The following is a 57,671-nucleotide window of genomic DNA, read 5'->3' on the forward strand; positions in this document are numbered from 1 at the left end:
CTGCCGTGCAGCAAGGATACGGTCAACAGCGCCGCCGCCAGGCCAGCGATCGCACCCACGGCGAACAGGCTCAGTGCCGGCCCTTGCAAGCGAGCGCCGGCGCCATACAGGAAGACCACGGTTTCACTGCCTTCGCGGCTGACCGCCAGCAATGCCAGCACCATCAGGCCCAGGCCACCCTGGCGGCTCAGGCGCTGGTCGGCTTGGCGCGACAGGTCCTGCTTCAGTGTCCTCGCGTTGCGGTGCATCCAGCCGACCATTTGCACGATCAACAGACTCGCGATCAGCGCCAACGAAGCCTGGAACCATTCATTGGCGCTACCGCTCATGGCTTCGCCGGCCAGCAGGATCAAACCCGCCAGCACGCCCGACAATAGCAAGCCCAGCAGTGCGCCGCTCCAGATGTAGCGCAGCAGCTGGCTGGCCTGTGGCTGGCGGCTGACCCAGGCCTGGAGAATGCCAATCACCAACAACGCCTCGACGCTTTCGCGCCAGACAATAAACATCGATTGAGTCATGCAAACGCCTCCTGCTGGACGATTACTGGGCGAGGATGCCGCCCTCGGGCAGTTGCGGATTGAATTCATCGAAGAACGGATAGTGCCCAGGCTGCAGCGGGTGAATCACGACAAAGGTAGTGACACCAGGCGACAGCACTTTTTCGACCCGCAGGGGCGTGCTTTCGAATTCCGCAGGGCCTTCACCGATATTCTTCAGCACGATCTTGAAACGCTGGCCGGCCGGGACCTCCAACAGCGGCGGGATGAAATGCCCGTCGCGCATGCTCAGTTCATAAGTCGGCAGCTGGGCATGGGCGATGGAAGGCAAGATCAAACCGGCCAACATCCACCAGGCCAGGCGTCGATGGCGCGTGACAGGCCGTGCGCAGGTTGGACGATTCATCCTCAGTACCCGCCTTTTTTACCGATCCCGGCGTAGACGAATTCGTAATGCAGTTCGCAGCGCTCGAACCAGGGGGCCACGCCGGTTTCCTTGTCGGTGTGACGACCGAGGGAGCCGTGGCCGCCAGGTGGCAGGACGGTGAAGGTCAGTTGGTATTTGCCGGGGCCGAGCAGCTTCACGTTGTCGCCATAGTGCGGCCCGTCATTGGCGACCATGGCATGGAAGTCGCCCTTGAGCTCGGTGTCGTTACCCTGTTTCTTCAGTTGGAAGGACACGTTGAGGTAGGGCACGAAGCTGCCTTCCTGGAAGCCCTGCTTGTTGTCCGCCGTGGCGCGGATATCGGCCTCCAGGTGGACGTCGGAATCGGCCGTGGCTCTCATCATGCCGGCCGGGGCCATTTCAATCGGTTGCAAATACACCGCGCCGACTTCCAGCCCTGGGCACAGTTGCGGTTCGCCGATGGGGTATTCCTTGGCCTGGGCAAGTGGTGTGAGCAACAGTAGGGCGAGGGACAGAGGGGCAAGCGTGCGCATGATGACTTCCTGGACGACTAAGAGATGGCCGAGTCTAGGAGGCTTTGCTGCGAATAATAATGATTCTTGTCAATTTTTAGCGTGAATTTTCGAGCATGAACGGCAGCTCATTCAGCCACGGCTGTTCTTGATCGGGATCAAGGGTTGTTGCGCCCCGACGCGGTAGTGTACGGGCACACCCATTTGTTATACGGGGTCGTCATGGCAAAGCCCTTTCCCATCAGTCCCAAACATCCCGAGCGCATTTGCTGGGGGTGTGACCGTTACTGTCCGACCAATGCCTTGGCCTGCGGGAATGGTGCCGATCGAACGATGCACCCGGCCGAGATGATTGGGGACGATTGGTACTTGCATGGGGATTGGGGGCTGGAGCTGGTCGACATTACCGCCAAGGTCATCGATCCCAGCGCCACTCACCCGAAGGAATGAAGCAACCCTGTGGTGAGGGGACCCCTGTGGCGAGGGAGCTTGCTCCCGCTCGGGTGCGCAGCGCCCGCAAAATCTTGGGGTCGCTGCGCAACCCAGCGGGAGCAAGCTCCCTCGCCACAGGAATCAAGCTAGCCTCAGGGACCAGCAGGCCTCAGGGACTTGCAGCCTCAAGACAAGCAAGCCTCAAGTGAACGACATGGCTCGGACCATCACAACTTCGGCAACTGCCCAATCCGCCCCATCATCTCGGTCACGATCTGCAGGTCCAGCAGGAACTGCTCGACCGTCTTGAACTCGTTGTCGTTATGACCGGTGTACTTGACGTCGGGCATGGCCAGGCCGAACTGCACGCCATTGGGCAAGTCATGGACCGAGGTGGCGCCGGCGGAGGTGCCGTACTTGTGTTCCATGCCCAGGTTTTCGGTGGACACGGCCAAAAGTGCTTTGACCCATTCGCCCTCGGGGTTGCGATACATCGGCTCATCGATGGAGTAATCGAAGGCCACGGCGACGTGGGATTTCTTGCTCCAGGCGGCCAATTTATCGGCAATGTCAGTCTTGAGCGCTTCCGTGGATTTGCCGACCGGCACTCGCAGATTGACCGCAAGCTTGAAGGTCTTTTCATCCATCCCGACATAGGTCAGGGAGGCGGTCAGCGGGCCCATGAAGGCATCGGAAAAGCCAATCCCCAATTGTTTGCCCAGATAGTCCAGGCCCCAGTTCTCGGCGGCGTAACGGGCGGCGTCGGTGATGTGGTTGTGCTTGAGTTCGACCTTGCCGTCGAGGCCGTTGATAAAGTCCAGCATCCTCGCCACCGGGTTGACGCCTGACTCGGGCTCGGAGGAGTGCGCAGAAACACCGGTGAAGGTCAGTTGCACATCCTTGCCGACGACCTTGGAGGCCACTTCGAAATTGCCGCCATTGCGCTTGGCGTACTCCGTACCGGCTTGCAGCAGGCTGGCGGCCAGTTCGGCGGGCTTGTCGCTGGTGAAGGTGGCAACCGACGTCGACGGAATCTGGTTGGTGGCCAGGCCGCCGGTCAGTGCGGTGATTTCGGCGCCCTGACCCTGGGCGTCACGTCGGGTAAAGTTCGCCATGACGGTGCCGTAGCCTTTCTCGGCAATCACCACGGGGTAGCCGCCATCCAGCGCCAGGTTGTAGTTGGGCGTCGGGTTGCGTTCGAAATAATAGGGGATCGCGTCGCCGGTGGTTTCCTCGGTGGTGTCCACCAGCAGCTTGAAACTCCTAGCCAGTGGCAGCTTCTCTTCCTTGATGATCTTCATGGCGTAGAGCGCCACCACGATGCCGTTCTTATCGTCCTCGGTACCACGGCCGTACATGCGATCACCCACCAGGGTGACCTTGAACGGATCGAGCCGGGTGCCGTCTTTCAATACCCAGTTTTCCGGCGTCACCGGCACCACGTCGGCATGGGCATGAATGCCCACGACTTCGTCGCCGCGGCCTTCGAGGGAAATCTCATAGACCCGGTTATCGATGTTGCGGAAGTTCAGGTGGAAAGACTCGGCCAGGCTTTTGATCTTGTCGGCGATCTTGAGGAATTCCGGGTTCTCGTGCTGGGCAACGCCGTCCTTGCGAAAGGTCGGGATGGCCACAAGCTCCTTCAGCGTCTCGGTGGCCGCTTTGCCGTATTTCACTCGGGCGTAGAGGCCCAGCAGGCGATGGATTTCGTTCTGCTGTTCAGCCGCAAGGGTTTTGTTGTCGAGGAAGGCGCTGATGGCGGGGCCGAGGTTGGCGGTTTTCGCCAGGTCACTCTTGGCCACGCTTGCCAGGAAATGCCGGAAATCCGTGACCGAGGTGTCGGAGAAGGTTTTGACGATGGCCGCACTCTGTTGCGCGGTGATATTGGCGTTGGCCGACATCGCGAATGACGACAGGCTGGACAGTACGAGGGTGGCAACGGCAAGACGCTTGAACGGGAAGTTCATGGTGGCAGGCATTCCTTTGCAGGGAAGAAGTGTCGTTTGATGAAACAATCACTTACAACCTAACACCATGAACGCGCGGCGGGGGAGCCCTTGAACAGAATTTGTCGCCCGGAAAAGCGAAAACGGCGCAGAAATGAAAAATGGCGGTGGGATACTTCGGCCATTCCTCCACCGCAGATCCACTGTGGGAGCGGGCTTGCTCGCGAAGGCGGTGTGACAGTCGACATCAATGTAACTGACCCACCGCCTTCGCGAGCAAGCCCGCTCCCACAGGGATCTGCGCGGGTAGCAGGCCTTGCGGGCTCAGTGCGGCGCGCGAGGAATTGTCTTGAGCAGGTCTTCAGGGCTGATGTACCCGACAACCGGCTCGGCCTTGCTGCCCGGCAGCGGCAGGTCAAGGATGTGGCCCTTGATCTTGCCCACTACGTGCATCTCGCAAGGTTTGCAGTCGAACTTCAACGTCAGCACTTCATCACCGTGGATCAGCTGCATCGGAGCGACTTTGGTGCGCACCCCAGTGACGCCCTTCGCCTGTTTGGGGCAGAGGTTGAACGAGAAGCGCAGGCAGTGCTTGGTGATCATCACCGGTACTTCGCCGGTTTCTTCGTGGGCCTCGAAGGCTGCATCGATCAGCTTGACGCCGTGGCGGTGATAGAAATCCCGGGCCTTCTGGTTGTACACGTTGGCGAGGAACGACAGGTGCGACTCCGGGTACACCGGCGGCGGGTTGGTCTCGGCCTTGCGGCCACCGCGAGGGTGAGCGGCGATTCGGGCGGCAGTCAGGGCTTCGATGACTTCACGACGCAACGCCTTGAGCTGCGAATTGGGAATGAAGTACGCCTGGGGAGCGTCGAGCTGGGTCGATGTGGCGTGGTACTCGGTGGTGCCCAATTGTCCGAGCAAGTCTTGTAACTGTTCCAAGGCTTGTTCCGGCTTGTTCGCCAGCCCGAACGGCCCGTCCAGGGTGACGCTGGCGCTGACGCCTTCCTCACTGGTGGCGGTCAGTTCCAGGCGCTCTTCGCGCAGGCGTGCGCTCCAGGCCAGGCCCACGCGGCGCTCCGAAGAGGTCTTGAGCAGCGCTTGCTGCCAGTTGTGGTCCAGGTTGCGGCTCAATGGATGATTGGGGCGCAATTGGTACATGCCGGCCGGCATCTCATTGGGCTCGACGCGGTAGCGGTAACGCTTCTGGCCGTCCTCTTCGAATTCGCCCTTGGGCTCGGCGATGTTGGCCCGAAAACCGACCACTTCACGCTTGACCAGCACGTTGAGGCCGTCACCGTTGGACAGCGGGTCAAAGGTCACCACTTGCATGTCGCGCTTGCCGACTTTTTCCACCACGCCCACCGGCACACCGGTGAAGGTCGGCGAATCGAAGGCGCCGATGTCGATCTTGCGATCACTGACGAAGTAATCGGTGCTGCCGCGGTGGAAGGTCTTGTCCGGGTCGGGTACGAAGAAATTTGCGGTGCGGCCGCTGGAAGCACGAGCCAGGTCCGGGCGGTCTTCGAGGACATCGTCCAGGCGCTGGCGGTAATAGGCGGTGATGTTCTTCACATAGCCCATGTCCTTGTAGCGGCCTTCGATCTTGAACGAACGCACGCCGGCTTCCACCAGGGCGCGGATGTTGGCGCTCTGGTTGTTGTCCTTCATCGACAGCAGGTGCTTTTCATAGGCAACCACCCGGCCCTGGTCGTCCTTGAGGGTGTAGGGCAGGCGACAGGCCTGGGAGCAATCGCCACGGTTGGCGCTGCGGCCATTCTGGGCGTGGGAGATGTTGCACTGGCCGGAAAACGCCACGCACAGCGCACCGTGGATAAAGAACTCGATGGCCGCCTCGGTCTCGTCGGCGATGGCGCGGATTTCCTGCAGGTTCAACTCACGGGCCAATACCAGTTGCGAGAAACCGGCCTGGTCGAGGAACTTCGCCCGGGCCAGGGTACGAATGTCGGTCTGGGTGCTGGCGTGCAGCTCGATGGGCGGGATGTCCAGCTCCATCACCCCCAGGTCCTGGACGATCAACGCATCGACACCGGCATCGTACAGCTGGTGGATCAACTGGCGGGCCGGTTCCAGTTCGTTGTCGTGCAGGATGGTGTTGATCGTGGTGAACACCCGGGCGTGGTAACGATGGGCGAACTCCACCAGCCGGGCGATATCGGCCACTTCGTTGCAGGCATTGTGGCGCGCGCCGAAACTCGGGCCACCGATGTATACGGCGTCGGCGCCATGCAGGATGGCCTCGCGGGCGATGGTCACGTCGCGGGCGGGGCTGAGCAATTCCAGGTGATGTTTGGGCAAGGACATTTATTTTTAGTCAGGCTGGTCACGGTCGAAGTGCGCATTGTAGCCGCCAGGCGCGTGGCCGGCACCTGCGGACTTGGGTTTACGCGATGTGGACCGATGCGCGGCGCTCCCGCAGGGTTCACCCCGGCGTCGAGTCGGCGCTGCACCAGCGGTTTCGCCCGGTGTTCTTGGCCAGGTACAAGAAGGCATCGGCGGCCCTGATCAGCATGGCCGGGGTGACGTCCTCGTCGCTCGGCTGGCAGGTGGTGACGCCCGCGCTGATGGTCACGATGCCCAAGGGATGGTCGCCATGTTCAATGTTCAAGGCCCTGACCGCTTCGAGAATTTGCTGCGCGACCTTGGTGGCGCCGGCGCTGTCGGTGTTTGGCAGCAGCACAGTGAACTCTTCACCGCCGTAGCGGACCGCCAGGTCGCCCGGCCGTTTGATGGTCTGCCCGAGCGCGGCTGCAATCGCCCGCAGGCAATCGTCCCCGGCGGCATGGCCGTATCTGTCGTTGAAACGCTTGAAATAATCGACGTCGAGCATGATCAGGGCCAGGGACGAACCCTGGCGCCTGGCCAGGCGGATCTCATCGGCCAGGGCGATGTCCAGCCGCCTGCGGTTGCCCAGCCCGGTCAGGCTATCGGTCAGCGCCATGTCGCGCATGGCCTGGTGGGCGCTGCGAATCTGCTTCTCCATGGCCATGCGGTAGCGCAGTTGGCTCAACACGATGAGCCCGAAGCCCACCAGGATCGCGATCAGGAAAATCAGCACCAGACCGGTCTTGAACAGGTCGCGGCGCCAGGGCGCGATGATCGATTCGCGGGACAAGCCGGTTTCCACCACCAGCGGGTAAGTGGTCAGGGCCCGGTAGCCGTACAGGCGCTCGGTGTCGTCGACGACGGCCTTGGCTTCGGCAACTCCTTGGTTGGATGTCGGTAAATGTTCCCTGAAAATCACGCTGTTGACGAGACTCTTGCCAATCACCGAAGCGACGAGGGGACGTCGGACCAGGATCGTTCCGCTGCGCTTGGCCAGGACCAGCGCGCCTTTGTCATCGATTTTGAAGTCGCCGTAGTAGTCGACGAAATAGCTGACCTTCACGGTCCCCAGCAATACGCCGGCAAACGAGCCATCGGGGTTGTTCAGGCGGCGGGAAATGGGAATGATCAGGTCGTTGGTGGAACGGCTCTTGACGACGTCGCCGATGCGCACGCCTTGATCCTCGTGGGTGCGGTGGTATTGGAAGTAGTCGCGGTCGGCGTTGTTCGCCATTTCCGGGATCGTCTCCTTGTCCGTCACCAGCCATTGGCCGTCCGGGCCATAGATAAACAACCCGTGCAGTTGCGGCATGATGGCGGCCTGCTGCACCAATAGCTTATGGATGCGCGGGATGTCCATGTTCTGCAGGCCATCGCCCTCTACCCGTTCGGCGAGGGCGGCGGTGACCACATCCACTTGTCGAATGGTATCTTCAGCGTGCTGGGCCGTTGCCCGCGCCAGGTTCGTCACGGAGTCCCGGGCAGATGCAAAAGCGGCGCGGTAGTCGCGCCACGTCCGCCAGCCTTCGACGGCCAGGAAGGCGACAATCACCACCAGCATGAAGCTCACGGTGAGCCGCAACGCCGCTCCGGCCCGGGCCGCCTGGGGAGTAAAGGCCTCATCAGAGCTTTCAATCTTTGGCTCTGGCCGTTTGCGTCCGAGCATCAACATTTCCTTCTACGACGGGTCCGCGCATGATTGATGCGAAGCCTATCTTATTCGATTTCAGCACGTTAGCTAAGCTTGTCTGAATCAATGTGGCGAAGGAGCTCGCTTATGAAAGTTGGTGTCATCTCCGATACCCATGGTCTGCTCCGCCCTGAAGCGATTGCGGCGTTGGCGGGATGTGAGCGGATCATTCATGCCGGTGACATCGGCAACGCGGGGATCCTGGAGCAACTGGCAGCCATCGCGCCGCTGCACGTGGTGCGGGGCAATAACGACCGGGGGGCGGATTGGGCCGAGGATCTTGCCGACCGTTTGCAGTTCGATCTCTGCGGGTGGCCGGTTTTGCTGGTGCATGACATCGCCGATGTGCCGGCCTCGCTCGATCCAGGCGTGAAGCTGGTGATTACCGGCCACTCCCACAAGCCGAGCATCGAATGGCGCGGCGAACGGCTCTACCTCAACCCCGGCAGCGCCGGCCGGCGGCGTTTCAAGCTGCCGGTGACGTTGGCGTTGGTTGAGGTTGAGGTTGAGGCCGGCGCGATGGAGCCGCGGATTGTTCAGTTAGTGGAATGACCGCTATCGCGAGCAAGCTCGCTCCCACAGGGGATCGGTGTCGAGCACAAATTTCGGGCCCGCTGCGGATCCAGTGTGGGAGCGAGCTTGCTGGCGATGACGGCGGTACATCCCTCGGCCCTTACCGCCCCACTTGAGCCTCGACCAGGGTTGGATAATCCGTATAGCCGCGTTCTTCGCCCTGATAGAACGTAGCCGCGTCAGGCGCGTTCAACGCCTGCCCTTGTTTGAAACGCTCCACCAGGTCCGGGTTGGCCAGGAATGGCGTTCCGAACGCGACCAGGTCCGCGTCGCCGCGGCTGATGGCTGTGGCCGCGCGTTCGGCGCTGTAGCCGCCATTGGCAATGTAAGACCCACCGAAACGGCGTTTGAGTTCCAGGAAGTCGAACGCGCCTTCACCCAGCTCCACAATGTGCAGGTAGGCCAGGCCATAACGGCTGAGCATCCTGGCGGTGTGGTCGAAAGTCGCCTGCGGGTTGCTGTCGCTCATCGAGAAATAACTGAAGATCGGCGACAGGCGAACACCCACACGGCTGGCACCAAAGACTTCAATCACCGACTCGACCACGTCCTTGAGAAAGCGCGCGCGGTTTTCGATCGAGCCACCGTAGGCATCGGTACGTTGGTTGGTGCCGTCGCGCAGGAACTGATCGATCAGGTAGCCGTTGGCGCCATGAATCTCCACGCCGTCGAAGCCGGCCAGTTTCGCGTTGACGGCGGCCTGGCGAAAATCGGCAACCACACCGGGGATTTCTTCGAGGCCCAACGCTCTTGGCAGTTCATAAGGCTTGAGGCCTTCAGGGGTGTAGATCTCGCCGTCGGCCTTGATTGCCGAAGGGGCTACGGGTTGGGCGCCGTTGACTTGCACCAACGGATGGGAGAGCCGGCCCACGTGCCACAGCTGCAGGAACATCTGCCCGCCTTCGGCGTGAACTGCGTCGGTCACGTGTTTCCAGCCGGCGATTTGTTCGGGGGTAAAAATCCCCGGCGTTCTCAGGTAACCCTTGCCCTGGGCCGAAACCTGGGAGCCTTCGCTGACGATCAGACCAGCGCTGGCCCGCTGGCTGTAGTACTCGGCCATGAGGGGGGTGGCGACGTCACCGGTGCCTGCACGGCTGCGGGTCATGGGGGCCATGACCATGCGGTTTTTCAGGGACAGCTTGCCGACGTGGGCGCGGGACAGCAGAAGATCGAGACCGATGTTGCTCATGATTCACCTCAAAAGAAAACAGATAGGGATTGAGTCGAGGGTCGGCTAGGCCAACCGGCCCTCTTGTTGCAAAAGGGCGCCGATGCGCTGGATTTCGTTTTCGCCTTTTTCCAGCGCCGCTTGGCTGGTGTGCACCGAGTAGGAACCCAGCACCAGATCGTGGGGATGCTTGACCGCCGAGCCGAGCACGAAGGAGGTCGTGCCCTTGGCAACGATGTCGATGGCTGCGCCGGACTCTTCGAAGACCACCATTTCCCCGGCATTGACGCTGCCGCCGGCGTCGAGGCTGCCGTCGTTGACGGCCAGCCAGGCAACGGTGTGCCCAGCCGGTGGCGTGTAGCGCCAGCGTTCCTGGTCTTTCAGTTGCACGGCCAAATAATTCGTACCCGCCGGGGCTGCAACGTTGCTGCGAGCAGCGCCATATTGGCCGAGCAACACCCGCGCCGGACCTTCACGGGGGATATCGGCGGGTGCCAGGTAGACGCTGTGGGCCGGTGCGTTTTCTTCAGCGGCCGGCAGCGCGACCCAAAGCTGGAAGCCATGGATCGACGAGCTGCCGACCGGCCGGGCGTCGTGCCATACGCCGTTACCGGCTTGCATCCACTCCATGCCACCGCTGGGCAGTACACCCGATTGCCCAGTGGTGTCTTCGTAGACCACCTGACCTTCGATCATGTAGGTCAGCGTCGCGATCCCGGAATGCGGGTGCATGCCGAAACCTCTGCGCATGGCGTCGGCCTTGAAGGCGAAGAGATCGAGAAATACAAAGGGCTTGCAGCGTTGGCCGAGGTCGCCCGGGCTCATGAGGCGGGTGATCGGCCCGTGGCGGTTGCCCCGGGTGCGGTGGACGATGGTGCGCGGTGGCGCGGCGACGATGCTGTTCATGGTTGACCTCGGATGCTTGAGCGTGGATGGGCCTCGATGTGAGCAGGATAAGTGCCTGGCAATAGATTGATTAGTCGATACAATCGGATTGAACTCATCCAAAAAGCGAAGGAATGGCGACCCAATGCTCGATCTGAACGACGTCGCACTGTTTGTCCAGGTGGTGCGCAGCGGCAGCTTTGCCGAAGCAGCGAGGCGCTTGGGCATGCCGTCCAATACCGTGAGCCGGCGCGTCCAGCAGTTGGAGGCGCAATTGGGGACGCGACTGCTGCAACGCTCCACCCGCAAACTCACGCTGACTCAGGTGGGGCAGGGGTTCTATGAGCGCTGCGTCGGCGCTGTGGACGGGCTGACCGAGGCGGGGCAGGAACTGATGAAGGGCAGCGATGAACCCAGCGGCCTGGTGCGTATCGCGGCGATGGCGGATTTCTTCGATTTTTTCCCGATGCAATGGGTGGCGGACTTCCTCGCCGCGCATCCTCGGGTGCAGCTTGATTTCGTGCTCAGCGATGCCCGTGTCGACCTGATTGCCGACCGTATCGACGTGGCTTTTCGCGGTGGTCCGCTACAGGACTCCGGCTATGTCGGGCGCCAACTCATCAAGAACGACGGTGACGGCATGGTTGCCAGTCCCGCTTACATTGCCAAGCGTGGTGCGCCGACTTCGCTGCAGGACCTGACTCACCACGACAGCGTGAGCTTCTCCCATCCCAGCGGCTTGAGTCACTGGCGGCTCATTGGCCCAGACGGCACCGAACAGGAGGTGCAGGTTCCCTGCCGCTTCAACGCCAACACCGCTCAAGCGCAGCGCAAGGCTGCCGTGGCGGGCCTGGGCATCGCCGTGCTGCCCTCGGCGCTGAGCCGCGTGGATCTGGAAGCTGGAAGGCTGGTACGTGTTCTGCCGCAATACCAGCGTATCGGCTTCGGCCTGAATGTGCTCTACCCGAGCCGGCGCCAATTGCCGCTGGCGGTCTCGGCGTTCATTGGGCTGGTAATGGAAAAGCTGGAGCTCAAGGCGTTTCCGGCGCGGTTGAGCTGAGCTGGCCATTCCGATCCGCGTCTGTGCCCACCGTTTGACCGTTCCCACGTAGGGTGCGGGAATGATCAGGTTGCGGGGACGGTGAAGATCGTTCCTCACGCCCGCGCAGTAGCCCATTTTTTTCCTTCCCAGCAACGATAAAAACCCTCGTTTCGTAAATCCCCGCCCGCCAACACAATCGCCTCGACACCGCCCATCAATAGTCGCAACCGCAGAACAACAATCAGAACCCGAGGCGGCGTCATGCCGACCTGAACCGAATCTCCTGCCGGACGTGCACAGACATGCCTTTTGAAACAACTCACATCGATACGCTTGTCATAGGCGCCGGCCAGGCCGGCGTGGCCATGAGTGAACACTTGAGCCGGCAAGGGGTGCCTCACCTTGTGTTGGAGCGCAGTCGGATTGCCGAGGCCTGGCGCACGGCGCGTTGGGATTCGCTGGTCGCCAACGGCCCGGCCTGGCATGACCGTTTTCCGGGGCTGGAATTCGAAGGGCTCGACCCCGATGCCTTCGCGGCGAAGGACCAGGTTGCCGATTACTTCGAAGCCTATGCCCGCCAGTTCAACGCACCGATCCGTACTGGCGTGGAGGTCAGGAAAGTCGAGCGTAATGTCGGCCGTCCGGGCTTCACCGTTGAAACCTCCGAGGGCCTGATCGAGGCCATCCATGTGGTGGTTGCCACCGGGCCGTTCCAGCAGCCGGTGATCCCGCCGATCGCGCCGGAACTGGCGTCGGTCACCCAGATTCACTCCGCCCAGTATCGCAATCCCGGGCAACTGCCCGAGGGCGCGGTGTTGGTGGTGGGGGCCGGTTCGTCAGGGGTGCAGATCGCTGATGAATTGCAGCGCGCCGGCAAGCAGGTCTACCTCTCGGTAGGCGCCCATGATCGTCCGCCGCGGGCCTATCGCAACCGGGATTTCTGCTGGTGGCTCGGGGTGCTCGGCGAGTGGGATGCGGAGGCCGTCAAGCCCGGCAAGGAACATGTGACCATTGCCGTGAGCGGTGCCCGTGGTGGCTATACCGTGGATTTCCGCCGGCTGGCCCATGAAGGCATTACCTTGGTGGGCCTGACGAAATCCTTCAACGCCAGCGTGGTGACCTTTGAAGACAACCTGGCCGAGAACATCGCCCGTGGCGACGAAAATTACCTGGCGCTGCTGGACGCCGCCGATGCCTACATTGCCCGCAATGGCCTGGACCTGCCGCTCGACCCCGAAGCCCGTCAGCTGCCGCCTGATCCGCACTGCCTGACCCAGCCGATCCTGGCGCTGGACCTGGTCGACGCTGGCGTGACCACGATCATCTGGGCTACCGGCTATTCAGTGGATTACAGCTGGCTGAAGGTCGACGCGCTCAACGCCAACGGCAAGCCTCGGCACCAACGTGGGGTTTCCAGCGAACCGGGCCTGTATTTCGTCGGCCTGCCCTGGTTGTCACGGCGCGGCTCGGCGTTCATCTGGGGCGTGTGGCATGACGCCCGGCATATCGCCGACCACATCGTGAAACAACGCATTTACCTCACCTATCAAGATGCTACCCAGCGCCAGGCCCCGGCACTGGATAGCGATTCGCGCCCTTCGAAAACCAGCCTCACGGGAGTTCGCTGATGCCTACTCACACGCGCATTCGCATGTTCAACACCAAGGACACGTACCCGAACCAGACACTGGACAACGACCTGTGCCAGGCCGTACGAGCCGGCAACACCGTCTATGTGCGTGGTCAGGTTGGCACTGATTTCAACGGCCAATTGGTGGGCCTCGGCGATCCTCGCGCCCAGGCCGAACAGGCCATGCGCAACGTCAAGCAATTGCTGGAAGAGGCCGGTAGCGACCTGAGCCATATCGTCAAGACCACCACTTACCTGATCGACCCGCGCTACCGCGAGCCGGTGTACCAGGAGGTCGGCAAGTGGCTCAAGGGCGTCTTCCCGATTTCCACGGGGCTGGTGGTCAGCGCCCTTGGGCAGCCGCAGTGGCTGATGGAAATCGACGTGATCGCGGTCATCCCCGAATAAGGAGTGCAGCATGACTTTTTCCATCGTCGGACGCTGCGCCGAAACCGGCCAGCTGGGGATTGCTATCAGTTCCTCGAGCATTGCCGTGGGTGCCCGTTGTCCCTGGTTGCGGGCCGGCGTCGGCGCGGTGTCGAGCCAGAACATTACGCTGCCGGCCCTCGGCCCGCTGATCCTGGACGAGCTGGCTGGCGGTCTGGCGGCGCAAGAGGCGGTGGACCGCGCCCTGGCCCGCAATGGCTACAGCCAGTACCGTCAGGTGGCCGTGGTCGATGCCCACGGGCACACGGCGATTTTCAGTGGCAGCCACGCCTTGGGCATTCACAACGCACTGGCCGGTGATCAGTGCGTGGCGGCCGGCAATCTGTTGGCCAACCCGGGGGTGATCGAGGCCATGGTCGCGGCTTTCGAACGCAGTGAAGGCTGTCTCGCGTCACGCCTGCTGAGCGCGTTGCAGGCCGGGCAGGCGGCCGGTGGCGAAGCCGGGGCGGTGCATTCGGCGGCGTTGTCGGTGGTGGATGACCTGACCTGGCCCATCGTCGATCTGCGGGTGGATTGGGCCGAGGAAAATCCCATCGGCGAACTGGAGATACTCTGGCTGGCCTATCAGCCACAGCTTCAGGATTACCTGACCCGTGCCCTGGACCCGACAGCGGCGCCCAGCTATGGCGTGCCGGGCGATGAGTGAGCTGCGCAGCCGGGCAATGCTCGCCAGCCTGGTGGGCTTCGCCACGGTCAGTCGCGATTCGAACCTGGCGCTGATCGAGTTCGTTCGCGATTACCTGCAAGGCTTGGGCGTGGCCTGCGAGCTGATCTACAACTCTGAGCGGACCAAGGCCAACCTGTTGGCGAGTATCGGCCCGGCGGTGTCCGGTGGCGTGGTCTTGTCCGGGCATACCGACGTGGTGCCGGTGGATGGTCAAGCCTGGACGGTCGATCCGTTTTGCCTGAGCGAGGTGGATGGCAAGCTGTTCGGACGCGGCACGGCGGACATGAAGGGCTACCTGGCGTCAGTGCTGGCAGCGGTGCCGACATTCCTCGCCAGCCCGCTTCGCCGCCCTGTGCACTTGGCGTTTTCCTATGACGAAGAGGTCGGTTGCCTGGGCGTGCGCAGTCTGCTGGAGGTGCTGCCTCAACGCGTCCCCCAGCCGGTGTTGTGCCTGATCGGCGAGCCCACCCAACTCCAACCGGTGCTGGGCCACAAGGGCAAGTTGGCGATGCGTTGCCACGTCAAAGGGGCGGCTTGCCATTCGGCCTACGCACCTTATGGCGTGAACGCCATCGAGCAGGCGGCGCGCTTGATTGGATGCCTGGGCGAGATTGGCGCTGACCTGGCCGATCCTTCGTTGCATGACCCGCGCTTCGACCCGGCGTATTCGACGGTGCAGGTCGGGGTGATCCAGGGCGGGACGGTATTGAACATCGTCCCGGCCGATTGCCGTTTCGATTTTGAAGTGCGCGCCTTGCCGGATTTCACCCCAGAGGCGGTTGTCGAGCAGTTGCAGGACTACGCCGAACAGGTGCTGTTGCCGCCGATGCGTGCGGTGCAAGGCGACACCGCGATCCGTTTTGAACAGCTGTCCGCTTACCCGGGCCTGGCGACCTCGCCTGACAGCGCCGCCGCGCAACTGATTGCCCGTCTGTGCGGCAGCGCCGCGTTCAGGACCGTCGCATTCGGCACCGAAGGCGGCCTGTTTCATCAGGCCGGCGTGCCGACGGTGGTGTGTGGCCCCGGCAGCATGGAGCAGGGGCACAAGCCCGACGAATACGTGAGCGTTGAACAGATGGCCGCCTGCGACCGCTTGATGGATCGGCTGGCGAGTTATCTCTGTGATCCCAATGATTGCTGACCGCAAGGTGCCTGAGGAGGACGATTTCAAGGGAAGGAGATTCCTCGCGGTCAGCCAGGCGACACCCATGAACAGGCCGACAAGAGCCTTTGCTGTAGACCTTACCGCCCGTATTTACGGTCACTTTTGAGTCCCGTCACCGGCTCGTGCGGGCGAGCTGGTATTTTCGAGGAACCGCTCCATGTCCAGATCCTTGCGTTGCAATATTGCGTGTGCCCTGGCGTTGTTGAGTACCAGTGTTGTAGCCGCGCCACAAAGCCTGACCGTGATTTCTTTCGGCGGCGCTACCAAGCAGGCCCAGGACAAGGCCTACTTCCAACCTTTCAACGCCAGTGGTGCAGGAAGCATCGTGGCCGGCGAATACAACGGTGAACTGTCGAAGATCAAGGCCATGGTTGCAGCCGGGCATACCAGCTGGGACGTGGTCGAAGTGGAAAGCCCCGAGCTGTTGCGTGGCTGTGAGGAAGGCCTGTTCGAGAAGCTCGACCTGGGGCGGATGGGCGATCCGACGAATTATGTGCCGGGGGCCCTCAATGAATGCGGTGTCGCCACCTATGTCTGGTCGATGGTCCTGGCCTACGACCAGAGCAAGCTCGCCAAGGCGCCCAAGTCCTGGGCGGATTTCTGGAACGTTGCCGAGTACCCGGGCAAGCGCGGCCTGCGCAAGGGCGCCAAGTACACCTTGGAAATCGCGTTGCTGGCCGATGGGGTCAAGGCGCAAGACTTGTACAAGGTGTTGAACACGCCGGAAGGTGTGTCCCGGGCCTTCGCCAAACTCGACCAGATCAAGGCGAATATCCAGTGGTGGGAGGCCGGCGCGCAACCGGCGCAGTGGTTGGTGGCAGGGGATGTGGCGATGAGCGCCGCCTACAACGGCCGCATCGCTTCGGCGCAAAAGGAAGGCATGAAGCTGAGCATCGTCTGGCCGCAGAGCCTGTACGATCCGGAGTACTGGGCGGTGGTCAAGGGCACGCCAAACAAGGCCCTGGCTGAACAGTTCATTGCTTTCGCCAGCCAGCCACAGACCCAGAAGGTGTTCTCGGAAAACATCCCTTACGGACCGGTGCATCGCCAGACCCTGGCCCTGCTGCCTGCGGCGGTGCAGGCGCAGTTGCCCACCGCCGAGGCCAATCTGGCTGAAGCCCAGGCGGTGGATGCCGAGTTCTGGGTCGACCATGGCGAGGAGCTGGAGCAACGTTTCAACGCCTGGGCGGCTCGCTAGGCACACCCCTTGTGGCGAGGGAGCTTGCTCCCGCTGGGCTGCGCAGCAGCCCCAAGCCTGGCGCCCTCGGTGTGTCATGGAAATTGGGTTCAGCCTGTTTGGGGTCGCTTCGCAACCCAGCGGGAGCAAGCTCCCTCGCCACGGGGTTGGTGTTTTACTTACAGGCCGGGGCGGGCTGGCCTGCTGTGGCTCACGGTAACCACTGCTTGAATTGTTCCTTGCAGTAATCGACAAACAACTGCGCTGGTTTGGTGAGGTGCGCACGCTTGAGCCAACCGGCCACCAGCGCCGACCCCGTCACGTCCTCGGCGATGTTCACGCAGACCACCTGTTGCCCATCGTAGGTGCAGGTGGACTGCGGCCGGGTCACCAGCACGGCAAAGCCGAACGCCTGGCCGACCATGCCACGCACCATCTCGATCGATGGCGAGCTGAACACGATGTTCGGTGTCAGGCCCAGTTCTTCGAAGATGCTCACGAAATAGGTCCGGCTGGGTTGCACGTCCAGCAGAATCATCGGCTCCAGCGCCAGGTCACGCAGCGACACTTGGGCCTGACCGGCAAAGCGATGCCCGGCCGGCAACAATGCATAGGGTCGTTGCGGCGCGGTCAGCGCTTCAGTCTCGATGGTGCTGTCCAGGTCGTGCTCGTAGAAAATCGCCAGGTCGAACCGTCCACCGGTCAAACCTTGCACCAGCTCCTGTTGTTCGCCGTCCTGCACACGGATTTCCACGCCCGGGAAGCGCTGGCGGAAACCGGCGATCAGGCGCGGCAGGTAGAGCGGGGCGACGGTTTCGAAACAGCCGATGTCGATCTGCCCGCTGACCACGTCGTTATCGGCCAGCGCGTTCTGTTCGAACTCCCGGGACATGCGCAACAGCTCCTGGGCCTTGCGATAGAAGCGTGCGCCACCGGGGGTCAGCGACACGCCCTGGGCGTGATGACGAATGAGCAACTGCACACCGAAACTGTCCTCCAGCCCCTTGATGGCCGTGGCAATCGATGGCTGGGCGATGTACAGCTTGCGAGAGGCTTCAGCGACGCTGCCACATTCGACGGTGGTGACGAAGTACTTCAGCTGACGCAGAGAATAGGACGCCACGGCGCACCTCGATCCGGATGATTCTGCCTACCTTACCGTGTGCACACGGGGCAGGGCATGGGCATTGATACGGATTTTGCTGGGCATTGACGATATTCAAACTGGCTTGGGCAAGGGGAACGTACCGCAGCGTACTCCTGCGATGCGCGATGCCTTCCGGTCAATTATCCGTTTTCGGCACAATTACATGATCTGGCTCCCTGGCGGAATGGAACTTGCCTGACCTTTGATCCATAAGTCCTGGAATCATCGAAGGTCGGGTCAATGAACAACCACACCATGGCGCAGCCACCGGTCTCGGCAAACGTGTTGCCAGCGCTGCCGATCAATCGGTTTCGCACCGCAGACATCGACGAGCACGCCCGGAACATGGGTGGGTGGCAGGTGAGCTACGACCAGTTGACCCCGGGGCGCTTCGAAGGCGAGCTGATCGAATTGCGCTGCGACTGGATGCAATTGGTGCGCGATCGCTCTAATCAGGCCTTGACCAAGCGGGGCATTGCCTGGGAGGGCGCCATTACTTTCAGCGTGCCGTTGAGTGCCGACGGGCCGGTCTTTTGCTCCGGGCACCCGATTGTCGACCCCAGCCTGCTGGTCGCCCGTGGTCATAACCTGCCCGAGTTGCGCACGCCCCAGCATCTGGACTTGCTCGGTGTCGCGATTGAAGAGCAGGCATTGGCGCATGTGCTGGAGCGACAGGGCAGTCGTTTTCGAATTACCGATCTTCCCAAGTGTTACCGCCTCGGCGACTCGACGCTGCCCGCCGAGCTCGCCGCGCTGTTCGATGAGCTTGACGGGGGCGAGCAGGGGCGCGAGTCATTGTTGGGATACGAGTCGATTCGCCGGGGCCTGCGCGACACAGTGATGTTGCATGTGCTGGAGCTGGTGGCGCCGGACGAGGCGCCACCGCTCAACCCCACGGCGCGCAAACGCATGGTCGACCGAGCCCGGGAGTACGCCCTGGCCCATGTCGATGAACCGCTGTCGATCCTCGACCTGTGCAACCACATCGGCGCCAGCCGGCGGAAACTGCAGTACTGCTTCCAGGAGACGCTGGGCATCAACCCGGTGGCTTATTTGCGGGCGTTGCGTCTCAATGCGGTGCGTCGTGAGCTGCGTAATGGTGATCAGCCGCTGGGCGTGCAAGAGGTGGCGGCACGCTGGGGGTTCTGGCATTTGAGCCGGTTTTCCAGTGATTACCGGATCCTGTTTGGCGAAACCCCGTCGCAAACCTTGCGTCGCACGCATCTGTGCTGAAAACGGATAACGGCTGACCGGCCGGCTCCCTAGGATGACCCCAACACCACATGGTCGGAGGGGCATTCGATGAATCAAAATAAAAAAACAAACGCCTGGCGCTGTACGTGGTTGACCCTGGGGTTGATCGGTGTCTGTACCGCTGCCCATGGCACCGAAAACGGCGCGCCGACCACGGCGGTCGGGGTTTATGATTTCGGCGCAGGCATGATGCCGCCGGCCACGCCCTTTGGCACCGTCGGCCTGCGCACCGCGTTCTATTCGGCCAACGTGCAGAAGGACCGCCACGGCAAGTCCGTGGACAACAATTTCTCCCTGGATGTTTTATCCATCGGCGTCGCCTACATGCGCATGACCGATTACACCGTGCTGGGCGCCAAGTATGGCTTCGGCGCCGTCGTACCGTTCTTCCAGATGGACGCTTCGCTGCAGGTGCAGACGCCAGTCGGCCCGCTGAACCTTGACGCCGATCCGTTTCGCATGGCTGACATGCAGGTGCTGCCGGTGATCCTGCAGTGGACGCTTTCGCCGAACCTGTTCGTCAATGCCCAATTCCAGGTCCAGGCCCCCACGGGCGATTACGACAAGAATCGCTTGATCTCACCGGGGCTCAATCACTGGACTTTCTCGCCGATCCTCAACGCCACGTACATCACTGACAGTGGCTTTGAGGTGTCTTCAAGCTTCGAAGCCGACATCAATACCCGCAACCACGACACCGACTACAAGAACGGCGTCGAGTACCGTCACGAATTCGCCGTGGGCCAGCACGTCGGGCCATGGACCTTAGGCGTGGGCGGCTACTACTACCGTCAGTTCACCGATGACGATGCGCCGGGGCTGGAAACCGGCAACCGCGCCCGGGTGTTGGCCGTCGGGCCGGCGGTGAGCTACTTCAAACCCGGCATTCCACCGGTGTGGCTGCATGTCTACAAGGAGCTTGATGCGCGCAACCGCGCCGAAGGCTACACCGCAGCGTTGCGTATCTCTCAAAGCTTCTAAGGGGCTCGTCATGAACCAATCAAGTTCCGTTTCAACGGCCGGCGCCCCGTCGCGCCAGGCCGGTCGAGGCGAAGGGCTGGTGCTGATGCTCGGCAGCAGCCTGACCATCATGGGCTCGGTGATGGTTGCGCCCATCCTGCCCCGGTTGGGCGCTGAATTCGGTCCCCTGGAGCCTCGTGCCGATCTGCTGGTGCCGTTGGCGATCACCGGCCCGGCCCTGGCGATTGCCCTCTGCGCGCCCTTGGCCGGCTGGTTGGCCGACCGGGTCGGGCGCAAGGCGTTGCTGGTGATTGCTACCGTGCTCTACGCCGTGCTCGGCGCGCTGCCGGCCATGCTCGATAGCTTGCCCGCGATTGTCGGGGCACGGCTGCTTTTCGGTTGCACCGAGGCGGCGGTGATGACCTGCTGCGCAACCCTGATCGCCGACTATTGGCACGGCGAGGAGCGCCTGCGCTACGTCAACCGCCAGGTGGTGACCATCGGCCTGGTGGGCGCGCTGTTCTTCGTGGTGGGCGGAGCGCTCGGCGAGCACTCGTGGCGTTCGCCGTTCCTGTTGTACTTGCTGCCCCTGCTGCTGGTGCCGGTGATGGTGAAGGTGCTGTGGGAGCCACCCGTGGTGAAGCGGCAGGCGCTCGAGCAGCAGATTGATGAGTCGGGGCCGGCCAAGGTCGCGGTGCTGCAACTGGTGGTTGGCTATTTGATGATTCTGGGCGGCATGGTGCTGACCTTCGTCATGGCCATCCAGGCGCCGACATTGTTGGTTGGCCTGGGCATTACCTCGAGCACGATGATCGGCCTGGCGGCAGGGCTGAGCCTGCTGGCGACCTTGGGTGGTTCGTTGGCGTGGCCGTTGTTGCGCCGTCGCTTTGGCATCGCCGGTTGCAACGCCTTGTTGCTGGGGCTGATGGGGATCGGGCTGTGGCTGCTGATGCGTGCGCAAAGCTACAACGCGGTGCTGGTGGCCGTGCTCATCCAGGGCCTGGGTTCCGGGTTGCTGGTGCCTAACGTCATGGCGCCGGTGATGAATGCCTTGACCGCCCGCACCCGTGGTCGCGGCTTGGGCGGGTTCACCTCGTTTTTGTACTTCGGCCAGTTCGTCAGCCCGCTGGTGGTGGCCTTTGTGGCCGCTTTCGCCGGTGACCTTCGCCAGGCCATTCAGTGTCTGGCGTTCGCCAGTCTTGCCGGGGCGCTGCTCTGGGTGACCGTCGGCCTGCGAGCGCGGAGCCACGGCCAGGCGAACACCCTCGGATCACGTCAATCGTCATGAAATAAGGAACCTGGAGCATGGCTATGCAAGACATCCACCACTTGATGGACAACGAAGACGCCACCGGGCTGGCCGAGTGGGTCAGGCGTGGCGAGGTCCAGCCCGGCGAATTGCTTGAGGCGGCTATCGAGCGCCTTGAGCGGGTTGAGCCACAGATCAATGCCGTGGCCGAGCGGTTGTATGAATCGGCACGGGAGACAGCGCGTACCGCCCAGGTCGGGCAAGGCCTGCTGGCCGGTGTACCGACCTTGATCAAAGACCTGTTTTCACCGGTCAACGGCGCGGCGATGACCAACGGTTCACGTTCCCTGGGCGATGTTCGTGCGGACTTCGAATCGGAGATCGTGACGCGTCTGCGGCGCGCGGGTTGCCAGGTCATGGGCACCAGTACATCGCCGGAATTCGGTACGTCGTACTCCACCGAATCCTCGCGTTTTGGCGCCACTCGCAACCCATGGAACACCGACCACAGCGCCGGCGGTTCCAGCGGTGGCGCAGCGGCGCTGGTGGCGGCCCGGGTAGTGCCGTTCGCCCATGGCAATGATGGCGGCGGTTCCTTGCGGGTGCCGGCGTCCTGTTGTGGCGTGTTCGGGCTCAAGCCCAGCCGAGGCCTATTGCCGTCGGGGCCGATGGTGGGCGAGGGCTGGGCCGGGATGGGCACGCCCCATGCGATCACCTTGTCGGTCCGCGACAGCGCTGCGTTGCTGGACGCCACCGCTGGGATGGACTTGGGTGCGCCGTATGCGGCACCGGTCCAGTCGCAGCCCTATGTGACGGCGGTGCTGCATGATCCAAAGCCGTTGCGCATTGCCCTGATCGAACAACTCGGCCCTTGGCCCACGTCGCCGCAGAGCCTGGAGGCTGTGCGTCAGGCCGCGCGGTTGTGCGAGTCCCTGGGGCACCGTGTCGAACCGGCCAGCTTGCCGGTGGTATTGCCAGCGTTTCTGGATCAGGTCTTTACCATCATCGGGGCAAGCACCCGTCATTACGTTGACCTGCTGGGCCAGATGCGTGGTTTTGCGGTGCAGGCCGAAGAATTGGAAGTACGCACCCGGATCATCTTGCGGGACAAGGGCAACGTCAGCGGCGCCCAATACGCGGCCGCCGTGGAATGGATTCATGCCCTGGGTCGGCATCTGGCGCTGTTCATGCAGGATTACGACCTGGTCCTGACGCCGGTGCTGACCCGTGAACCGGTGCCGATTGGCGAACTGGACATCCAGGATGTGTGCATGAGCCTTGATCAACTGGTCGAGCGATACCACAGCTATTCACCATTTACCGCGCTGTTCAATGCCAGCGGCCAGCCCGCGATGTCGGTGCCGCTGTCCTGGAGCACCAACGGCCTGCCGATGGGCGCACACTTTGCCGGTCGCTTTGGCGAGGAAAGCACCTTGCTGGCCTTGGCCGCGCAACTGGAACGCGCCCAACCGTGGCGCGGACGGATCCCGCCGGTCAATGCCTGTCGTCGTTGATCACCGCTGCACCCTGTGGCGGACGCGACTTCTATGAACACCCCGGAACCAATGTGGGAGCGGGCTTGCCCGCGAAGGCGGCGGCACATTCAGCATTGATGCAAGCTGACCCATAGCTTTCGCGAGCAAGCCCGCTCCCACAGGGGGTTGGGGGTGAATGCGACTTCTATGACCGCCTCGGAACCAATGTGGGAGTGGGCTTGCCCGCGAAGGCGGCGGTACATTCAGCATTGATGCAAGCTGACCCATAGCTTTCGCGAGCAAGCTCGCTCCCACAGGGGATTGGGGTGAATGTGGTTCTGTGAATGCCCGAAAACCAGTGTGGGAGCGGGCTTGCCTGCGAAGGCGGCGGTACATTCAGCATTGATGCAAGCTGACCCATAGCTTTCGCGAGCAAGCTCGCTCCCACAGGGGATTGGGGTGAATGTAGGTTCTGTGAATACCCGAAACCAGTGTGGGAGCGGGCTTGCCCGCGAAGGCGGCGGTACATTCAGCATTGATGCAAGCTGACCCATAGCTTTCGCGAGCAAGCCCGCTCCCACAGGGGGTTGGGGGTGAGTGTAGGTTCTGTGAATACCCGAAACCAATGTGGGAGCGGGCTTGCCCGCGAAGGCGGCGGTACATTCAGCATCGAGGCAAGCTGACCCACCGCTTTCGCGAGCAAGCTCGCTCCCACAGGGGATTGGGGGGAATGTAGGTTCTGTGAACACCCGAAACCAATGTGGGAGCGGGCTTGCCCGCGAAGGCGGCGGTACATTCAGCATCGAGGCAAGCTGACCCACCGCTTTCGCGAGCAAGCTCGCTCCCACAGGGGATTGGGGTGAATGTGGTTCTGTGAATGCCCGAAAACCAGTGTGGGAGCGGGCTTGCCCGCGAAGGCGGCGGTACATTCAGCATTGATGCAAGCTGACCCACCGCTTTCGCGAGCAAGCCCGCTCCCACAGGGGTATGGCGGGGTTCAGGACATCCAGGTTTCAGATGAAGACGATCTCATACGGCATGCCCATGCGATCTAGAATGACCCGCGGTACCAGGGGGGAGATGCCGTTGGCGGGTTCGCCGTTGAGTTGGCTGACGTAGGCGTGCATCGCGTGACGCTTGCGGGCCGTGGTCCAGACGTCGAGGCGCAGTTTGCGTGCCCGGTGCCAGGGTATTTTGTTCTGCTCGCGGACCGGCCAGTGCCAGGCCCACACCGGCAGTTCGTTAAATACCGCCCCGATGTTTTCAGCCGCCTGGGCCCCGGCGCGGCCGACCGTTTCGTGGTCGCTGTCGCCATCCTTGCGCCAAGTGCTGAACACCACGTCACCGGGCCTCAGATAACGCCCAATGAAGGCGACCAGCTGTGCCTCGTGTTCCACCAGGGTCTTTTCCGGAAAGCCGCCACGCACCCATTGCAGGCCATGGGCCGGGATGCCCAGGCGATGCAGGGCGTCCACGCTTTCCTGGGGATGAGGACGGTACGTTCGCAGGCGCTCATCGCTCCACAACGGCGAACCGGGATGGCCGAGGGCGCCGTCAGTGATCGAAATCAATAACATGGGCTGGTCCAGGCTGCTCAGCAACTGGAGCAATCCGCCGCAGGCCCCGACTTCATCGCCCGGATGCGGCGCGAGGATGACGGCGCGAGCGCCAGCCGGGATGAGTGTCTGGGTGCTGATGATAGGAATGTCGGCCAACTGCGGGGCACTGTCCCATATTTGCGGGTGCTGCCGATTTTGCAAGCGAGAGGCGGGTTTCATGAGAGACGTCCTTGTTGAATTCAATCTTTCAGTCACACATCGGACCGACTGCCCGATGATGCCCAGGAGGGCCTGACTGCGATCCCCGGTGCCCCTGATCCTGGAACACCGTACGCGAAGTATTGACTATGTCGACTGATTCGTCGCGTCACCTGTCTATCTGAGCTGCATTTATTTACTCGAACTGGGTTGCATAGGATCGAAGAGCCGCGTCCTTGCGGGTCTTCATCCCCGGCCGCCGTTTATCGCAGGTTTTTAATCCTCCTCCTCCCGTTGCAGTTCGAACAGCAGCAGGGAGCGTCCGGTGACAGAGTATTCGGAATTGAAATCGAACCGCTCCTGGCCACGGACCGACGGCTGGTTAGTGTCGACCATGCAGGTCCAGAAACTGCCCTCGGGGACTTCTGGCAAGAGGAAGTTGACGATGTCGTGGTGAGCGTTGACCACCAGCAGCAACGTCGCGTCAGCGCCCTTGCGACGGATGCCGGTTTCCTGGGCTCGACCGTCCATCAACATGCCCAGGCACCGGCCGTGGCCGTCCTGCCATTGTTCGGTGGTCATCTCGCTGCCGTCCGGCGCCAGCCAGGTCACGTCCTTGACGCCGATGTCCTCGTTGTAATTGCCCACCAGGAACCGTCCACGGCGCAGGATCGGGTAGGCCAGGCGCAACTTGATCAGGCGCTTGACGAACTTGAGCAGCGCCGCGCCTTCCTCGCTCAGGTCCCAGTTGACCCAACCGATTTCGCTGTCCTGGCAATAGGCATTGTTGTTGCCATGTTGGGTACGGGCGAACTCGTCCCCGGCGACGAGCATCGGTGTGCCTTGGGCCAGCAGCAAGGTCGCGAAGAAGTTACGCATCTGCCGGTGGCGCAATTCGTTGATCTGCGGATCGTCCGTCGGGCCCTCGACACCGTGGTTCCAGGACAGGTTGTTATTGCTACCGTCCTGGTTGTTTTCGTCGTTGGCTTCGTTGTGCTTGTCGTTGTACGAGACCAGGTCATTGAGGGTAAACCCGTCATGGGCGGTCACGAAATTCACCGAGGCGTAAGGGCGGCGGCCCCGCTGGTTGAACATCTCGCCCGAGGCGGTCATGCGGCTGGCGAAATCGGCCAGCTGGCCGTCGTCGCCTTTCCAGAACGCGCGCACCGTGTCGCGGAACTTGTCGTTCCACTCCACCCAGCCCGGTGGAAAGCCCCCCACTTGATAGCCACCAGGGCCGCAGTCCCAAGGCTCGGCAATCATCTTCACCTGGCGCAGCACCGGGTCCTGGCGGCAGGCGACGAGGAAGCTGTGACGCTCGTCGAAGCCGTCATGGTAGCGGCCCAGAATCGTCGCCAGGTCAAAGCGGAAACCGTCGACATGCATCTCCGTGGCCCAATAGCGCAGGGAGTCGGTGACCATCTGCAAGACGCACGGGTGGCTCAGGTCCAGGGTGTTGCCGGTGCCGGAGTCGTTGATGTAATAGCGCTTGTCGTCGGGCATCAGCCGGTAGTACGACGCATTGTCGATGCCGCGCATGGACAGGGTCGGGCCTTGTTCATTGCCTTCGGCCGTGTGGTTGTAGACCACATCGAGGATAACCTCCAGGTTAGCCTCGTGCAGGTGGGCGACCATTTCCTTGAACTCGGCGATCTTGCCGCTGGCCAGGTAACGCGGGTCGGGGGCGAAGAAGGCAATGCTGTTGTAGCCCCAGTAGTTGGTCATGCCTTTGTGCAACAGATGCTGGTCATTGACGAAGGCATGGACGGGCAGCAGCTCAACCGATGAAACACCCAACTTGCGGATGTGCTCCAGCACGTCATCGACCATCAACCCGGCGAAGGTCCCTCGCAGATTTTCCGGCACCGACGGATGCCGCATGCTGATGCCGCGCACATGGGTTTCATACAGGATCGTCTTGTCCCAGGGCACGCTGACACGCTGGTCATTGCCCCAGGTGTGGGCCGGGTCGATGACTTTGCATTTGGGCACGAACGGCGCGCTGTCACGCTCATCGAAGCTGAGGTCGCCGTCGGGGTGGCCGATGGTGTAGCCGAACAGCGCTTCGGACCACTTCAATTGGCCGACCAATTGTTTGGCGTAAGGGTCGATCAGCAACTTGTTGGGGTTGAAACGATGGCCGTTCTCCGGATCGTAGGCGCCATAGACCCGGTAGCCATAGATCAGCCCTGGATGGGCGTCGGGCAGATAGCCGTGGTAAATCTCGTCGGTGTACTCCGGCAGCTCGATACGTTCGAGTTCGACCTCGCCTGCATCATCGAAAATACACAGCTCAACCTTGGTGGCGTTGGCGGAGAACAGCGCGAAATTGACCCCGAGGCCATCCCAGGTAGCACCGAGTGGAAAAGGCAGCCCTTCACGGATCCGCGAAGCCTCGATAACCGGCGGCGGCGTGGTTTTTTTTGGACGGGTCATAGTTGCTCCTGCAAAAGACAAACAGATACGGCGATACGGTTCACGTAGGACGGGTGGCGGTGCACTGCACTTGCGGCGAGGGGGGATTCATCCCCGCTGGCGTACGTAGCGCGCTCAAAAGGTTCAAGCCCGATCAGCCAGTTGTATTGAGACGGGTTGTAAGGGCTGCTGCGCAGCCCCGTCGGGACGACAACCCCTCGCCACAAGCCAGTTTCTTCATCACAAAGAAGCTCATGCTTGAGATCAGTGAGGGGGTGGATCAACTGGCCGGTGGCTTGCGCGCCGCCCGCGGTTTTTTCTCGGCAGGCTTTGCTGGCGGGACCGTTGCCGCAGTTGCCGAAGGTTTGGCCGCGGGCTTGGCCTTGGCCGGACTCTTGGTAGCAGTCTTGGCTACGGTACTTTTGGTCGCGGCAGGCTTGGCGCCATCGGCCTTGCTGGCCGCTGGTTTGCTCGCGGCCTTGGCGGGTTTGCTTGGCGCAAGCGCTTCGGCTTCGGCCAGTTTGCGGGCCATCTCCCAATGGCGTTTTTCCTGCCCTGTCGGTTTACCCTCGGATTCCCAGATTTGATAGGCGAATTCACGAATGCGTTTATCGTCGGTACTCATCGCGGTGCTCCTGACTGAACTCAAGATTGGATAAAGACATTGACTGGGAAATCCCCCAGCGCGGCGCTAAGCATCATTTCCCTTTGGGGTGTGACTGCTGCGCTTGAAAAAAGTCCCTTCAGTTTTTCATCCTCGGCAAACGGTAACGCCACTCGGGTATCGCCCCAGTCCGATGCAGCCACCTGTGGTACGGCACTGTTTTCCAGCAGGCGGGCTGCATGGATCGGTACCACGACGATTGCCCGTTGTTGCTCGTGTTCACGCATAAAGGCCAACACCCGCTGGGCGTGTTCGCCGACCACCTGTAGCGGCTGGTAGCTGCCTTGGTGGAACAGCTGCGGGTATTCGGCCCGCACGGCCAGTGTCCTGGCGATCAATGTCTGCTTGACTCGGCCGTCACGCCAGTCGCGTACCAGCGCTGCGGGGGCGTTGTCGGCGTGCATCGCCTCGCGGCGCGCCTCGAAATCCACCGGGCGACGGTTGTCCGGATCCACCAGGCTGAAATCCCAGAACTCGTTGCCCTGGTACAGATCCGGTACGCCAGGTACGGTCATGCGCAGCAAAGTCTGCGCCAAGCTGTTGAGGGCGCCTGCCGCCGCGATGGCCTGGACCGCTTCGGCGATGGCATTGCGCAAGGGCAGGCCTTCATCGCACAGCAGCAGCCGTTCGAGGAACATCTGGGTAGCTTGCTCGTAGGCGTCGTTGACCGCCGCCCAGCTGCTTTGCAACTTGGCTTCACGCAAGGCCTTGCGCTGCCATTGCCACAGACGCTCGTTGTAGTCGGCCAGCGCCTTGGAGTCGCGAAGATCGAGGTCCAGCGGCCAGCTTCCGAGCAGCGCCTGGTACAGAATCAGCTCATCACCGGTCGAGGGGGCCGCGGGGTCGCTGTGCAGCGAGGGCGAGAGGATGCGCCATTGCTCCACGCTCGCGGTGTACCAGTCGGGACGTTCGCTGAGCACCGCCAACCGGGCGCGGGTGTCTTCGCCGCGTTTGTGGTCGTGGGTGGCGGTGGTCAGCAGGTTGTCCGGGCAATGCTCCAGCCGCTCAAGACAGGCGTTGTGGAACTCTTGCGGCGGGGCGCTGAAACGCTCGGTGTTGTAGCCCACGTCGTTGCGCGACAACAGCACTGCCGAGCGATAGAGCGCGGTGTCTTCCACGGCCTTGGCCGCCGCCGGTGAGGTCAGTTGCTGGAAACGCACACAGGCATGGCGCAGCCGCTTGCGCTGCGCCCCACGGGGACGTTGCCGCCAGGGCATGCCGCCGAGCCAGTCGGCCAGGCAATCGAGCACCGGCCAATCGGCTTCGCTGAGGGTTTGCCGGGCGCCTTCCAGGGCCTGGTTGAAAAACACCTCGTCCTCGGCAGAGCGGCCCAATGGGTTGATGTAGGTGCGGTACACCGGGAAATGCACAATCAGTTCCTGCAACGCTCGACGAATCGCGCCCAGGGTCAGGTCGCGAGTCATCACATCGTCCCGGGCCACTTGCAGCAGGGCCTGGGCAACGCTTTCGAAGTCGCCGGCCAGGGAACCGTTGAGAATCTGCTGGCGAGCCAGACGGGCTTCTTCGATGAAGTGCGCCGGGCGCTCGCTATGACGACTCCAGAACTCGGCAAGGGGCTCGGCGCCGGTCGGGTCATGCTGCAGCAGCGAGATCTGGTTCATGAACTCGTAACCGGTGCTGCCGTCGATGGTCCAGTCCCGACGCAAGGTTTCGCCGTCGCCGAGGATTTTCTCGATGAAAATCGGCAAGTGCCGCGACGGCGACAGTGAATCGACCCGTCTGCGCAATTTGCGGCAGTAACCGCGGGGATCGGCAAGCCCGTCGATATGATCGATTCGCAGCCCGTCCACCAATCCTGCGCCGATCAGTTCGAAAATTTTTGCATGGGTGGCTTCGAACACGGTAGGGCGCTCGACCCGCAAGCCGCCCAATTCGTTGACATCGAAAAAGCGCCGCCAATTGATGTCGTCCGCTGCGGTGCGCCAACTGGCGAGGCGATAGCTCTGGCGCTCCAGCAGCTGATGCAGGCGCTCGAAACCCTCGGGCTCGAGGGAATCGTAGCCGCGCAGGTTGTCCTCGATGGCGGCCAGGATGCCCGGTTGTGTGGCCAGCTCCCGCAGCTCTACTTGCAGCGGGCGGGCGAGGGTGTGGGCGTCGGTCTGGTAGTTCAACGTGGTGAAACGCTCGGCCAAGGCCTTGAGCGCTTCGGCCTGCTCCGATGGCAGGGTTTCAGCGGGCTTGAGTAACTCGCCGTACTGCATCGGGCAGATGGGGAAGTGATGTTCGTAGTGCTCGACGTAGAAGCTGCCTTGCGTAGCGTCGAAGCGCGGCTTCAGGGTGCCTTCCTGCAAGGCCACGCCGTAGTCACTGCCAAGGAACGGCAGCAACAGCTGGCCCTCCATCAGCGGGTCAGGGGAGTGCCACTGGATGTCGAAGAACTCACCGTAGGGACTCAGGCGTCCCCATTCAAGCAGGTCCAGCCACCAGGGGTTGTCGTTGCCGCCGACGGCCATGTGGTTGGACACAATGTCGAGGATCAGTCCCATCCCGTGTTCACGCAGGGTCGCGACCAGGCGTTTGAGCGCGGCTTCGCCGCCCAGCTCCGGGTTGACCTGGGTCGGATCGACGACGTCGTAGCCGTGCATCGAACCGGCGCGGGCCTTGAGCAGCGGCGAGGCATAAATGTGGCTGATGCCCAGCGCGGCAAAGTACGGCACCTGCGGTACGGCATCGTCCAGGGTGAAGCCTTTATGAAATTGCAGGCGAAGGGTCGCCCGCAACGGTTGGATCAACGTCGGTTTCATTGGTCACGCTCGTTCGCCTGAAGTCGCGCGCAGGCGAGTATTTCCAGGCGCCGGGCGGCGTCCGGGGCATCCAGCAACGCCTGGCTTTCGTGGGCCAGGCGGCGACGCCAGTTCGGGTGGGTGTCGGTGGTGCCGGGCAAGTTGGCTTGCTCGTCAATGCCCAGGGCATCCTCGAGCGGCAACAACACCAGCGGCGCCCGGGTATGGCCGAGGAAACGCACGCTGGCATCCAGCACCTCGTCGGTTTCGTGGCGTTCTTCGCGAAAGTTCTGCGGGTCCTGGTTCAACACAGTACGCAGGCCTTCGCGTTCACGCTCGCGGTGTTTGCGCCAGTCCATTTCGGTGTGAGAGTCGATCAGCTCCAGCCGGGCGTTCCAGTCGATATCATGGCCGTGCCACCAACCATTGAGGGTCGGCAGGTCATGGGTGCTGGTGGTTGCCAGGGCGTTGTCCGGCCAATCGAGGATGGGTTTGAAGTGAGTGTTGTCCTGTTCGAACAACAGCACGCGCATGCCCAGGATCGACCGGGCACTGAGCTTTTCCCGCAGGCCGTCGGGCACGGTGCCGAGGTCTTCGCCCAGCACGATGGCTTGATGCCGGTGGGATTCCAGTGCCAACAGGCGCAGCAGGTCATCCAGCGGATAATAAAGGTACGCGCCATCGCATGGCGGGGCGTCGTTCGGGATCACCCACAGCCGTTGCAGGCCCATGACGTGATCGATACGCAAGCCGCCGGCGTGGGCGAAGTTGGCCCGCAGCATCTCAATGAAGGCGCGAAAACCATTGCGTACCAGGCCTTCCGGAGAAAACGCCGAGATGCCCCAGCCTTGGCCGGAGCGGTTGAGAATGTCCGGTGGTGCGCCCACGGTCAGCGACGCGAGCAGTTCGTCCTGCCGACTCCAGGCCTGGCTGCCGCCGCCATCGGCCCCCACCGCGAGGTCGGCGATCAGGCCGATGCCCATGCCACTGGACTTGGCCGCGCTCTGGGCGCGCTCCAGGCAGCGGGCGATCAGCCATTGGCAAAACGCGTAGTAGCCGATTTCGTCGGCGTTTTCTTCGGCAAAATGGGCCAGCGCTGCGCTGCGTGGGTTGCGCCATTCTTCGGGCCAATGGCGCCAGTCGAGGCTTTCCCCCGGGCCGCGCGCTCGGCCTGCAAGGCTTCGAAGCGGCAATGGTTTTCCAGGGCTTCGCCGCTGGTGTGGCGAAAGCTGCTGAAGTCTTCATGCAGCGGATGCTCACCCTGGCTAAAACCGTCGTACAGGGCCCGCAGGATTTTCTGTTTGGCCTGGGCCGCCACCGGCCAGTCGACCAGCGGCTGTTCTTCCAGGGTGCGCAGTTGATTGGTCAAGCCAGTGGCATCGATGGCCGTGCGCAGGGCGCGTTCACCCAGAATGGTACCCGGCGCGGCATACAGGCTGTTGAGGAACAACCGGCTGGACGGCGAATAAGGGCTGTAGCGTCCGGTGTCGCTGCTGAACATCGCATGCATCGGGCTGATGGCCAGGGCATCGGCACCGCGCTCGCCGGCCACCCGCGCCAGTTCTTCCAGGGCCTGGGTGTCGCCGAAGCCGCCGTCGCCAGGACGGCGTAGGGAATATAACTGCGCGCTCAGGCCCCAGGCCCGCGGTGTCGATTCGCCTACCGCATCGGCCACGCTGTAGCAGCGGGCCGGCGCGACAGCCAGGGTAAAGTGCTGGTCCTGGATGCGGACATGCTGATAACCCACCGGGATCATCCCTGGCAGTTTGGCGTCGGCGTCGAGCTTCAGGTTCAGCGTCGCGCCATCCTCGAGTTTGATCTCGCAGGGCGTTGCGGCTTCGAAATAGCGGCTCAGGTCCACGTTGGCACCGACGTCGGCGGTGATCAGCGGTGGCAACTGATGGTTCTGCAGATCCTGTTGCAATTGCTGCAGGCTGGCATCGATTTCCTGGGCGCTACCCGCCGGATGGCCCAGGCCAGTCAAGACGGAGCGCAGTACGGCAGGCGAGACTTTTTGCGCCCGGCCGTTAGCGTCTATCCAGTCCACTGCAAGGCCCGCTCGGCTGGCGAGAATTTCAAGTTGCGCATCGCTCATAGGCGCTCTCCAGTGATGTTGGGCAAGTTTGTCGCCTGCGTCAGACTGACCAGCGCGCTGTAGGGCGCAAGAACGCCCTGTTGCAACAGACCCATGACCTGGTGCGGATGTTCGAAAAGAATGTGCACCTCTTCCGGAGCGGTATGTTCGATCGGCTGTTCGCTGAGGTTCAGGTCGATGCGCAATACGCTGCCGTCCCCCAGTCGCCAGCGTGCACTGACGGCACCGTGGCCCAGTACATCGGCGCCCAGCGCCTGGGCGCCGGGTAGGCGCGGGACGATTTCTTCACGGCGGATCTTCAGTAGTTGACGGTACAGCGCCTCGGTGGCGTGCTGATGGGGATGCTGCGCTTCGAACTGCGGACGCGAGGCCTCGAAGGTGGCGGCGTCGTTGGGATCGGGAATCCGTTCGCGCTTTTCGGGATCGGCGAAGGCGCTGAAGGCCGCGAACTCGTTGCGCCGGCCTTCGCGCACCAGCTCAGCCAGTTCGCCGTGATGGCTGGTGAAAAACAGGAACGGGTGTTCGGCGGCCACTTCATCGCCCATGAACAGCAGCGGAATCATCGGCGATAACAGCAGCAAGGCGATTGCCGCGTGCAGTGCCTGGGGCGGCGCCAGTTGATGCAGGCGTTCACCCAAGGCTCGGTTGCCGATCTGGTCATGGTTCTGCAGGAACAACACGAACGCGCTGGGCGGCAAATGACCGCTGGGTTCCCCCCGGGCCTCGCCATGGCGGTTGGTATGGCCCTGGAAGACGAAACCCTGGCTGAGGCAGCGGGCCAGTTGCTCCGTTGGTTGCTCGGCATAGTCGGCGTAGTACGCATCGGTCTCGCCGGTCAGCAACACGTGCAGGGCATTGTGGCCGTCGTCGTTCCACTGGGCGTCGTAATGCTGTTCCAGCAGGCTGGCCTGGTTATGTTCGTTTTCCACGGTCAGCCAGACATGCCGCGCCGGGTCCACTTGCTCGCGCACTTTGGTCGCTAGTTCATGGAGAAAATCCGGGTCTTCAATCGCGTGCACGGCGTCCAGGCGCAGCCCGTCGAAACGGTATTCCAGCAGCCACATGAGCGCATTGTCGATGAAGAAGTCCCGCACTTCGCGGCGACGGAAATCAATGGCCGCGCCCCAGGGGGTGTGCTTGTCTTCACGGAAGAAGCCCTTGGCGTAGCGGTGCAGGTAGTTGCCGTCGGGACCGAAGTGGTTGTAGACCACATCCAGAATGACCGCCAGCCCATGACCATGGGCGCTGTCGATCAGATGCTTGAGCTGTTCGGGCGTACCGTAGGACGCCTGGGGCGCGTAGGGCAGGACGCCGTCGTAACCCCAGTTGCGATCACCGGGAAACTGCGCCAGCGGCATCAATTCGATGGCTGTCACGCCCAGGCCGGCCAGGCGTGCCAGGTGCTGTTCGACACCTTCGAATCCACCGAGGGCTCCGACGTGCAATTCGTAGATGACTGCTTCGTGCCAGGGCCGACCGGACCAGTTTATGTGTCGCCAGGAGTAAGCGTGTGGATCGACCACCACGCTGTGGCGGTCAATGTCGCCGGCCTGGGCTCGGGAGGCCGGATCCGGCACCTCCTGTTCGCCGTCGATGTTGTAGCGATAGCGGGTACCGGCTGGGCAACGGGTCTGGATCATGAACCAGCCGTCGGCTTGGGGCAGTAGCGGTATTGAATCTCCAGTGTCGAGCTCGACACTGACAAAAAAAGCATCCGGGGCCCAGAGGGCGAAGCGGGTGTGCTCGGCATCGAGCATGACCGCGCCATGGGTCCAGGTTTCAGGCGTCCTTGACGGCATTGTTACCTCATTTTCTGACCGATTTACCTAGTGACTTGGCCACCAGTTGTTCGTAGAGATCGGCGTAGGGTTCTACGGCCTGGCACCAGTTGAACGGTGCAGACATGGCGCGGCAGCGCATGGCGTTGAGCAAATCAGGAAAAGCGAAGACCTTGAAGGCCCGGCCCAATGCCTGTTTGTAGCTCTCCACGGTGGACTCATCGAACAGGAAGCCAGTGATGCCGTCCTCAATCGTGTCCGCCAGCCCACCGGTGTTGCGTGCCACCGGCAGCGAGCCGAAGCGCTGGGCGTACATCTGGCTCAAGCCGCAGGGCTCGTAGCGCGAGGGCATCAGCAGGAAGTCGCTGCCTGCGAACATCCGCCGGGCATCGGTTTCGTTGAAACCGATGCGCACACCGATCCGTCCCGGGAAGCGCAGCGCCAGTTCACGCATGGCTTGTTCTTCCTCCGGTTCGCCGCGTCCGATGATGGCGATCTGGCCGCCCGATTCGACGATGAACTCAGCGACGGCTTCGGTCAGGTCCAGGCCTTTCTGATAGACCAGGCGCGACACCACGGCGAACAGCGGACCCGTGGAATCGTCGAGGCCGAACAGGTCGCGTACATGGGCGGCGTTGACGGCCTTGCCCTCCCAATCCCCCATGGAGAACTGGCGGAACAGATGCGTGTCGGTGGCGGCATCCCAGCTTTCATCGATGCCGTTGGGAATGCCACTGAGCAGGCCCTGTTGCGTCTTCGCCGCGAGGAAACCGTCGAGCCCACAGCCGAAAGCCGGGGTGGTGATTTCCTGGGCGTAGGTGGCGCTGACCGTGGTGATATGGCTGGAGTAAGCCATGCCGGCCTTGAGAAACGACAACTTGCCGTAGAACTCCATGCCTTCTTGTTGCAGCGCGTGTTCCGGGATACCCAGCTCCGGGCAGGACGCCAGGCTCACCACGCCCTGGTACGCCAGGTTGTGGATGGTGAACAGGGTCGGAGTGCGTTGCCCGCGCCAGTGCATATAGGCTGGTGCCAGCCCGGCGGGCCAGTCGTGGGCATGCACGAGGTCGGGGCACCAATGGATCTGTGCCAGGTTGGCGGCGATGTCAGCCGCAGCCAGGCCCAGGCGGGCGAAGCGAATATGGTTGTCGGGCCAGTCGCGACCGTTGTTGGCACCGTAAGGTGAACCTTCGCGGGCAAAGAGTTCCGGGCAGATCAGGACATAAACCACCAGGCCGTCGGCCATGTCCATGCGCCCGATCTTGCAGGGCGGCAGGGCGGCATGGCCACCGAGTTCGCCAATGATGTGGATCGGGTTGCCGCTGTTCATCACCTGCGGATAACCGGGGATCAGTACCCGGACATCATGCAGGCCGGCCATGGCCCGGGGCAGTGCGGCCGAAACATCGCCCAGGCCGCCGGTCTTTACCAGGTCGGCGATTTCCGACGTTACGAACAATACCTTCTTGCGATTGGGATTCTGTCGAACGACGGGGAGCAGTGCCTTGCCGCCGGTGGCCAGCACCGGTGCCGTCGGCGATTCAGCCGCCGGCGGTAATTGAGAACGGACTTGCTGTGGTTCCAAGGCAGCACTGATCATAACTTTCTCCCATTTTCTCGATCTGTCTCCGGCAACCGCCAGAGCTGTTGTTTCATTGGCCAAATCCTGCGGCCAGGCGCACAAGCGCTACGCAAGGAAAGCAAAGCGCTGCCCTTAACGGCTAAGCGAATCAGGTGGAGGGGCCGCTACAAGTGCTTGTGCAAGGAATGCACCAGCCGCTGTTGCCCTACCTCTAACCTGACCTGTCGCCGTTGCGAAAAGTTTCGACTTTTTTTCGCTTGGATGACCGGTAGGTTTTTCCCCCGGTTTGGCAGTCTAGGTCAGAACGTAGAGCGGTGCGGCTCGCTTCGTCGCATTGTCGGACAATCACGGATATTGTCGGCAATGTCTTACACGACAAAGGGGGATACGCACCGACGAAGTGCAGTTTCTTGAAACCAAAAAAGTGTAGGGGAGGGGCGGTGTTTCATCGGCGTGCGCGATGGAATGGCGTGGCGCACCATTGGGGGGCGCTTGAAGTGGAGGCGATTTGATGGCTATTTTCGGCGCTGGGAAAGGGTATTGCGGTGGGGAGTGGGATTGCTGTTTACTTCAGAAAAGCGGTGTTTCTTCCGGAGGGGAACGTGTCGTTTTTTGGCGGCTTTTGGTTTGTGTGTATATCCGTTGCTGCGGTAACGGCCGCTTAGGGTTCCGCCCTTACGGCGGGTCACTTTCGAAAATCCGGAAGCCGGCCCAGGCGAAAGTAACCAAAGCGCTTCTGCCCCACCACTCGGTGCCTCGCCTAGGCTCGGCATGCCCGAACGCAGGCATTGCTCCGTGGGCCGCCGCGAAGGGCCATCCATGGCCCAGCGCGGCTACCTCGGCATCCATGCCGAGGTGCCCACTGCGCAATGCCTGCGTTCGGCCAGCGTGGTTAATGGGGCGTCGAGATCAAGATCAAGATCTAAAGCAAAGCAAAGCAGAGCGGGGGTATGTCCAGCATCTATGTGGCTGGACCACCGCTATCGCGAGCAAGCTCGCTCCCACATGGGATTGTGGGTGTTCCCAGCATCTGCACACGACACAAAAATCTGTGGGAGCGAGCTTGCTCGCGATGGCGTCAGCACAGCCAACATCACCATAAACTGACCCTCCGCTTTCGCGAGCAAGCCCGCTCCCACATGGAGTTGCGGGTGTTCACAGCATCTGCACACGACACAAAAAACCTGTGGGAGCGAGCTTGCTCGCGATGGCGTCAGCACAGCCAACATCACCACAAACTGACCCTCCACTTTCGCGAGCAAGCCCGCTCCCACATGGAGTTGCGGGTGTTCACCGCATTTGCACACGACACAAAAAACCTGTGGGAGCGAGCTTGCTCGCGATGGCGTCAGCACAGCCAACATCACCACAAACTGACCCTCCGCTTTCGCGAGCAAGCCCGCTCCCACATGGAGTTGCGGGTGTTCACAGCATCTGCACACGACACAAAAAACCTGTGGGAGCGAGCTTGCTCGCGATGGCGTTAGCACAGCCAACATCACCATAAACTGACCCTCCGCTTTCGCGAGCAAGCCCGCTCCCACAGGAGGAACGCGTTCCCCCAACCAGGTCGGCTATAAGGCCGCCTCGCGTGTGCTTTTGATCTAGGGCGCCCCGTTAAACCACGCTGGCCGAACGCAGGCATTGCGCAGTGGGCACCTCGGCATGGATGCCGAGGTAGCCGCGCTGGACCATGGATGGTCCTTCGCGGCGGCCCACGGAGCAATGCCGGAGAGAGGGCACAGCGAGCCTAGGCGAGGTGCCGAGTGGTGGGGCAAGAGCGTTTTGTTTACTTTTCGCCGGGCCGCGCAGGCTTCTCAAAAGTGAGCCGCTGTAAGAGCGGAACCGCCGGTAGCCGTTACCGAAAAACGGATATACACACGAACTATAAACCCCCGGGGGCCGCCGTCAGCAACCGAATCGGCTTCCCCCCCGCCCAAGCCAACAGATCCTCAATCATCAACGAATAGAACTGCTGATAATTCTGCCGGCTGACATAACCCACATGCGGCGTGGCCAGCACGTTATCCAAGGTCCGGAACGGGTGCTCGGAGGGCAAGGGCTCCTGGGCGAACACGTCCAGCGCGGCGCCCGCCAGGCGCTTGTGCTGGAGGGCCTCGATCAGGGCGGGCTCATCGACGATCGGCCCGCGCGCGGTATTGACCAGCAACGCCTCGGGTTTCATCCAGCCCAGTGCCTGGGCATCCACCAGGCCGCGGGTGCGTTCGCTGAGCACCAAATGGACCGAGAGAATGTCGGCCTGCTCGAACAGTGCCTGCTTGCTGACGTAGGTCACGCCGGCTTCAGCGGCTTTTTCAGCGGTGAGGTTCTGGCTCCAGGCGATCACCCGCATGCCGAACACCTGGCCGAACTGCGCCACCCGTGTACCGATGCTCCCCAGGCCGAGGATCGCCAGGGTCTTGCCGTGCAGATCACCCCCCAAACCTTGCTGCCACAAGCCAGCGCGCAGGGCATTGGCTTCCTGCACCAGGTTGCGGGTCAGGGCCATGACCAGCGCCCAGGTCAACTCGGGAGCGGCGTGCTTATAGCTGTCGGTACCGCACACCTGGATGCCCAGCTCGGCGGCGGTTTTGAGGTCCAGGGCGGCATTGCGCATGCCGCCGGTGAGCAACAGCTTGAGGTTCGGCAGGCGCCGCAGCAGGCCTTCGTCGAACACAGTGCGTTCACGCATCACACAGATCACCTCAAAGCGCTGCAAGCGCTCGGCGAGGGTGTCGCGGTCGGCGGGAAAGTCGTGCACAAAGGTCACCTGGCCGATGCTGTCCAGCACCGACCAGTCCACTACGTCCCGTGCTACGTCTTGCCAATCGTCGATGACTGCTATTTGCACCGCCATGGAACACCTCGTCAGGGAATGGGTTTGTCCAGCCAGCCCAGCAAGGCCCGATGGAACCGGTCCGGCTCTTCCATCTGCGGGGCATGCCCCAGATTGGGGAACTCCACCAGGGTCGAGCGCGGAATCAGTTGGGCAACCTGCTTGCCCAGCACCTCATAACGGCCCAGTTTGGCTTTCACCGCCGGCGGCGCGATATCGCTGCCGATGGCGGTGGTGTCAGAGGTGCCGATCAGCAGCAAGGTGGGCACTGCCAGGTCTTTGAACTCGTAATAGACCGGCTGGGTGAAGATCATGTCGTAGATCAGCGCCGAGTTCCACGCCACTTGCGTATGGCCAGGCCCCTTGTTCAGCCCGGCGAGCATGTCCACCCAGCGTTCGAATTCCGGCTTCCAGCGGCCGCCGTAATACGTAGTGCGCTCGTAATTGCGAATGCCGTCGGCGCTGAGTTTCAGCTCACGCTCGTACCACTGGTCCACGGTGCGGTAGGGCACGCCGAGGGCTTTCCAGTCCTCCAGGCCGATGGGGTTGACCATCGCCAGGCGTTCGACCTGATCGGGAAATTGCAAGGCATAGCGGGTGGCGAGCATGCCGCCGGTGGAGTGCCCCACCACGATGGCTTTCTGCACACCGAGGGCCTTGAGCAGGGCCTGGGTGTTGCTTGCCAGTTGCTGGAAGCTGTACTGGTAGTGGTCCGGCTTGCTCGATGTGCAGAAGCCGATCTGGTCCGGGGCTATCACCCGGTAGCCGGCCTCGCTGAGGGTCTTGATCGAGTCGCCCCAGGTCGCGGCGCAGAAGTTTTTGCCGTGCATCAACACCACGCTGCGGCCATTGACCTTGCCTTGGGCCGGCACGTCCATGTAGCCCATCTGCAACGATTGGCCCTGGGACTGGAGGGCGAAGTGCTTGAGGGTATACGGATATTCGAACCCCTGGAGTTCCGGGCCATAGGCCGGGCCTTCAGGCGGATTGGCGGCCTGGGCGAGCAGGGGCAGGGCGGCGGTCAGGAACAGGCTGGGCAACCAGCGAGCGGTGGAACGCGACATGGTCAACTCTCCTTGGGCATCCGGCCGATCCTGGGACGGCCCGATTATGGCGACATTAACCACAGGCAACCGAACGGCCCGAACGTTCAACCCATCCAGCCCAGGGTCGCGAGCGCGAGCGCGCCGTAGCGCAGGCCCTTGGCAAGGGTCACGATCAGCAGAAAGCGCCGCCAGGGTTCGCCCATGACCCCTGCCACCAGGGTCAGCGGGTCGCCAATGATCGGTACCCAACTGAGCAGCAGCGACCAACGTCCATAGCGTCGATAATGCACGCGGGCCTTGTCCAGGTGGACGGGGCTGATGGGGAACCAGCGACGGCCCTTGAACTGCTCCAGGCGTGTGCCCAGCCACCAGTTCACCAGCGAGCCCAGCACATTGCCCAGCGTGGCGACCGCCAGCAACAGCCAGGGCGCATAGCGGTCGCTGAGCAACAGGCCCACCAACAGCGCTTCCGATTGCAGGGGTAACAAGGTCGCCGCCCCGAAGGCGGCCAGGAACAACCCGATGTAAGCCTCGCCCATCAGTGGGCCGGGTAATCCGCCACAACGGTTTGAGTCCCGTCTTTTTTCAGGCCGATCACTTGGTACGCATCGCTCATGCCATCCATTTCCATGCCGGGCGAGCCCATGGGCATGCCGGGCGCGGCCACACCAAGCAGGTCATTGCGTTTGCTCAACGCCAGCACCTGGTCGGCCGGGACGTGGCCTTCGACGAATTTTCCGTTGATTTCGGCGGTATGGCAGGAGCGCAGGTTCGGCGCCACGCCCAGGCGTTGCTTGACCGAACTCATGTCGGCCTCGACATGGTCGTTGACCTTGAAGCCGTTTTCTTGCAGATGCGAGATCCACTTTTTGCAGCAGCCGCAATTGGCATCACGGTGCACGTCGATGGTGACCGGTTCGGCGGCCTGGGCCAGGGTGGTCATGAACAGGGCGCTCAGGGCGAGCAAGTGCAGGGGCTTGGCCATGGGGAGGTCTCTTATCGAACGATTCGGAGGGAGGATAACAGAGTAGCGAGGGCGGGCTGACAGGGGGCTGAGGCGGGGATTACAGAATTGTCAGGTTGGTAGGACGAATACAGTCCTGTGGGAGCAAGCTTGCTCCCACAGGGGGATGGTGAAGCTTTAGCGAACCTTGAACCGCCCCATGATTGCATTCACTCGGCTGTTGGCGTCCAGTAGCTGGCGGGTGTTGTTCTCGCTGGCCAGGCCGCTTTCCACCAGTTCCTCCACCATGTGGCGGATCTGCACCATGCTGCGGTTGATCTCCTCGGTCACGGCGCTTTGTTGCTCGGCGGCGGTGGCGATCTGGGTGCTCAGGCTGTTGATCTGGCTGACGGAGCCCGCCATTTCATCCAGGCCCGAGTTCACGCGGGAGGTGGCGTCGGCGGCCGACTGACAACTGGCCTGGGTGTTTTCCATGGCCAAGACCGACGAACTTACACCCTGGGTCAGGCGGGTCAGCATTTCGTTGATTTCCGAGGTGCTGGCCTGGGTGCGGGCGGCGAGGGCGCGAACTTCGTCGGCCACGACCGCGAAGCCACGACCTTGCTCACCGGCCCGGGCCGCTTCGATGGCGGCGTTGAGGGCCAACAGGTTGGTCTGCCCGGCGATGGCACCGATGACACCGAGGATCTCTGTAATGCGATGAGCGTCCTGCTGCATGCTTTCGACCTTGCGGGTGGCGCTGGCCACTTCATCGATCAACGCCACCACGCTATTGGATGCCTCGCCAACCACCACGCGAGAACGATCGGCATGCTCGTTGGCGCGCTGGGTGAACGCCGCGGTTTCGGCAGCATTGTGCGCGACACTTTCCGCCGTGGAGCTCATTTCGGTAATGGCTGTCACGGTCTGGTCGGTTTCCGAGGCGTGCCGCATCAGGATTTCGCTGGTGTGGGCCGAAGTCCGTTGCAGGTTATCCAGGCTCGATGCCATGGCGCCGGTGGCCTGGGTGACTTCGCCGATCATGTCTTGCAGGTAAGCGATAAACCGGTTGACCGAGTGGCCAATGGCCCCCAGCTCGTCCTCGGCACGAATGGTAATGCGTCGGGTCAGGTCGGCATCCCCCGTGGACAACGAGTCGATGTTGCCTTTGAGGACTTTCATGCGGTGGGTCAACTGACGGATCGCGTACAGCTGCATCAATACCAGCAGGATGACCATCGGGATTTGCAACAGGCTCAGGGTGCTCAGGACGTCGTCGCGCTGGGCGGTGATCAGGCGGGTGGGCAAGGCGGTAGCCAGGAACCACGGCGAACCCTCGATAGGCCGCATGAAAAACGTGCTTGCTTCGCCCTTGTTGTCGAATTCAACCCGTTGCAGTGGCTGGTCGCGTTTGGCCAGGCCTGCCTTGACCTGAGCGGCAAACGGCGAGGTGGCCGCCAGTTCGCTGATGTTCTTGAGCACGATCGGGCCGCTGATGCGCGAACTGTTGCTGATGATCTTGCCGTCGCCTTCGACGATCAGCATCTCGGCGCTCAGGTCCGCTTCCTTGCGCGCGACCAGTTCGTTGAAGAAGCCCAGGGTCACGTCGATGGTGGAAACGCCATACGGCACGCCGTTTTTCTGGATGGCCATGGCGCAGTTGGTACGGGGTTCGGCGCTGGCGTCATCCTTATACGCAGCGGCCCAGGCGCATTTGCCGGCAGGGGTGGCCATGCCGCCCTTGTGCCAGGGTTGTTCGTAATAGTTCGGCGCGGCGTCGCTGTTCCAGAAGGTATTGACCACCAGTTTGCCGGAGGCGTCGCGGTGCCAGAACGTGCTGAACTTGCTACGTCCCTCAGCACGCTGGTTGGGCAATGGCCAGATCCCGCCACCGAAAACTTTCAGTTCACCATATTGGTCGACAAGCCCGGGCAGCACTTTGTCAATGGCATCGCTGTCGAGCAGCGGGATGGTCTGGGTAATGCTGCGTTGTTGCGCCTGCACCTTGTTCAGTTCGCCCTGGATTTGCTCGGCGACCTCGGCGATACGGTTGAGCGCCACTTGCTCTTCGGTCTGGCGCAGCTTGGGCGCGACCAGATAACTGATGCCGACGACGGTCAGGATGGACAGCACCAACATGAAGAGAACCAAGAACAGCGTATAGCGTGCCTGAATGGTGCGGAATGCGGGCATGGAGTGTCCTTCACGAAGGCGTCTTTCGGGAGCAGGCACAATGGCCCGATTTTGTTTTTTATCGGCCTGTGGCTACAGAGCTTGAATGTTGCATCGGTCGCGAAAGCTACCGTCGATCGGGAGAAATCGCGGCCTGCAGCGGCGATCTCCCGTTACTTCGGCGCAAATGTTTCGTCCAGAGAACCTGCTTTATGTCGTCAAGCCGCCGAGTTTGCCTGCGCGCCCCTCCATGTCTGAGCGTGAGCCTGCAATCCATCGTGCAGCCGTTGCATCGGTTCCGAGTGCAAGCGGAGGCTGCGAGCCAAGGCGCCGCGGTGAAACAGAGCCTGCCAACCCGGGTCGCTTTCTGCGGGCATCATCCCGGTGAAGATGAAACCCGCGGCCATTAACCGCCGGCAGTCATCGGCGAACGACTGGCGAAGCCCGAGCCGCACTGACAGTGGCCAATGGGCCGGTAGACCTTGCAATTGCCTGGCCAGGCGGCGGTCCATGCTCGCGGCCACAATGTCGATACGCCCGGGCAGTTGCCTGACTTGCAACGGCTGTACCGATGCCGGGGTCTCGATGGTCGTGGTTCCGAACCTCGATGCCAGCGGCTCCATCAGCCATTGGCATGTCGCGGGCCACCGCAGGTGTGGCAGCGGCCGACGCTGGCCGCTGATCACCTGACAGCCGACGATAATGGTTTCGGCCTGGGCACTGGCGAACGGCGAGGGCACGTAGTCGGGGAGCAGGCCGGTGTCATGGAATCCCAGCTGTTGTGCCAACCGTTGGCTGAAGGGATGGCTGGTGACTTGCTTGATCGACAGCCTGGCCAGGCCAAGGTCCTGGCAGCGGTCAAGTAATCGCTGGCCCAGTCGGGTGGCAATCCCGGCACCTTGCAGCGCCGGGTCTACCGCCATCAACGCCAGCTCGGCGTCTGAAGGGCTGGCAAACCCTCGGCACAGCGCGGCATGGCCGACCACTTGCTCGCCCAGCACCGCGACCATGGAACGCCAATGTTGCTGTGCGTTGTACTGGCAAATCATCCGCGGCAAATACACGTCCGGCGAGACATAGTGGTCGCCGTACACCCGTCGAAATAACTCGCTGATCCCGGCACCGTCCGTGGGCCTGAACGGCCTGATGACCAAGGCGCTCATCCGGCGCGCCTCGCGGCCATCAGGCCATAGACCCGACGGTCGACGATCGGCAGATGTTTGCCCGAGCGTGGGTGCCGTGTCAGCGCTTGCGCGCTACAGGCCTGAACGGCCAGTCCGAGTTGATCGAGGCCCGGATACTGTTCGGTCAGCGCGGCTTTAAGGGCATCGGAGAGAGACTCGCAAGCCGTCGCGTGTTCGCCGGGCACCCATTGGAGCGTGACATGATCGTTATTTACGACATGCTCGATGATCAATTGCCATTGCACATCGCCGGTAATGCGCCGGGTGATGTCGCTGATGTGCTGTGGGAACAGCGAAAGAACGCCGACCCGCACCCGCTGGCTTTGGGCGCTTCGTCCCTGCAGGGCGAATTTGCGCCGTGGGGTGCCGGCAGGTTCGCGCCAACAGGCCCTGTCCCCGACCGGGTAACGCACGATAGGCATCAGCGTGCGGGTGAAGTTGGTGACCACCAGATCGCCGCAGCGATCACATTCTTCAATCACTTCTCCACTGGTTTCATCGATAATTTCCAGCCGGGTCTGCTCGTCGAAGACGCGATGCTCACCCAATTCGCAATCCGGTTCGCTGGCGCCCACCAGCCCGGCATCCACACTCGCATAACCGATGGATGCGAAATGTGCCTGTGGAAATGCACGGCGTAACGTTGGAAGCTGCCTTTCGAACAGTTGCTCACCACCAAACAGGACGGTGGTAATGCTCGGCAACGTTCGCCCCAATTGATTCAAGTGACTGGCAAACGCCAGGAGGTGGGCAGGCACGCCGGCCAGTACATTGATGCGGTGCCCATTGACGGCATCGGTCAGTCCGTCAAGATCCGCCGACCCGGTGAATGGAAATTCGGTTATAGCCACATCGACACTGCAGAGGGCACCATGAATAAACAGAAAACTGGCGTACAGGTCACCTGAGAAAAACAGATTGGCAATTCGATCGCCGGCCTTCAATTGAGCCGACAGACTGCGACCGAAGCAGTCAAGCATCAGTTGCCATTCAGCGTGCGTATAGACCGACAGTTTCCCTTGACTGGTGGTACCACCGGTTTTAAAAACCAGCGCGTCTTTTACTGGGGTGGTCAATACTTCCCACTTATCCAGGTCTTGACCACCCACCCAGTAATTCTTGACATCGGCGATGGGTAAGTCTTCCAGCGTGCATCCCTGCGCTGGCAAATGCCTCAAGGTGTTTTGGTAATAGGTTGAATGCGTTCGGATATGGGCCAGCCATTGTTCGAAGGGTAAAGAAGTGCTCATCAGGATTCTCTCAGGGCTTTAAAGTCCGCTTATTCATTTACAGGCAAATAAACAATCAAGCGGATATTCTGGAGTCGATCACCAGCGGGACTTTGCCGCTGTGTTTGTTATGTTCGAAGTGTTCGACCGGACAGGATTGGACTTCCAGTGTCAGCAGTGCAGCACCGACTGAAGTGGACACCGGCAGAAGGCCGAGCACTTTGCGCCGCACTGTTTGCGCGTCGCCATCGACGCGAATCAGCAGGCGCTCACAGCCACTCTCGTCGTAGTCCAACACGATTTGAATAGCCACTTGCGCAAGTTCGGCAAGCTCCCGGGTATTGATGAATTCCGTACCGATGCGCACCAGGCGGCCGTGACGCTCGCGCAGCTCGAACCTGGGTGATTCAAGGCCGCAGGGGCAGGGCGCCGCCAGCCAGCGGCCGCAATCGCCGACCTCATAGCGCCGAAGAGGCTGCGCCTGACGTATACGGGAAGTGAAAAGCAGGCGCCCGGTTTCCCCTGCACCCACCGCAATGTCCTGTTCCAGGTCGACGATTTCCAGGTGCTGGATGTCATCCATGAGATGGAAGATGCCATCGTCACTGGCGGAGCAGGCGTGGCCCAAGGGACCGGCATCCACGCTGCCGTAGATGGCTGAGCGAATGCTGGTGACCCCACAATCCTCAAGCAACTGCCGGGCGCCTTGTCCCAGGTGCTCGCCACCCAGCAGAATTTTGCGAACGCCCCCGTAGGATCGCAGGATGGGGCGCTGGCTGGAAAACAGACGCTGCAAGGTACTCGGCATGCCGATCAGCGTGTTGACGCCATGGGTGGCGATCATCTGTGCGATTTCGTTGAAGTCATCATCGTTCGGTGCGCCCATGGGGTAGTGCACGACATTCATCTGTTCGAGTATTTTCGAGAAGCTGAAAAAGCCGCCATAGAGGTTGCCGCCATAAAACAGATTCATGACCCGGTCCCGTGCCGGATCCAGCCCCGCAGCGCGCAGCCCGTCGGCGGCGGCGCGCATGTGGCGGTCGAAATCGCGATAGCTGAAGGGCGACAGCACGGGGACGCCGCTGCTGCCACCGGAGCGGAAAAACAATTGCGCTTGGGGGGCCGCTGGCAGCGCGAGGAAAGCGGCCTTGTCCATGATCGGTGTCGAGGCACTAACCGACAGCGCGGCAGGGGGAGCATCCAGCGTCACGCGATGACTCGCGACGCCCGGCTCAAGGCCGACCGACACCCGGCGGCTCAAGCGTTGCAGCGCATAGACGCCGTCGTGAGGTTCGCCGTCATAGCCCTGCTGAATGGCTCCGATTGGCGCAATGCGGGTCACTCCGGCGGTGATCAGGCAGCGGGCCAGCCCCGGGACGTGTTCCGGCTCACAGATCAGTGCGCAGCTCTGTAATACGTTTCGCCACGGCAGCAGGGTTTCGGTGATCAGCCCTTGGGGCACCGGCCGTAACAGCAGCGTGCGGAACAGCGGCGACGGCAACAGGTCGCGGTGATGTTCCCAGAGGATGCGCCAGCCATCACCGGCCCAGACCTGACCGGTCTGTCCGGCGAAACTCTGGTCCAGCCGGGCCAATGCCGTTCGGGTCGTGATCTCGCAGGCTTCGGCGGCGGTGGTCGCCAGGGCGGGCCACTGCCCGGCCCGTCGCTCGAATGCGGCGGCCAGGGCGTTGCCCAATGCCTGCATTTGAGCAGGCTCGTCGCTGTCCACCAGCAGCCATTGCGGGCTGGAGCAGGCTTGTTGATCGAGCACGCAGATTTCGTCCACCAGCCTATCCAGCGCTTGCGGGCTGGCGGCGAGCGGCGTGACATAGGCGAAGCTGATGCGATGGCCCCAGTCGATCCAGCGGCAGCCGCTTGGAATCTGTTCGCGCATGGCCTTGAGCGCCGTCTCGCCACCCCAGGCGCTGACACCCTGGGCCAGGGCGAAGAGACGGCCGTTCTCGTGATAGGGCACCGGCAACACCGCCAGGTAGTCACGCAGTCGGCCAGTGGGGTCGCACTCGAGGAAAGCCGCCAGCAACCGCGCCGTCAGGTCGCCATCGCGGGTGCTCGGTCGCAGCCAGTTGATATTACCCGCCAGCAGGCTTTCCAACGCCGCACAGAATGCCAGCAGCGGTGCGTTGCCTGGCGTGACATGCACCACCAGCCCCAAGGGCTGCCAGCTTTCGAACGGACCGTCGCGATAGTCGATTCGCCGCAGCGAGCGTGGGTCAGGCCCCAGCTCCCGCTCGAGTTTCAGACTCAGGTGCTTGCGTTCGCAAAAGGCAATCAGCGCCTGGCGCTGATCCTCATCGAGGATCGGAACTTGCCCTTGGCGCCGCAGTTTTTCAGCGAACGCCTCGGCGCAATCGAGCACCCTGTCGCTATGGGGTGCCGAGGCCAGGAGGGCGGGCAGTTGTGCTTGCAGGCGATCAAGCGCCTGGTCGAAAGTCAGGTTCGCGTGCAGTAGGCCATTGACGAGATACATATCAATCCTCCTTGATCAGTTCGGCGGCAGCCATGGCGCAGCTTCGGCTGGCACTGGTGCCAGCCCGGCCATGCAGCTCGAACCATTGAGTGGCCGAGCCGCACTCGCAGTCGGCGGGGTGTAGGGTCGCCAGGTCGCTCATCACCACGGCATGGGCGGGGCTGGAAGAGATGTAAGGTGAAACGAAGGACAGCAACCCGGCCTCGCCGAGGGGCTGCACGCTGAAGTCCGAGGGATGGCGCACGAAGACTTTCGAATAGATCGGCACGTGAAACCGGTGGTGCGCACATTCGATGTAGGGCACTGCGTGCTCGACGGCGCCGTAACCGTCGCGGCACCGATGGGCCTCGATGCCCAGTTGCCGGGTGATACGTTCATAGACCTGAAGACGGGGCATTTCCTGGGCCACCTGGTTTTTCCAGCCGCCCCCCAAAAACACCAGCGAGGCGGGTGCCAGTTTCAAGTCCGCAATGCCTGTGTCGGTCATGCGTTCAAGGACATGCCATAGCAGCGCCGGAAAGCCAAAGATCCTGACCGGCAGGCCTTCTTCGGCGAATTCCTGCAAGGCGCGGATCACGCCGAAAACGTCGAGCTCATGCGCTTTTCCAGTGCGCCGCAGGGCATAAACGACGCGATTGGCCGGGGCGAAACGGCACAGGAACTGATCGGTATACGCCGTGCCGAGACGATTGGCCGGCTCCGGCTCATGGCTCAACAACAGGTAGTTACAGGGCGAGTCAGTCGTGGTCCAGCCGTAGTGGTCAAAGATGCGTGCCACCATTCCCTGGGCCGCTGCCATGCTGCGCTCGTCATAGCGCATGCGGCTTTTCTGGCCACTGGTGCCGGAGGACGTGAGCTCCAGCGCGTTCTCGGCGGTCGGGCTGAGCAGCATCCGCTGCTTGAAGTAGCTGGCATAGATGGGCGGGAGGAGTGACCAGTCAGTCAAATGCTCCAGGTCTTGGGCCGCAACGCCGTTGGCGTTGAGCCAGTCTTCGTAGCCCGGGGTGTGGTGGCTATGGAACAAGCTGATCTCAGCCATTGCCCGATCGAACAACCCGGGGGGAATCGATTCGGGGCTGTAGGGCTGGGGCAACGCACACAGTGCATCGGCGTGGGGGAAATGACTCATCGGGTAGCTTTCCTCAAGGAGCGGCGAATTCAAACGTGAGCGACCGGTTGCGACATGAACAGGCGCAACGCAACAAGACAGCTGAGCCCGGCGATGCCGGCCATCAAGGCAAACGCTTCCAGATTTGCCCCGGCACCTAACAGCGCCAGGAGCGAGCCTGCTGCGCTCATCACGGCGATGGAAATCATCCCGACCATGGCCGAGACCAGTCCTTTGCTGTCGTCGCTGGCGAACAGGGCCAAGCGATACAGCGCCGCGTTGCCCATGCCGAGCCCTAGGGCGTACAGCGACAGGCCGCTGACCAGGGTGGGGAGGGAAAGGTGAAACTGGCTGGCAGCCACCAGTGCGATAAGGCCAGTGCACAAGGGCCACAGGCTGTAGCGGAGCACACCGCGTACGCCAACTCGGCCTACCATCGCGTTGAGCAAAAGATTGCCGAGGATCACGGCGGCGAAAACCGGGATCTGCCACAGCCCATACACCAGCGGTGACAGGCCCAGGCCCTGGATCAGCAGCAGGGGCGACAGGCCGATCCAGGCGATCAGCGGCAGGCTCATCAGGCCCAGCGCCACGCTGGCCGCCATGAATCCGACCTGGCCCAGCAGCGCGCCATAGCGCCTGATCAGCCTGCGCAACTGGACCGGCTCCAGTACCGGCGATTGACCGGGGAAGTGCGTCGGGCCAGGGTTTTGCGGCATGAACCTCCACAAGGCCAGCCAGCTCACCGACCCAAGGCCGGCCAGCAGTACAAACAGCTCGCGCCAGGACAGCCATTGCAACAACACGCCACCCAACAACGGCCCTAGCAAGGGAGAGAGAAGCGCGAGGTTGCCCAACAACGCCATGACTTTCACGGCATCCGCTTCGCAGAACATCTCCTGTATGGCCGGATAGCTGACCGCGATCACGAAACCCAGGCCCATGCCCTGGATCAAGCGGAGCCCATTGAACCCCTGCATGTCGGTGACCTGGGTGATCGCTGCACACGCCAATACAAATCCGGCACAACCGGCGAGCATGAACGGACGACGGCCATGGCGATCCGACAAGGGACCGATCAGCCAAGGCAACAGCACGCCTCCCAACAGATACAGATTGAAGGCATGGGGAATCTGGTCCGCAGGCGCATCGAGTTCCTGAGTCACCGCGAGCATGGCAGGCATGACCAAATCACTGGCCATATAAGTTAATAGTTCGAATAGGGCGATCGCCAGGCAAAAGCCTGTTAATCGTATTGACGAGAGAGCGGTCGGCAAGTTTTGCATAGTACCCAGCGTTAGTTTTCGTTAAGAAGGTCAGTACTTCTTATTCGAGAATACGTGGGTGTGATTCAGGAAGTGTGATGGGCACTCTTGACCTAATGTTTCAAGAGTTGAGTTTTTGTTGCCGAAAAAGTTAGCAGTTTGGTTGCAAGAAGTGTTGCCCGGTGTTTGCGAATGAAATATGACTGATTGCTGTAAGAAAAATGCCCGCCAAGAGGCGGACATTTCTATTTGGATGTCGGATTTAATCGGGTGGGTATGCCATTTGGTAGAGGCATCAGTCGCCTTGGGCGTTAATGCGTGTCAGGCGGCGTCGTCAGAGAAACCCCTAGCGGTGCACGTCAAAACCCGGCCCGCCACGACGATCATGCCGATCACCATGATCCCTGTCGTGAGGGAAAAAGAGGCAGCCACTCAAGGTCAGGATGGCCAGCAGGGGAAGCAACAGGGTCATGCGACGAAACATACATAATTCCTCATGATTAACCGCCGTGGTTGCGCGGATGCGCTCCTTCGGCTGTACCATGGGACCCCGATCCTTGCCCCTCATCCCAAAAACACGGTATGAGCCTGGCAAGCATTCGGACACAGAACGGATACATTCAGGAAATTGGCAATGACTCATTCGCAACGCTTGAAATACTCGATTCTGATCGTCCTCGTTGTCCTGGCAATCATGCTGGGACTGTCCTGGATGCAGAACAACGGCATGATCAGCGAACAGCTGTTTCAATACATCGCCATTGCCGTGGCGGTCATCGTGGTGGTGATCAACGGCGTGATGCGGCGCAAGGTCAAATCCTGAACGTCGATCTCATTCTCCCGCCGTGAGCACACTCATGGCGCTGGGGTGCAGGCAGTAGCTCTTGTCGGGATTGAGGGTGACGACGCCCTCGCTGCACAAGCGCTTCAACACCTCGCGCACGCTGAGAAAGGACAATGGAATGTCCAGTCCCAGCAATTGACTGTGCACGCCCCGCACACCCAGGCAGCGGTCCTCATCGGCGGCCCTGAGCAATGCGTCGATGACTTTGAGACGAATCAAACTGGTCCTGAGCCCGTAGCTTTTGAGCAAACGCCTGATGTGTTCATTGCCGCCTCGTTCTGCTGAGCTGCCGAACACGCTGTTCGTGGCGCTCATCGAGACGCCGGTCGATCTTGACTTACCGTCCATTGGCAGTTGCGTGTCATGCATGCAAAAACTCCATCAGAAAAGGTCAAAAAAATGCTCTCCTGTAATAGGACGAACGAGGACGACCAATCATGAGGGCCCTGAGGTGAAAAAAATGTCTGGGCGCCTCATTCCCTCGCCGGAAAGCCGCTGACAAGCCATTAATTTTTTTTCATCCGGTTCGTTTTTAGGGAAGGCACATCCCGCTTCAGTACGCGGCATGTGATTTTCCAGGCGGGCCACATGTGTGTGTTATGTCGTACCGGCAGCCGTCCTGGTTCTGAAGGTTTCGATCAGGAGTGAACGTAAGAATGTCCGGTCAGTTATCGAGGATTGGCCTCGCAGGCGTGTTTTTTGGGGTGAGCCTGGGGCTCAGCCCCGTTGCCAGCGCTCAAGGCGATGCAGGGCAGGCCAGTGCCGAGATCGGTCGCACCCGTTTTGGCGTGCCCCATATCCAGGCTCAGGACGAACGTGGGCTGGGGTACGGCATCGGCTATGCGTACGCCCAGGATAATCTTTGCCTGTTGGCCAATGAAATCGTTACGGTCAACGGCCAGCGCTCCCGTTATTTCGGGCCTGAACAGGTCACGGTCGAGCAGCGGGAGAACCGCGTCAGCGATCTGTTTTTCAGTTGGCTCAACACGCCGCAAGCGGTGTCCGGCTTTTGGCAGGCCCAGACGCCAGAAGTGCAGCAACTGGTCGAAGGCTACGTGGCGGGTTACAACCGCGCGTTGGCAGAGCGCAAAGCCAAAGGCCTGCCCGAGCAATGCGCGAGCGAGTGGGTGCGGCCGATCACGGCGTTGGACCTGGTCAAGTTGACCCGGCGCCTGTTGGTGGAAGGCGGTGTCGGTCAGTTCGCCGAAGCCCTGGCCGGAGCGCAGCCGCCCAAGGCGACGGCACTTACTGGCGTTGCACCGTCGAGCTTTGCAGTCGCGTCGACCCGACAGCAACGTTTCGCTCTGGAGCGCGGTAGCAATGCACTGGCCATCGGCAGCGAGCGTTCGTTCAACGGTCGCGGGATGTTACTGGCGAACCCGCATTTTCCGTGGCTGGGTGGCATGCGCTTTTATCAGATGCACTTGACCATTCCCGGCAAACTGGACGTCATGGGCGCGGCCTTGCCCGGCCTGCCGCTGATCAATATCGGTTTCAGCCGGCACCTGGCCTGGACCCACACCGTCGACACCTCCAAGCACTTCACCCTGTACCGCCTGCAGCTCGATCCGAAGGATCCAACCCGCTACCTGCTCGATGGCCAGTCTGTGCCGATGAGCCAGCAGGCGGTCACGGTGGAGGTCAAGCAACCCGACGGTCAGGTGAAAACGATTTCTCGCGTGGTCTACGGCTCGCAGTTCGGTCCTGTCGTGCAATGGCCCGACCGTCTGGACTGGGACACTCGGTTCGCCTACAGCCTGCGGGACGCCAACCTGGAAAACGATCGGGTGTTGGCCCAGTGGTACGCCATGAACAAGGCCGTCACGCTCAAGGATTTGCAGGATACGGTCCATGAGATCCAAGGCATTCCCTGGGTCAATACCCTGGCGGTGGACGACCAGGGGCAAAGCCTCTACATGAATCTGTCGGTGGTGCCGAACGTCGATAACGCCAAGCTGGCCCGGTGCAGTGACCCCAGGGCCGGGCTGAAAATGATCGTGCTGGATGGCTCGCGCAGTGAATGCGCCTGGGACATCGATGCCAACGCCGCGCAAAAAGGCATCTACGCCGCCGACAAGCTTCCGCAGCTGCTGCGCCGCGATTATGTGCAGAATTCCAACGATTCCGCCTGGATGGTCAACCCTTCGCAACCTCTGTCCGGCTATTCGCCGTTGATCAGCCAGCAAGACCAGCCGCTGGGCCTGCGCTCACGTTTTGCCCTGGACCGGCTGGGCAGGCTGGCCAAAGGCGGGCCGGTGAAGGTGGAGGATTTGCAGCGCATGGTCATGGACGACCAGGTTTACCTGGCTGACCAAGTGATGCCAGACCTGCTCGGTTTTTGTGCCGGTGACCTGGGGCCCAATGCCTCGTCATTGCTCGAGGTCTGTAGCCGCCTCAAGGCTTGGGATCGCACCGCGGGCCTGGACAGCGGGCTGGGGTTCATTCATTTCCAGTACATCATGCAGCGGTTGCAGGCTGTGCCGGATTCATGGCGTGTCGCGTTCGATCCGAAGGACCCGCAACATACCCCCCGGGGCCTGGCGATTGAGCGGGTGCCTGTGCTGAAGGCGCTGCACGAAGCCATGCTGGCCTCGGTGGACGCGGTGAAGGCGGCCGGCTTGACGAAAGACAGCCGCTGGCAAGACGTTCAGGTTGCCAGCAGCGGTGCTCGCCAAACGCCCATCCACGGCGGACCGGGGGAGCTGGGCATCTATAACGCGATCCAGAGCGTGCCGGGCGCGAACGGTAAGCGGGAGGTGGTCAGCGGTACCAGCTATCTGCAAATGGTGACGTTTGACGACAAAGGCCCCCAGGCCCAGGGCTTGTTGGCATTTTCTATCTCTAGCGACCCGGCATCGCCTTACTCGGCCGACCAGACCCAGGCCTTTTCGAAGAAACAGTGGAGTGTGCTGCCATTCACCGAGCAGCAGATCAAGGCCGATCCGAACTATCAGGCTTTGATTATCCGGGAGCGTGATGACGCGGGCAGGGTGGTGACGCAATAACCGCTGTCGTCATCGATAAAGCCGCGACCCGAACGGGTGGCGGCTTTTTCAGTTATGGGCTGGCTGTTGGCCGATAGAGTTGAGGACCGGGTTGCCGTCCTTGTTGCGCGTCAGATAAACCGGCAGGACTTTGGACAGCGAAGGCACCAGGTTATGCACTTCGTTGAGGTTGTAGATACCGCCGATACGCAGGGCGCCGGTGCTGTTATCGGCCAACATGACGGGATGATCGAGGTAGCGGTTGATCAGCGGCAGCGCCTCGCTCAGGGCAAGGTTATCCAGCACCAGCTTGCCGTTGCGCCATGCCAGCGAGCTGTCATTGGGATCGATCTCGCGAATCTGCGGTTGGTAGTCGCCAGCTTTGTAGCTCGCCTGCATGCCCGGCGAAAGTGGTGAGCCGTTACTGGCGAGGGCCTGGTTGCTGGTCACCCAGACCGAGCCCTCCACCAGCGTGACCCGCACTTGGTCCTGGTACATCCATACGTTGAAACGCGTGCCGGTCACGCGCACTTGGCCCTGGCCCGCACGAACGATGAATGGGTGCTGTGTGTCATGGCTGACGTCGAAAAACGCCTCGCCCTTTTTCAGCGTAACCCGGCGCTCATTTTTGTAGTTGGCATAGACCAGCTCACTGCCCAGGTTGAGTTCTACCTGGCTGCCGTCGCTCAGGGTGATGTGGCGTACGCTCGCGCCGGCTTCGAAGTGTTGGTACGAATTGGCAACCCAGCCCAGGTTCCAGCCCGTGAAAGCAGCCAAGGGCAAGCCCAACGCAAATACCGTCGCCGCGACAGCCAACCGGCTCCAGCGTGACCGAGGCCGGGATGCTGGAGTGGCCGGGGCCACCGTTTCGACCCGGGGCAGATGATCGGCAACGGCCCATATTTCCAGCATGGCTTCGTATTCGAAGGCGTGCAACGGATCGGCATCGTGCCATTGCTTAAACGCCAGCCGTTCGGTTTCCGTGCAGTCAACCGCATGCAAACGCATGCACCAATGGGCGGCTGCATCGGTAATGGCGTCGTATTCAGCTTCCGAGAGTGTAGGTTCGGTCATTGACTCTTCCTGGTTTGCCGCATTCTAACCTTCGGCATGACCTGCCGAGAACAACCATCATGGCGTTTGCACATCAAATGAGCCTGTTTTTTCGGTCAAAGGCTCAAACACCGATATGTCGTCGCTATAGCCTCCCATAAATGTCGTGAAAAAAAGATCAACGCCTCGCGCCCGTGTCGTTAAGGCGAGGTGTTTGAAGAGGATGGCGGGTCGATCTGGCGCCCCAACTCACAAATAAGCAGCGTCAGGGAGTCAGCGTTTCGAAGCATGACGTCGATGCGTTTGTCCGGCAGGTTGGGATCCAGAAACGCATCACGTGCTTCGTCCATGGTCTTGGCGCCGGTCACTTTCAGGATTTCCCTGGCGGTGGCCTTGAGTCCGGGAAGATGCTCCAGGCCCTTGAGTACCTGGGCTTCGCTATCCCATCCCATAAACAGCCTGGAGCGTGACGTGGTTAACGAAAGCCCATTGGCTTGCTGCAGTTTTTGATGGTCATATTTCGCTTGTCCAACATGAGTGGCGGTCGAAATCAGGTCCAGGAAAGGCAGGGTCGCTTCCAGGTAGACGATATCGTACGTATCGAAAAGCTGATGGGTGATTTCGTGGATCAGGGTCGCTGCCTGGGCATGGGCATCGACGTTAAAGGAGTCCGGGACGAGGTCCTTGTACTGATCCAGGCCCACGTCGAAGAAAAACTGCGTGAGATAAATTCTTCCGGCTGTGTCAGGTTCAAGCACAAATGCTGTCGCTGTATCGTTGGCCTCTTTAAGGTCGCCGATCACGATGCGGTTCGCGTTCAGCAACTCCCAGGATGGATCAGCCAATGCCTGGCAGATGGGGGAAACTGCGCTGTTTATTTTTCTGATCAGACTGGCATCGACCTTGTCGACACCAAAGAATGCCTTCAGGAAAGTATCCAGCCGAGAACCCGGCGGTACTTGTCGTTTGGCTTGGGCGAGGTTGTGAAGGGCATTGCAAGAGTAATAGCGCGCCGTCTCCAGGGCCTGCACGATGGCATTGGCGCAGTGAGGGTATTTGCGGCGTATTTGCGCCATGCCCCGGGCTTCGATATTAAGGGATTGCGAAGCCTTGTAGTCGCTGTATGAGTTGGCCAGCGTCGACATGACCTTGCCATAGCGAATGGTCTGTCGCTGCGGGGCAATCGTCCAGTCCTGGCTGCCCGGTGTTCGTTGCAGTATCGGCCCCTCTGCGTCTTCATGGACAACGCGCCAGGCCTGACTGGTTTTCGCCACCTGAAAGACTTTACCGGCTACATGGGCGTAGAGCTTGCCGGACTCGATTGACTTGTAGGTTCCGTCGATTGGGTTTTTCTGCAGGTCGTGGAGGCTGACGCCGGTGGCTTCGAAGACTTGCAGGTTAGTGCGCGTCGGGGCGGTGGAGGCAATGTCTTTCCAATGGGCCGCAATGGCCGCAGGGGTGTTTTGCGAGCCTGGACCGACCGGCGCAAGCAGGCCGAATGTATCGTCGGGGTTCAGCAGCCCCAGTGAGACCATTTCTGCGGCGCCGGCGATGAAATCGTGCAGGCCTGCTTTCCAATCATGCTGTTGCAGGGATTCGGCAGAGGCCTTGAAGTCCTGATAGCTTTCCCAGAGCGTCTCGATAAACGTCAGCTTGCCCGGCAACTGCTTGCCCACCAGCCTGACGCCGGTACTGAACAGATGCAGGACCGTTTCCCAGTCGAACGGGTTGTTTTTGTCGGTCTGCGTGGCAAGCATGTCTGACAACAGCGTTGTGTTGTCGTTGAACAACCTATCGAGCAGGTTCGTCCTGATGGGGTTCGAGGCCAGCGTGATCTCCGACAGAGACCCGGCCGTCGAGGCGAACAGGTTTTTGAAGGTGGCCCGCTGATTCTCGGGAAGCCGGCGAATCAGCAAGTCCTGAAGGGCTCCCGGCGTATTGAATGCCGCCACAACGCTCGCTTCATCCTTGAATTCGGCAAAGCAATGGCCTGCATGGTAGGGCGAGTACAAGACATGGGGGGCCTTGGCATCGGCGCTCGAACCGATCAGATAAAGCCCCAGTGCCTTGATCGCTGCCGTGCCCCCGGTCTTGATCAACTCCAGTGGCCGAATCAACGCGTTGGCGCCTTCCACCGCTTGGCGAGCGATGGCGTCCGGCATGTCCAGCACCTGGCGAATTAAGTCAAACGCCGTCGGCGAAAGATGCTGCTGCAGATGCCGTGCATGGGCGTACTGCAACAGTTGCCAGGGCAGTTGGCGGCGGAAACGCCGCTGTCTTTGCTGGCCCTCGACGGTGGCGCCGGACAGTTGCTCCTGCAGGTTTTTTCGATAAGTGGTCGCAATATCCAGGGACAGCAACATTTGTCGGACAGCCGCCTCGTTCAAGCTGTCCGGCAGCTTTTGTCGGGTGGTCGAGGACACCTTGAAGCCAGTGACTTGCATGACATTGACATGATTCAGGGCGAAATCGGTCAACGTGCTGGCGGGGCCGGCCAGGGCAAGGTTCGGTGTGATCTGGATCGTCTCGGGGTCGAGGTTTTTCGCGGCGAAGCGCGTGGCCAACAGCGCTTTCAGTTTTTTACTCACGTAGGCACGCAGGGGTTCGATACCGTCCAGGTAATCCTTGCCATCACCCACGCTGTTTTTATATTGCTCAAGCAGATCAATATGCAGTCGCTGATCTTCAAGGGCGGCCGTGCCAAGCCAGGCGGGCAGTTTCTGTTGCCACCGGATGGCCTGGGCGATCCGTGCGGCGCGTGTCAGGTTGGTGGGGGCGCCTTCCTGGCGTAACGCTTCAAGGCTTTTTACCAAGAC

The 57,671-nt window shown here is 61.6% G+C and carries 43 protein-coding genes and 2 pseudogenes (2 of these 45 running past the window's edge); 14 read left to right on the forward strand and 31 right to left on the reverse strand.

Going from position 1 to position 57,671, the window contains the following annotated elements:
- The 3 genes in view from CD58_RS12680 to CD58_RS12690 are tightly spaced (at most 22 nt apart) and all read right to left on the reverse strand, a layout consistent with a single transcriptional unit that may run on beyond the window.
- Window positions 1-518: the 5' portion of an FTR1 family iron permease gene (locus CD58_RS12680; protein ID WP_025213369.1), read on the reverse strand. 337 nt of this gene lie to the left of the window's left edge; 518 of the gene's 855 nt are visible here — the first part of the coding sequence; its start codon is at window positions 516-518; its stop codon lies off the left edge, out of view.
- A gap of 22 nt (window positions 519-540) precedes the next feature.
- A complete protein-coding gene (locus CD58_RS12685) occupies window positions 541-903 on the reverse strand; it encodes a cupredoxin domain-containing protein (protein ID WP_025213370.1) in 363 nt (120 codons plus the stop codon).
- Between the two features lie 2 nt (window positions 904-905).
- Window positions 906-1,436 carry an iron transporter gene (locus tag CD58_RS12690; RefSeq protein ID WP_025213371.1) on the reverse strand — a complete coding sequence of 177 codons (531 nt, stop codon included), beginning with the start codon at window positions 1,434-1,436 and terminating at the stop codon, window positions 906-908.
- A 201-nt stretch (window positions 1,437-1,637) separates the two neighbouring features.
- On the opposite strand from CD58_RS12690, the gene CD58_RS12695 reads away from it, so the two are divergent.
- Window positions 1,638-1,865 carry a DUF3079 domain-containing protein gene (locus CD58_RS12695; protein WP_025213372.1) on the forward strand — a complete coding sequence of 76 codons (228 nt, stop codon included), beginning with the start codon at window positions 1,638-1,640 and terminating at the stop codon, window positions 1,863-1,865.
- A 209-nt stretch (window positions 1,866-2,074) separates the two neighbouring features.
- Here the strand turns inward: CD58_RS12695 and CD58_RS12700 are convergent, their stop codons facing one another.
- From CD58_RS12700 to CD58_RS12710, 3 genes are all read right to left on the reverse strand, one after another.
- Window positions 2,075-3,814: a dipeptidase gene (locus tag CD58_RS12700; RefSeq protein ID WP_025213373.1), complete on the reverse strand. Its 1,740-nt coding sequence runs from the start codon at window positions 3,812-3,814 to the stop codon at window positions 2,075-2,077.
- Between the two features lie 303 nt (window positions 3,815-4,117).
- Window positions 4,118-6,118: a peptidase U32 family protein gene (locus CD58_RS12705; protein WP_025213374.1), complete on the reverse strand. Its 2,001-nt coding sequence runs from the start codon at window positions 6,116-6,118 to the stop codon at window positions 4,118-4,120.
- 118 nt (window positions 6,119-6,236) lie between these two features.
- Window positions 6,237-7,805: a sensor domain-containing diguanylate cyclase gene (locus CD58_RS12710; protein WP_025213375.1), complete on the reverse strand. Its 1,569-nt coding sequence runs from the start codon at window positions 7,803-7,805 to the stop codon at window positions 6,237-6,239.
- Window positions 7,806-7,916: 111 nt separating this feature from the next.
- Here CD58_RS12710 and CD58_RS12715 point away from each other — a divergent pair, with 111 nt between their 5' ends.
- The gene (locus CD58_RS12715; RefSeq protein ID WP_025213376.1) at window positions 7,917-8,381 is read left to right on the forward strand and encodes a metallophosphoesterase family protein; all 465 of its coding nucleotides are present in this window, start codon (window positions 7,917-7,919) and stop codon (window positions 8,379-8,381) included.
- Window positions 8,382-8,502: 121 nt separating this feature from the next.
- On the opposite strand, the gene CD58_RS12720 is transcribed toward CD58_RS12715, so the two are convergent.
- Both CD58_RS12720 and CD58_RS12725 read right to left on the reverse strand, forming a co-directional pair.
- Window positions 8,503-9,591, reverse strand: a complete 1,089-nt coding sequence (locus tag CD58_RS12720) for an alkene reductase (RefSeq protein ID WP_025213377.1) — start codon at window positions 9,589-9,591, stop codon at window positions 8,503-8,505.
- 45 nt (window positions 9,592-9,636) lie between these two features.
- The gene (locus CD58_RS12725) at window positions 9,637-10,476 is read right to left on the reverse strand and encodes a pirin family protein (protein WP_025213378.1); all 840 of its coding nucleotides are present in this window, start codon (window positions 10,474-10,476) and stop codon (window positions 9,637-9,639) included.
- A 124-nt stretch (window positions 10,477-10,600) separates the two neighbouring features.
- Between CD58_RS12725 and CD58_RS12730 the strand changes: the two genes are divergently transcribed.
- From CD58_RS12730 to CD58_RS12755, 6 genes are all read left to right on the forward strand, one after another.
- Window positions 10,601-11,515, forward strand: coding sequence for a LysR family transcriptional regulator (locus CD58_RS12730; RefSeq protein ID WP_025213379.1), 915 nt, complete (start codon window positions 10,601-10,603; stop codon window positions 11,513-11,515).
- 284 nt (window positions 11,516-11,799) lie between these two features.
- Window positions 11,800-13,125, forward strand: a complete 1,326-nt coding sequence (locus CD58_RS12735; protein ID WP_025213380.1) for a flavin-containing monooxygenase — start codon at window positions 11,800-11,802, stop codon at window positions 13,123-13,125.
- Entirely contained in the window at window positions 13,125-13,535 is a 411-nt protein-coding gene (locus tag CD58_RS12740; RefSeq protein ID WP_003201555.1) for a RidA family protein, read from the forward strand. The genes CD58_RS12735 and CD58_RS12740 overlap by 1 nt, the downstream gene beginning before the upstream one ends.
- A 10-nt stretch (window positions 13,536-13,545) precedes the next feature.
- Window positions 13,546-14,220, forward strand: a complete 675-nt coding sequence (locus tag CD58_RS12745; protein ID WP_025213381.1) for a DUF1028 domain-containing protein — start codon at window positions 13,546-13,548, stop codon at window positions 14,218-14,220.
- Window positions 14,213-15,382 carry an acetylornithine deacetylase gene (gene argE / locus CD58_RS12750; protein WP_025213382.1) on the forward strand — a complete coding sequence of 390 codons (1,170 nt, stop codon included), beginning with the start codon at window positions 14,213-14,215 and terminating at the stop codon, window positions 15,380-15,382. Before CD58_RS12745 ends, argE begins: the two co-directional genes overlap by 8 nt.
- Before the next feature lie 181 nt (window positions 15,383-15,563).
- On the forward strand, window positions 15,564-16,604 hold the full coding sequence (locus CD58_RS12755; protein ID WP_025213383.1) for an ABC transporter substrate-binding protein: 1,041 nt from the start codon (window positions 15,564-15,566) through the stop codon (window positions 16,602-16,604).
- 190 nt (window positions 16,605-16,794) lie between these two features.
- On the opposite strand, the gene CD58_RS12760 is transcribed toward CD58_RS12755, so the two are convergent.
- Window positions 16,795-17,706: a LysR substrate-binding domain-containing protein gene (locus CD58_RS12760; RefSeq protein WP_025213384.1), complete on the reverse strand. Its 912-nt coding sequence runs from the start codon at window positions 17,704-17,706 to the stop codon at window positions 16,795-16,797.
- Window positions 17,707-17,970: 264 nt separating this feature from the next.
- Between CD58_RS12760 and CD58_RS12765 the strand changes: the two genes are divergently transcribed.
- From CD58_RS12765 to CD58_RS12780, 4 genes are all read left to right on the forward strand, one after another.
- The gene (locus CD58_RS12765) at window positions 17,971-18,963 is read left to right on the forward strand and encodes a helix-turn-helix domain-containing protein (protein ID WP_025213385.1); all 993 of its coding nucleotides are present in this window, start codon (window positions 17,971-17,973) and stop codon (window positions 18,961-18,963) included.
- A gap of 69 nt (window positions 18,964-19,032) precedes the next feature.
- The gene (locus tag CD58_RS12770; RefSeq protein WP_025213386.1) at window positions 19,033-19,965 is read left to right on the forward strand and encodes a SphA family protein; all 933 of its coding nucleotides are present in this window, start codon (window positions 19,033-19,035) and stop codon (window positions 19,963-19,965) included.
- A 10-nt stretch (window positions 19,966-19,975) separates the two neighbouring features.
- Window positions 19,976-21,232, forward strand: coding sequence for an MFS transporter (locus CD58_RS12775; RefSeq protein WP_025213387.1), 1,257 nt, complete (start codon window positions 19,976-19,978; stop codon window positions 21,230-21,232).
- Window positions 21,233-21,249: 17 nt separating this feature from the next.
- Window positions 21,250-22,707 (forward strand): amidase, encoded by a 1,458-nt coding sequence (locus tag CD58_RS12780; protein WP_080712545.1) that lies wholly within the window; start codon window positions 21,250-21,252, stop codon window positions 22,705-22,707.
- 974 nt (window positions 22,708-23,681) lie between these two features.
- Here the strand turns inward: CD58_RS12780 and CD58_RS12785 are convergent.
- From CD58_RS12785 to CD58_RS31215, 19 genes and pseudogenes are all read right to left on the reverse strand, one after another.
- On the reverse strand, window positions 23,682-24,446 hold the full coding sequence (locus CD58_RS12785; protein ID WP_025213389.1) for a PIG-L deacetylase family protein: 765 nt from the start codon (window positions 24,444-24,446) through the stop codon (window positions 23,682-23,684).
- Window positions 24,447-24,701: 255 nt separating this feature from the next.
- Window positions 24,702-26,861: a glycogen debranching protein GlgX gene (gene glgX, locus CD58_RS12790; protein WP_025213390.1), complete on the reverse strand. Its 2,160-nt coding sequence runs from the start codon at window positions 26,859-26,861 to the stop codon at window positions 24,702-24,704.
- Between the two features lie 259 nt (window positions 26,862-27,120).
- Window positions 27,121-27,465, reverse strand: coding sequence for a DUF2934 domain-containing protein (locus CD58_RS12795; RefSeq protein ID WP_025213391.1), 345 nt, complete (start codon window positions 27,463-27,465; stop codon window positions 27,121-27,123).
- A gap of 20 nt (window positions 27,466-27,485) precedes the next feature.
- Window positions 27,486-30,269: a malto-oligosyltrehalose synthase gene (locus CD58_RS12800; RefSeq protein WP_025213392.1), complete on the reverse strand. Its 2,784-nt coding sequence runs from the start codon at window positions 30,267-30,269 to the stop codon at window positions 27,486-27,488.
- Window positions 30,266-32,343 (reverse strand): annotated as a pseudogene (malQ, locus tag CD58_RS12805) (4-alpha-glucanotransferase). Before malQ ends, CD58_RS12800 begins: the two are co-directional and overlap by 4 nt.
- Window positions 32,340-34,142: a malto-oligosyltrehalose trehalohydrolase gene (treZ, locus tag CD58_RS12810; protein ID WP_025213393.1), complete on the reverse strand. Its 1,803-nt coding sequence runs from the start codon at window positions 34,140-34,142 to the stop codon at window positions 32,340-32,342. The pseudogene malQ and the gene treZ overlap by 4 nt, the downstream one beginning before the upstream one ends.
- Before the next feature lie 7 nt (window positions 34,143-34,149).
- Window positions 34,150-35,721 (reverse strand): glycogen synthase GlgA, encoded by a 1,572-nt coding sequence (gene glgA, locus CD58_RS12815; RefSeq protein ID WP_025213394.1) that lies wholly within the window; start codon window positions 35,719-35,721, stop codon window positions 34,150-34,152.
- Between the two features lie 1,867 nt (window positions 35,722-37,588).
- Window positions 37,589-38,560, reverse strand: a complete 972-nt coding sequence (locus CD58_RS12820) for a D-2-hydroxyacid dehydrogenase family protein (protein WP_025213395.1) — start codon at window positions 38,558-38,560, stop codon at window positions 37,589-37,591.
- An 11-nt stretch (window positions 38,561-38,571) separates the two neighbouring features.
- Window positions 38,572-39,603 (reverse strand): alpha/beta fold hydrolase, encoded by a 1,032-nt coding sequence (locus CD58_RS12825; protein ID WP_025213396.1) that lies wholly within the window; start codon window positions 39,601-39,603, stop codon window positions 38,572-38,574.
- A gap of 86 nt (window positions 39,604-39,689) precedes the next feature.
- Window positions 39,690-40,124 carry a YqaA family protein gene (locus tag CD58_RS12830; RefSeq protein WP_025213397.1) on the reverse strand — a complete coding sequence of 145 codons (435 nt, stop codon included), beginning with the start codon at window positions 40,122-40,124 and terminating at the stop codon, window positions 39,690-39,692.
- Window positions 40,124-40,570 (reverse strand): DUF411 domain-containing protein, encoded by a 447-nt coding sequence (locus CD58_RS12835; protein ID WP_025213398.1) that lies wholly within the window; start codon window positions 40,568-40,570, stop codon window positions 40,124-40,126. Before CD58_RS12835 ends, CD58_RS12830 begins: the two co-directional genes overlap by 1 nt.
- Before the next feature lie 156 nt (window positions 40,571-40,726).
- Window positions 40,727-41,572, reverse strand: coding sequence for a methyl-accepting chemotaxis protein (locus tag CD58_RS31850; protein WP_419178836.1), 846 nt, complete (start codon window positions 41,570-41,572; stop codon window positions 40,727-40,729).
- A 12-nt stretch (window positions 41,573-41,584) separates the two neighbouring features.
- Window positions 41,585-42,721, reverse strand: a pseudogene (locus tag CD58_RS31855) (cache domain-containing protein); the annotation flags it as partial.
- A 197-nt stretch (window positions 42,722-42,918) separates the two neighbouring features.
- Window positions 42,919-43,863, reverse strand: coding sequence for a GNAT family N-acetyltransferase (locus CD58_RS12845; RefSeq protein ID WP_025213400.1), 945 nt, complete (start codon window positions 43,861-43,863; stop codon window positions 42,919-42,921).
- A complete protein-coding gene (locus CD58_RS12850) occupies window positions 43,860-45,134 on the reverse strand; it encodes a phenylacetate--CoA ligase family protein (RefSeq protein ID WP_025213401.1) in 1,275 nt (424 codons plus the stop codon). Before CD58_RS12850 ends, CD58_RS12845 begins: the two co-directional genes overlap by 4 nt.
- A 55-nt stretch (window positions 45,135-45,189) precedes the next feature.
- Window positions 45,190-47,601, reverse strand: coding sequence for an acyl-CoA reductase (locus CD58_RS12855; protein WP_025213402.1), 2,412 nt, complete (start codon window positions 47,599-47,601; stop codon window positions 45,190-45,192).
- Between the two features lies 1 nt (window position 47,602).
- Window positions 47,603-48,730, reverse strand: coding sequence for an acyl-protein synthase (locus CD58_RS12860; RefSeq protein WP_025213403.1), 1,128 nt, complete (start codon window positions 48,728-48,730; stop codon window positions 47,603-47,605).
- A 29-nt stretch (window positions 48,731-48,759) separates the two neighbouring features.
- The gene (locus CD58_RS12865; protein ID WP_025213404.1) at window positions 48,760-49,995 is read right to left on the reverse strand and encodes an MdfA family multidrug efflux MFS transporter; all 1,236 of its coding nucleotides are present in this window, start codon (window positions 49,993-49,995) and stop codon (window positions 48,760-48,762) included.
- A gap of 325 nt (window positions 49,996-50,320) precedes the next feature.
- Window positions 50,321-50,458, reverse strand: a complete 138-nt coding sequence (locus CD58_RS31215) for a hypothetical protein (protein WP_200868913.1) — start codon at window positions 50,456-50,458, stop codon at window positions 50,321-50,323.
- Between the two features lie 150 nt (window positions 50,459-50,608).
- Between CD58_RS31215 and CD58_RS12875 the strand changes: the two genes are divergently transcribed.
- Window positions 50,609-50,797 (forward strand): hypothetical protein, encoded by a 189-nt coding sequence (locus CD58_RS12875; protein ID WP_025213405.1) that lies wholly within the window; start codon window positions 50,609-50,611, stop codon window positions 50,795-50,797.
- A 9-nt stretch (window positions 50,798-50,806) separates the two neighbouring features.
- Here CD58_RS12875 and CD58_RS12880 read toward each other — a convergent pair whose 3' ends face one another.
- On the reverse strand, window positions 50,807-51,187 hold the full coding sequence (locus tag CD58_RS12880; protein ID WP_025213406.1) for a fe2+ zn2+ uptake regulation protein: 381 nt from the start codon (window positions 51,185-51,187) through the stop codon (window positions 50,807-50,809).
- 287 nt (window positions 51,188-51,474) lie between these two features.
- Between CD58_RS12880 and CD58_RS12885 the strand changes: the two genes are divergently transcribed.
- Complete coding sequence (locus tag CD58_RS12885; RefSeq protein ID WP_025213407.1) at window positions 51,475-53,823, forward strand: acylase; 2,349 nt, start codon at window positions 51,475-51,477, stop codon at window positions 53,821-53,823.
- Between the two features lie 48 nt (window positions 53,824-53,871).
- Here CD58_RS12885 and CD58_RS12890 read toward each other — a convergent pair whose 3' ends face one another.
- Both CD58_RS12890 and CD58_RS12895 read right to left on the reverse strand, forming a co-directional pair.
- Window positions 53,872-54,876: a FecR family protein gene (locus CD58_RS12890; protein ID WP_025213408.1), complete on the reverse strand. Its 1,005-nt coding sequence runs from the start codon at window positions 54,874-54,876 to the stop codon at window positions 53,872-53,874.
- 179 nt (window positions 54,877-55,055) lie between these two features.
- On the reverse strand, window positions 55,056-57,671 hold the 3' portion of the coding sequence (locus CD58_RS12895; protein ID WP_025213409.1) for a dermonecrotic toxin domain-containing protein. It continues 2,220 nt past the right edge of the window; the window shows 2,616 of its 4,836 coding nt (coding positions 2,221-4,836); its start codon lies beyond the right edge, outside the window; the stop codon is at window positions 55,056-55,058.

It is taken from the genome of Pseudomonas brassicacearum, assembly GCF_000585995.1.
Taxonomy (GTDB): domain Bacteria; phylum Pseudomonadota; class Gammaproteobacteria; order Pseudomonadales; family Pseudomonadaceae; genus Aquipseudomonas; species Aquipseudomonas brassicacearum_A.

Excerpts from the sequence above, each read along its gene's own strand:
- CD58_RS12820 (WP_025213395.1), bottom strand. The coding sequence starts at position 38,560 with ATGGCGGTGCAAATAGCAGTCATCGACGATTGGCAAGACGTAGCACGG.
- CD58_RS12780 (WP_080712545.1), top strand. The coding sequence starts at position 21,250 with ATGGCTATGCAAGACATCCACCACTTGATGGACAACGAAGACGCCACC.
- CD58_RS12765 (WP_025213385.1), top strand. The coding sequence starts at position 17,971 with ATGAACAACCACACCATGGCGCAGCCACCGGTCTCGGCAAACGTGTTG.
- CD58_RS12850 (WP_025213401.1), bottom strand. The coding sequence starts at position 45,134 with ATGAGCACTTCTTTACCCTTCGAACAATGGCTGGCCCATATCCGAACG.
- CD58_RS12835 (WP_025213398.1), bottom strand. The coding sequence starts at position 40,570 with ATGGCCAAGCCCCTGCACTTGCTCGCCCTGAGCGCCCTGTTCATGACC.
- CD58_RS12730 (WP_025213379.1), top strand. The coding sequence starts at position 10,601 with ATGCTCGATCTGAACGACGTCGCACTGTTTGTCCAGGTGGTGCGCAGC.
- CD58_RS12685 (WP_025213370.1), bottom strand. The coding sequence starts at position 903 with ATGAATCGTCCAACCTGCGCACGGCCTGTCACGCGCCATCGACGCCTG.
- CD58_RS12855 (WP_025213402.1), bottom strand. The coding sequence starts at position 47,601 with ATGTATCTCGTCAATGGCCTACTGCACGCGAACCTGACTTTCGACCAG.
- CD58_RS12735 (WP_025213380.1), top strand. The coding sequence starts at position 11,800 with ATGCCTTTTGAAACAACTCACATCGATACGCTTGTCATAGGCGCCGGC.
- CD58_RS12725 (WP_025213378.1), bottom strand. The coding sequence starts at position 10,476 with ATGAACAGCATCGTCGCCGCGCCACCGCGCACCATCGTCCACCGCACC.
- CD58_RS31215 (WP_200868913.1), bottom strand. The coding sequence starts at position 50,458 with ATGTTTCGTCGCATGACCCTGTTGCTTCCCCTGCTGGCCATCCTGACC.
- CD58_RS12740 (WP_003201555.1), top strand. The coding sequence starts at position 13,125 with ATGCCTACTCACACGCGCATTCGCATGTTCAACACCAAGGACACGTAC.
- CD58_RS12860 (WP_025213403.1), bottom strand. The coding sequence starts at position 48,730 with ATGAGTCATTTCCCCCACGCCGATGCACTGTGTGCGTTGCCCCAGCCC.
- CD58_RS12745 (WP_025213381.1), top strand. The coding sequence starts at position 13,546 with ATGACTTTTTCCATCGTCGGACGCTGCGCCGAAACCGGCCAGCTGGGG.
- CD58_RS12710 (WP_025213375.1), bottom strand. The coding sequence starts at position 7,805 with ATGCTCGGACGCAAACGGCCAGAGCCAAAGATTGAAAGCTCTGATGAG.
- CD58_RS12755 (WP_025213383.1), top strand. The coding sequence starts at position 15,564 with ATGTCCAGATCCTTGCGTTGCAATATTGCGTGTGCCCTGGCGTTGTTG.
- CD58_RS12825 (WP_025213396.1), bottom strand. The coding sequence starts at position 39,603 with ATGTCGCGTTCCACCGCTCGCTGGTTGCCCAGCCTGTTCCTGACCGCC.
- CD58_RS12800 (WP_025213392.1), bottom strand. The coding sequence starts at position 30,269 with ATGAAACCGACGTTGATCCAACCGTTGCGGGCGACCCTTCGCCTGCAA.
- glgA (WP_025213394.1), bottom strand. The coding sequence starts at position 35,721 with ATGATCAGTGCTGCCTTGGAACCACAGCAAGTCCGTTCTCAATTACCG.
- CD58_RS12720 (WP_025213377.1), bottom strand. The coding sequence starts at position 9,591 with ATGAGCAACATCGGTCTCGATCTTCTGCTGTCCCGCGCCCACGTCGGC.
- CD58_RS12795 (WP_025213391.1), bottom strand. The coding sequence starts at position 27,465 with ATGAGTACCGACGATAAACGCATTCGTGAATTCGCCTATCAAATCTGG.
- CD58_RS12830 (WP_025213397.1), bottom strand. The coding sequence starts at position 40,124 with ATGGGCGAGGCTTACATCGGGTTGTTCCTGGCCGCCTTCGGGGCGGCG.
- CD58_RS12705 (WP_025213374.1), bottom strand. The coding sequence starts at position 6,118 with ATGTCCTTGCCCAAACATCACCTGGAATTGCTCAGCCCCGCCCGCGAC.
- CD58_RS12770 (WP_025213386.1), top strand. The coding sequence starts at position 19,033 with ATGAATCAAAATAAAAAAACAAACGCCTGGCGCTGTACGTGGTTGACC.
- CD58_RS12775 (WP_025213387.1), top strand. The coding sequence starts at position 19,976 with ATGAACCAATCAAGTTCCGTTTCAACGGCCGGCGCCCCGTCGCGCCAG.
- glgX (WP_025213390.1), bottom strand. The coding sequence starts at position 26,861 with ATGACCCGTCCAAAAAAAACCACGCCGCCGCCGGTTATCGAGGCTTCG.
- CD58_RS12695 (WP_025213372.1), top strand. The coding sequence starts at position 1,638 with ATGGCAAAGCCCTTTCCCATCAGTCCCAAACATCCCGAGCGCATTTGC.
- CD58_RS12880 (WP_025213406.1), bottom strand. The coding sequence starts at position 51,187 with ATGCATGACACGCAACTGCCAATGGACGGTAAGTCAAGATCGACCGGC.
- argE (WP_025213382.1), top strand. The coding sequence starts at position 14,213 with ATGAGTGAGCTGCGCAGCCGGGCAATGCTCGCCAGCCTGGTGGGCTTC.
- CD58_RS12875 (WP_025213405.1), top strand. The coding sequence starts at position 50,609 with ATGACTCATTCGCAACGCTTGAAATACTCGATTCTGATCGTCCTCGTT.
- CD58_RS31850 (WP_419178836.1), bottom strand. The coding sequence starts at position 41,572 with ATGATCGGCGAAGTCACCCAGGCCACCGGCGCCATGGCATCGAGCCTG.
- treZ (WP_025213393.1), bottom strand. The coding sequence starts at position 34,142 with ATGCCGTCAAGGACGCCTGAAACCTGGACCCATGGCGCGGTCATGCTC.
- CD58_RS12690 (WP_025213371.1), bottom strand. The coding sequence starts at position 1,436 with ATGCGCACGCTTGCCCCTCTGTCCCTCGCCCTACTGTTGCTCACACCA.
- CD58_RS12885 (WP_025213407.1), top strand. The coding sequence starts at position 51,475 with ATGTCCGGTCAGTTATCGAGGATTGGCCTCGCAGGCGTGTTTTTTGGG.
- CD58_RS12785 (WP_025213389.1), bottom strand. The coding sequence starts at position 24,446 with ATGAAACCCGCCTCTCGCTTGCAAAATCGGCAGCACCCGCAAATATGG.
- CD58_RS12700 (WP_025213373.1), bottom strand. The coding sequence starts at position 3,814 with ATGAACTTCCCGTTCAAGCGTCTTGCCGTTGCCACCCTCGTACTGTCC.
- CD58_RS12715 (WP_025213376.1), top strand. The coding sequence starts at position 7,917 with ATGAAAGTTGGTGTCATCTCCGATACCCATGGTCTGCTCCGCCCTGAA.
- CD58_RS12890 (WP_025213408.1), bottom strand. The coding sequence starts at position 54,876 with ATGACCGAACCTACACTCTCGGAAGCTGAATACGACGCCATTACCGAT.
- CD58_RS12845 (WP_025213400.1), bottom strand. The coding sequence starts at position 43,863 with ATGAGCGCCTTGGTCATCAGGCCGTTCAGGCCCACGGACGGTGCCGGG.
- CD58_RS12865 (WP_025213404.1), bottom strand. The coding sequence starts at position 49,995 with ATGCAAAACTTGCCGACCGCTCTCTCGTCAATACGATTAACAGGCTTT.